This is a genomic window from Micromonospora sp. CNZ297 (assembly GCF_007827625.1).
Window position 1 is genome coordinate 110,761 of sequence record NZ_VISU01000013.1, and the last position, 57,107, is coordinate 167,867.

Here is a 57,107-nt window from a genome sequence, read left to right on the forward strand (position 1 = left end):
GACCACGATCGCCCGGCAGCCGAACGCCTCGACGCGCCGCCGGTAGGTGTCCAGGTCCCACTCCAGTTCGGTGGGGCCGCGCTGGCCGAACCGGTTGACGTCCACGATCGTGGTGAGGTTGCGCAGCCCGTAGTGGCCGGCCTTGTCCAGCGCCTCCCACACCGAACCCTCGGCGGTCTCGCTGTCGCCGCAGAGCACCCAGACGTGGGCGGGCGACCGGTCCAGGTACTGGGCGGCGAGCGCCACCCCGACGCCGACCGGCAGGCCCTGCCCGAGCGAGCCGGTGGCGACGTCCACCCAGGGCACCACCGGCGTGGGGTGGCCCTGCAGGCGCGACCCGGATCGCCGGTACGTCTCCAGCAGCTCCTGCTCGCTGATCGCGCCGGTGGCCCGGAACACCGCGTACAGCAGCGGGGAGGCGTGCCCCTTGGAGAAGATCAGGTGGTCGTTGCCGGGGTTGCCCGGGTAGGACCAGTCGTAGCGCAGGTGCCGGGCGACGAGCACGGCGAGCAGGTCGGCGGCGGAGAGGCTGGACGTGGGGTGCCCGGAGCCGGCCATCGTGCTGCACCTGATCGCGTCCACCCGCAGCTGGGCGGCCAGGTCCGCCAGCCCGGTCAGGTCCTCGTCGCGCAGTGTGCGCTCTGCTTCCAACGTCACCGCGATCGTCCCCCGGGGTCGCCGAATTTCCGGACCAACGCTAGGCCGCGAACGCGACCATTGGTCCCTTTTCTGGCGATTCATGCTCGACCGGTGAGCAGCCAGAGCGCCACCAGCAGGTACGGCAGCACCGCGACCGCGAAGGCAGCCGGGTTGCCCATCGCACCGGCGAGCAGCCCGTACCCGGCGTAGAAGGCGACGATGGTCAGGTCGGTGGCCATTCCGGCGAGCGAGGTGACGGTGGCCCGCGCCGACCCGGTGATCCGGGCCTGGAGCCGCACGTCGGCGAGCACCGTGGCCAGCTGGAACGCGGCGAACGCCGCAGCCAGCAGCACGAACCCCGCCGGGTGCCGCAGCAGCGCCCCGGCCGCCGTCGCCGCGGCCGCGAACACGAGCAGACCGGCGTACCCGCTGTGGGACAGCCGCTCGCCCAGCGGCGCGAGCAGCCCGCCCACAGTCATCCCGGCCCACACCAGCAGGAGCAGCAGCGGTACGCCGACCTCGGCCATGCCGGTGTCGGCGGCCAGCAGCCCGGTGTACTCGTCCAGCCCACCCCAGATCGCTGTGACCGCCGCGACCAGCAGCACGGCGGCGCGGACGCGGCGGTCGGCCCGCACCTCGCGCAGGCCCAGGCGCAGGCTGTCCAGCCAGCCGGGCTCGTCGTCACCCGCGCTCGGGACAGGCGCGGCCGGCGGCTGGCGGTGCTCCGGGAAGCGGGCCGCGACGGCAGCCGCCAGCAGGCACGTGACCACGCTCGCCGCGCCGACAGCGAGGTAGCCGCCGAGCGCGAACACCGGCCCGGCGAGCACCCCTGATCCGACCGCGCCGAGCACCTCGGCGGTGCGGGTCCGGCCGATCAGCCGGGCGTACCGGTCGGCCGCGCCGAGGCGTTCCAACTCGGTGAAGACGAGCGCCTCCAGCGCGCCGGAGCGCAGTGCGCCGCCGGCACCCCAGAGCAGGAAGCCCACGGCGAACGCCGGATACGACGGCAGCAGCACCCAGAGCGCGAACCCGGCGGCGGCCAGCAGCGGCGCGAGGCAGAGCAGCAGGCGGCGCGACACCGCGTCGGCCCACACGCCGGAGGGCACCTCCAGCACGATGCCGGCGGCCGCCCAGAGCACGAACAGCGAGGAGATCTGCCCGACCGACAACCCGGTGTCGGCGAACAGCAGCACGTAGAGCGGGTAGAGCAGGACGAGGTCGGTGAGGAACGCGTACCCGTAGAGCGTCGCCGCCAGGCGGCGGGTCGCTGGTACGCGGGCAGGAGCGACGAGCATGGAACCTTCCCACGGGACGTGACGGACACCGGTCGGAATGCACGGCGTCCGCGGCGGCCCGCGGCCTCGTCGCTCAGGAAGGCATCAACATCGCCAGGTCATGCCGGGATCCTATCCGCCGCGAGGCGCCCGGGTGGTCCCCCGGCGGGCACGAATTCGGGGCGGGACCGTGTGGTCCCGCCCCGGTTCGTCTCCGCTGTTCGGGTCAGCGGCGGAACTTCTCCACGTCGGCCTGCGGAATGACCATGGTGGCCTCGTTGTCCGCGGCCTGCTCGGCGGTCGGCTGGCGCGGCGTGGTCGGCTGGGTGCGCTCGGAGTCGGCGTACGCCGGAATGTGCTGCGTGGCCTCCGCGCCCGCCTGCGACGGCACCGGCTCGGTGGGGTCCTCACTTGCGGCGGCCGTGGTCGACGGGGTGGCCGGGTACGCCGGCACCGGCTGCGTGCGGTCCGCCTCGGCGTCGCGGCTCACCGGCTGGGTCAGCTCGGACTCCGCGTACGGGCCGGTCGCGGCGAGCCGGGCCTCGACGTCGCGCCGGCCGGCCTGGTACGCGCGGGCGTGCGTGGCGATGGTGCGCGACTCCTCCTCGGCCCGGGTCAGCCAGTTCTCCCAGCGGCTCTGCATCGGCCGGACCAGCCCGCCGCCGACGCCGACGACCAGGATGCCGCCCACGGTGGCGAGCACCGCGATCAGCACCGGGGTGGTGACGGTGGTGGCGACGCCGATCTGGTTGAGCGCGGCGATGACGCCGAGGCCCAGGATGAACACCGAGGCGAGGTTCGCCAGCACCCGGCCGTACGAGAGGCCACCGAGCGCGCTGGAGATGATGTCCTTCACCGCGCGGGCGATGGCCGCGGCGACCACCACGATGACGATGGCGACGAACGCCCGGGGCAGCCAGGCGATCACGCCGGCGATCAGGTCGGAGATGGGGTTCGGGCCCCAGATGCCGAACGCGAGCTGCAGCGTCACCAGCAGCACCCCGTAGTAGGCCAGCTTCGCGACGATGTCGCTGGCGTCGTACTTCGAGCGGGCCAGCGCGGTCTTGATCCCGCCGCGCTCGACGGCCCGGTCGAAGTGGACCCGCTCCAGCACCTTGTCCACGAGCTTCAGCACGGCCTTGGCGATCAGCCAGCCGACGACCAGGATCGCGACGAACGCGACCGCCTTGGGCAGGAACAGCATCACCGAACGGAACGCGTCGCCCACCGCGTCCCCGAAGTTGTCTCTCATCGAAGGGCCTCCACGTGCATGGTCCAGGTTTGTTCGGGTGGGGCTACCCGGACGGGCGCGCGCGGAAACGCGGTCAGCCTCCGGGGCAGCGGTAGACGACGCGGGTGCTGGCCTGCGCCGTCGTCGGTTCGACGATGTTGACGGTGGCGATGCCGGTGGTCGTACCGACCCCGGTGAACGTCCACTTGAGGGTGAGCGCGGCGGTCTGCTGCCCGCTGCCGACCCGTTCGGTGAGCACGGCGCCGGGCGGCGCGTCGGAGCGGAACCACTGGTACCGGATCGTTCCGCCGCGCCCGTTGGTGCGCACGGTGGCCACCACGTCGACAGTCACGTCGCAGGCGACACCGGCCGGCCGGGGCACCGCGACGGTGACCCCCTCGACCTCCAGCGGGCGCAGCCGCTGCCACAGGTAGAGGCCGACAGCCAGCAGCAGCACCACGGTGAGCAGCGTGGACAGCACCGAGACGACGCGACGCCAGGCCGGACGCGGCCGTATCGGCGGCGCGGTGGGCCAGGGCGGCGCGGGCGGCGGCGTCGCCGGCACGCCCGGCCCGAAGCGCAGCTCACCGCCCGGGGCCGGCACGCCACTCACCGCCCGCGCGTGGCCGGTCCGATCCGGGTACGCCCCGGCGCCGGTCGCCGCCGTCCCGGTGGTGTGACCTCGATGCGGTACGCCGGTGGGCTGCCAGGAGGCGGTGGGCTGCCACGATGCGGTCGGTTCCGCGCCGTGGCGCTGGGGCGGTTCCGCGCTCGGACGCGGGTGGACGGTGGCCTGTCCGGTCGCGTTTCCCGGTGCTGGGCGCATCTGGACCGTCGCCTCGCCCGCCGAGCCGTCGAGGGCCGGACTCAGACTCACTGTCCGCTCCCCCGCCCTGCTGTCCGGAGCCGCCACGAAGTGAACGGTCGCCTCACCTGTGTCGTCTGCCCGGCCCGGGCGGATGTGCACGGTCGGCTCGGCATCGGGCGGTGTCGCCGTGGCCGAGGCGGCGAGGTCTGCGGTGCGGTCGTCCCCGCCGGGGATCGCCGTCAGGTGGACTGTGGGTTCGGCGGTGGGTGGCTGGGCGGCCCTCGCCCCGGGGAGGTGGACGGTGGGCTCCGACCTGCCGGTCGCCGCCGGGGTGTCGACGGCGAGCCGGACGGTCGGCTCCGCGCTGTCGATGACCAGTGCCGTCGTCGGTTCCCCACCCTCGGCAGCCGGCTCCGCCTGCATGACGGCGAGCGGCACCGTCGAGCCGGCGTCGGCTCGGGGCCGGGTGAGATGGACGGTGGGCTCGGCGGCGTCCGCGTCGCCGGTGAGCGGCAGGGCGCGGGTGGGCAGCGCCTCGGTGGGCTCGTCGGGGCGGGTCACGCCGACCGTCCCCGGGACGGGCTGCGGTGCGGGGCAGCGGGCACTGTCGTACTCCTAGCCGGGGGTGCAGTCGTGGTAGAGCGTCACGTACACCGGTGACGTCGAGGTGGTCGTGTTGCCGGCGGCGTCGGCGGCGGTGACCCGGATGGGGATGCGGGCGCTGCGCTTGGGCGTGGACAGCGGGCCGAGCGTGCCGGTGAACAGCCCGCGCCCGGCGGCGGCCATCCGGATCGTGCCGGTGGCGCCGTCGACGGTGTAGACGAAGGTGACCGTGAGCGCGGCCGGGCCGCTGCGATCGTCGGTGACGGTGGCGGTGACGGTGCTGCTCTTGGCGCCGTAGGGGCAGCCCTTCGGGTCCAGCTCGCCCGGGTCGGCGCTCACGCCGTCCACGACCGGCGCTGTCACGTCCGGTGGCGGCGGGCTGGTGGTGCGCGACGCGCTGGGGGTGGGTGTGCCGGTTCGGGTCGGCGTCCCCGTCGGATCGGGGGTGGCCGACGGCGCGGGAGGTGGCGGCGCGGCGGACACGGTGGACGGGCCGGGTGTCGGTGACGGGCTGGGTGTCTCGGCGCCGGTCGGGTCCGGTACGGGTGCGCCGGTGGTGGCGGGGGCGGCGCTCGCCGGGCCGGTCGGGCCCGCGGCGGACGTGTCGTCGTGGGCGGCGTAGCTGTAGCCGGCGCCGCCGGCCAGGACGGCGGCGGCCAGGGCACCGGCGGCGAGGACGGTACGGGTGCGGCCCTTACGGAACCGTCCGCCCCGGCCGGTGGTGGTCGTGCCGAGTTCGGTGTGCGCGACGGCGGTGGCGCCCTCGGCCCGGTCCGGGAACGGCCACAGCGCGGCCAGCAGCAATGCCCGCCGAGCCAGCTCGCGCAGCCCGCGTTCCTCCCATTCCGGGCCGTAGCCGGTGCCGGCGACCCGTTCCAGCAGCTCCAGGAACGCCTCGGCGGACGGCGGGCGCTCGTCGGGGCGCTTGGCCATGCCGTGGCGCAGCAGTTCGTGCACCGGCGGGGGTGCCGCCTCGGCGGGGATCGGCGCGCTGGCGTGCTGGTCGCGCAGGGAGAGCAGGTCCGGTCCCTGGTACGGGGGGCGGCCGGTGAGGCACTCGAAGAACGTGGCGGTGGCGGCGTAGACGTCGCACGCGGGGCCGGCCGGGGCGCCGGTCCACTGCTCGGGGGCCATGTAGCGGGGCGTGCCGGACACTGTGGTGTCGGAGCCCTGGCCGATCGGCATGGCGATGCCGAAGTCGGCGAGCTTGCTCAGCCCGGCGCCGGTGACCAGCACGTTCTCCGGTTTGTAGTCGCGGTGCACGACGCCGTGGGTGTGTGCGGCGGCCAGGCCGGCGAGTGAGCCCTTGAGGACGCAGAGCGCGGCCTCGGGTGTGGTCGGGCCGTGTTCGCGCAGCATCTGGCGCAGTGAGACGCCGTCGACCAGTTCCATCACGATGGCGGCGCCGTGCGGGCTCTCCACGTACTCGTAGAGGCGGCTGACGTTCGGGTCGTCGATCTCGCCGAGGAGCCGGGCCTCGGTGCGGAACGCGGTCCGGAACGCCGAGTCCTCGCCCAGGTCGCGGATCAGGTACTTGATCGCGACGGGGGTGCCGGTCGCGTCGTGGGTGGCGAGCACGACGCTGCCCGACGCGCCGACACCGAGCCGGCGGACCGGGGTGTATCCGGACAGTTCCCAGCCGCTCATGCGACAGACTCCACGGCGTCCCACGGGCGGATGTCGGACGCCGCCTCGCTCGTCATTCTCACCGTGGCGCAGCCGACGGCCATCGCCGCAACGGCTGTTTCCGGACGCCGGTCGGCGCCCCGTTCCCCGCGCGGCGCCTCACCGCGCGGCAGGTGGTCGGTATCGGACACACCGTCACGATTACCAGACCCCGGCAACAGCCGTCACCTCGTCGATCATGAAGTTGACAGGGACAAAGAGGACGGATCCCGCCGCCAACTTCATGATCGACGGAGAGGGGGCACGGCGGGAGCGGGCGGGAGAGGGGGCGCGGGTCAGAAGCGGCGGGGTGCGGGGATGCCTGCGGGTGGAGGGGTGCGGAGCAGCCAGAGGGGGTTGCTCGCGCCGACGATCTCGCCGTCGCGGTCGCGGACCTGGGTGCGGACGTACGTGCCGGCGCCGACGCGCACCGGCAGGTCGTACCAGCCCTGCCGCAGCTGCCGCCAGGGGACCTGCCCGACCCGGACCGCCGGTGTCGGGTCCGCGACACCGGCCCGGTCGACGTCGCCGGTGACCGTCTCCAGCGTGGCCCCGGCCGGCAGGTCGGTGGCGCGCAGCCGCACCGTGACGGTGTCCTCGGCGAGCACGGCGAGCGCGCCCATCGCGCTGCGGCCGCCCAGTTCCAGGTCCAGCGCGCCCCGGTAGCCGGTCAGGTCGGCGAACCACGCCTGCCCGGCGCGCAGCGCCGCGACCAGGTCGTCCCGGCCGGTCGAGGCAGCCCACACGGAGGTGACGTTGCGGTCCCGGCCGGCCCGCCAGTCGGTGCCGTCGTGGTCGTCGGTGACCCCGACGGCGGTGAGCGGGATCGCGTTGCGGGCCGCCACGTCGTACGCCCAGAGGTGGTCCTCGACCGGCCGGCGTCCGATCTCGATCAGGTCGACGCCGAGCGCGCCGCGGCTGACCAGCAGGCGGGCCAGTGATTCGCGGCGTTCGGTGTCCAGCGGGTGGTTCCAGCACACCACCCCGCCGTGCGCGTGCAGGAACTCCACCATCCGTTCGGTGGCGTCGACGTCGTTGTCCCGGTACGGCGGGGACGGGAAGCGCGGCAGTGTGCCGTCGCCGCCGAACCAGTTGAGGTGCCGCACCATCGACACCTCGTACGCCCGGTGGTGGGTGACGCCGGGGTACGCGCCGTCGTAGCCGCGCAGCACCTCGGCGCGCATCTCCTCGCCCGCCTGGCCGGCGCGGCGGGCGCGGTCGAAGACGAGCCGGTCCACCAGGTACGCGCCGCGCCCACCGCCGGCCGCAGTCACGCCGAGGCGCAGCCCGCGCAGCGAGTTGTCCCCGGCGACCAGGTCGGGCCAGAGCCGCCGCACGTCGGCGAGCAGATCGAACGTGTGCCGCCGCCAGGCGCCGGGCGGGGCGGGCAGCTCGACGGTGCCGTGCCGGCCGTCCACCGTGTGCCGGACCGTGTCCACGCCGCCGAGGCGGTAGCGCAGCACGAGCTGCCCGGCGGGCCGGCCGGGTCCGGCCGGGTGATGCGACAGCGCGAGCTCCACGGTGAGCGTGGCGTCCCGCCCCGCCGCTTCGGGGCGTACGTCGAGGTGCAGTGTGGTGTCGGAGATGTTGGCGGTGTGCGTCCAGTTCCACGCCTTGCCCGCGTACCAGAGGGTGCCGGAACCGGCGGCGGTGAGGCGCAGCGCGCGGCCCGGGCCGTCGGGGGCGTCCGGCGCGTCCACGAAGTCGGCGGCCGAGGCGGTCAGCCGTCCCTCGGTGGCGGGCTGCCAGGTCCAGGCGAGGCCGCCCTCACGTTCCTCCGGGCCGTCGAAGTGGACGACCCGGCGGTGGTCGTGGGCGGCCACCCGGAAGTCGTGGTCGGTCCACCACAGCACGTCGACGCCGTTGCGGCGGGCCTGGTCGAGGTGGGCAGCGTAGCTGGCCACGCCCTCGCTGAACGAGGCGTGCAGGTGCATCGCCATGCTGACCGGCCGCCGGCCGCGCGGCGGGGGCGGCGGCCCGTCGTTCGTGGCGGCCAGCCCGATCGGCACGCCGAGCCCGGCGACCGCCAGCCCGCCCGCGGCGACGAGCACGCTGCGCCGGTCCAGCCGCCCCCGACCCGCCATGCCACTCCCCCGTCCGCCCGGGCCAGCGTACGGGCGGAACCTCAGCGCGGGGGCACCGCCACCCGGGCGGCGAGCGGGCGTCCGGCCAGCCGCCGGATCGTCAGGTACGCCTCGCAGCCGAGGCAGAGCCCGAACGCGGCGTTGAGGAAGGCGGCGGCCAGCGCCGCGCCGGTGGCGGCCAGGCCGAGCGCGGGCAGCCCGGCGAACCAGCCGGCCGCGCCGACGACGCTGAAGACCAGGCCGACGACCTGGGCGAAGCGCACCGGCGCGACCGGCTCCAGCTCCGCCGGCGGGTCCAGCCGGGGCGCCACCAGGGCGCGGAACAGCAGGCCGTACGGGCCGACGCGCGGGTTCAGGGCGGTGAGCGCGAACACGACGGCCTGGGCGAGCAGGAGCAGCCCGGAGCCGGTGACGAGGACGATCGCGAGGACGACTGTGGTGAGGACGGCGGCGAAGCGCGGTCCCCGGGGGTCGAGCAGCATGGGGTGGGTCCGTTCGTGCGGGGGGGGCGGTCGGTCAGGCGGGACGCGCCGCCGCACAGAGGCTCGTGGCGAGCCGGCCGTGGTCCACCACCCGGCGGCGGGTCAGCCGTACGCCGGTCATCGCGCCGCCCCGGCCGTGAGCGCGGCGATCAGGTCGTCGCGGTCGGGCACGCCGGCGGCCCGGCGCACCACGCGGCCTGCGGCGTCCACCACCAGCACCGTCGGGGTACGCCACACGTCCAGTTCCCGGGCCGCGTCGAGGTGTTCGTCCACGCCCACCTCCAGCACCGCGATCCCGTCGAGGCGGGCGGCGACGTCGGCGAGCACCCGGCGGGCGGCCCGGCAGGGCGCGCAGACCGGGGCGGAGAACTGCACCAGCGTGACCTCGCCGGGGCGTACCCCGAGGGCGGTGAGGGTGGCCCGGTGCGGCGCGTCGGCGGCCGATGGGCGCTTCCGGACGGCGCGCAGCCGCCCGTCGTGGCGGCGGCGCCACCAGCCGAACGCGGTGGCGGCCGCGAGCACCGCGACGAGCACGACGATCCCGGTCGGGCTGGGCGACTGCACGGGCCCAGGCTGCCACGGCGGGTCGCGGAAGGCCATGGTCCGTCCCGGTCAGCGGACGTGAGATCGCCTACTCCGGCGGTAGGAGCAACCGGCTCACCGGCCGGTGAACGTCGCTTTTGTCCTCTGGCGCACCGCGCGAGCTTGGCAATATTCTCCACCACGCGCGCAATCGTTGCAGTTCCTTTACATCGCCCGGCGCCGGCCGGGCCATCGAGGAGGCGAGATGCACTTCGACCACCCCGAGCTGGACCGCCGTACGCTGCTGAGGGCCGGTCTCGGCGCCGCCGCGGTCGCGGTCGTCTGCAGTGAGCTCGCCCTGCCGGGCACCGCGCAGGCCGCGCCGGGCGCGGACCTCGACTGGATCATCAGCTGCGATGAGTGGGCCGCCCGCCCGCCGGCCGACCCGCTGTCGGTGAGCGCGATCCCGACCAACAAGATCATCGTGCACCACATGGCGTTCCCGAACGTCACGGACTACTCCGAGGAGCACGCCAAGCAGCTCGCCCGCGACTGCCAGGACCTGCACATGGACGGCAACGGCTGGTCCGACACCGGGCAGCACTTCACTGTGAGCCGCGGCGGTCACGTCCTGGAGGGACGCCACGGCAGCCTGGACCGGCTGCGCGCCGGCGACCGGCAGATGATCGCCGCGCACTGCCCGGGCGAGAACGGGCGGGCCATCGGCATCGAGAACGAGGGCACCTACGTCACCGAGACGCCGCCGGAGGAGCTGCTCGACTCCCTCGCCCGGCTGTGCACAGCGATCTGCCGGCAGTACGGGCTGCACGCCCACGACATCTTCGGTCACTGGGACTTCCGCGCCACGCTCTGCCCGGGCGCGATGTTCTACCGGGAGTTCCCGGCGCTGCGCCGCGCGGTGTTCAAGAAGCTCGGCACGAAGCTGGGCGACGTACCGGCCCGCCGCTGGCCTGACATCTGGCGCTTCGTCGGCGGCCCGGTGGTCCGGGTCGCGCAGTACCTGCTCACGTTCCGCGGCTACACCGTGCCGGTGACGGGCGTGTTCGACGCGGCAACGGTCGCGGCCGTGCAGGACTGGCAGGCGCGCAACGGCATCCCGGTCGACGTCGACGCCACGCTCACGGCGCCGACGTGGGAGACCCTGGCCCCGGAGCTGGACCAGAAGTCGTCGGGCGTCCCGGTGGTGGCCGCGCAGTTCATGCTCGCCTCCAAGGGCTACGCCGAGGTCACCCCGACCGGCGAGTACGACCACGCCACCCGCACTGCGGTGAAGGACCTCCAGCGCCTGCACGGACTACCGCCCAACGGCAAGATCAGCACCACTACCTGGTGCGCGCTCGTGGGGGGTGTGGTGCGCCAGTCGTTCCGCAAGCACTGACGGCGCACCGGCGGGGAGAGCGGTGGGGGTGGCAACGGCGCCACCCCCACCGCGTCGTTGCGGGATGGAACGCGACGAAACGTCGGCATTGACGACTGGTGAACGACGGCTATCCCGGACGGCGGTGGTACGCCGATCATTGCCCGCAGATAGATATGAGTCATTCTCACCTCCGGGCAGAACGCCCGGGCGCGGAGGCCGAGACGCCGTCAGCCGGGCGTACCGAACGGCCCTACTCCGCGTCCCCCGGAGGATCGCCATGCCATTACCCGCCATCCGTGCCCGCCTCGCGGCGCTCACCGCCGCCGCCCTCACCGCGAGCGTCCTGACGGTCATCGCGCCGGCACCGGCGCTCGCCGCCACCACGTTCACCCCCGACGACTACTGCCTCGGCCAGTGCGCCGACATCCTGCCCCCCGGGCAGAACGGCAACGCCACACTCGCCGGCATCCTGGCTCACCAGGCGCTCGGCACCCGTCCCGCGCACTCCAGCGACCAGCTCGACGAGTACGCCAACCTGGTCTACAACTACGCCGGGCTGACCGACGAGCAGATCGCCCACTTCTACAACGACGCCTCGTTCGGCGTCCCCGACGCCCAGGTCGAGAGCAGGATCTCGCCACGCTCGGACGTCACCATCGTGCGGGACAAGGCCACCGGCGTCCCGCACGTCACCGGCACCACCCGCGCCGGCACCATGTTCGGCGCCGGGTACGCCGGCGCCCAGGACCGGCTCTGGGTGATGGACCTGCTGCGGCACGTCGGCCGCGGCAACGTCAGCTCGTTCGCCGGCGGCGCCCCCGGCAACCGGGAGCTGGAGCAGAGCGTCTGGGCCAACTCGCCCTACACCGAGGCGGACCTCCAGGCCCAGGTCGACGCGCTGCGCCTCAAGGGCACCCGGGGCCAGCAGCTCTACACCGACGTCGTCGACTACATCGCCGGCATCAACGCCTACATCGACAAGTCGATCGCCGACGACAACTACCCCGGCGAGTACGTGCTCACCGGCGCCGGGAAGCCGAAGCACTTCACCATGACCGACCTGATCGCCACCGCCGGTGTCATCGGCGGGCTGTTCGGCGGGGGCGGCGGCAGCGAGATGCAGTCCGCGCTGGTCCGGGTGGCCGCCCGGGCCAAGTACGGCCCGACCGAGGGCGACCGGGTCTGGACGGCGTTCCGCTCGCAGAACGACCCGGAGACCGTGCTGACGCTACACGACGGGCAGAGCTTCCCGTACGGCGCGACGCCGCCCGGCGCCACCAGCGCGGTGCTGCCGGACGCCGGGACGGTGGTCGCCGAGCCGCTCGCGTACGACGCCACCGGCGGAGCCGCCGCCCGCACCGGCAGCAGCGCCGCCACCAAGGACCTGGTCGGTGGCCTGTCCAACCTGCGGGCGCACGGCATGTCCAACGCGGTAGTGGTCTCCGGCCGGCACACCACCACCGGCAACCCGGTGGCCGTGTTCGGCCCGCAGACCGGCTACTTCGCGCCGCAACTGCTCATGCTCCAGGAACTCCAGGGGCCGGGCATCAGCGCACGTGGCGCGGCGTTCGCCGGGCTGAACCTCTACGTGCTGCTCGGCCGCGGCCAGGACTACGCGTGGAGCGCCACCTCCGCCTCCCAGGACCTGACCGACACGTACGCCGTGCCGCTGTGCACCACCGACGGCAGCGCGCCGACACTGCGCTCCAACCGCTACCTCTACCGCGGCCAGTGCCTCGCCATGGAGGTGCTGGAGAAGCGCAACTCCTGGTCGCCGACGCTCGCCGACTCCACCCCGGCCGGCGCGTACACGCTGCGCTCGCTGCGCACCAAGTACGGGCTGGTGGCCTACCGGGGGCTGGTGAACGGGCAGCCCACCGCGTTCACCAAGCTGCGCTCCACCTACCGGCACGAGGCCGACTCGGCGATCGGCTTCCAGGCGTACAACGACCCGGCGGCGATGGGCAGCGCGGCGGCGTTCCAGGCGTCCGCGGCCAGCGTCGGGTACGCGTTCAACTGGTTCTACGTCAACTCGACCGAGGCGGCGTACTACAACTCCGGCTCCAACCCGGTCCGCCCGTCCGGGCTCGACCCGAACCTGCCCGCGAAGGCGGAGCCGGCGTACGAGTGGGCCGGCTGGAACCCGGACACCAACGACGCCACGTACGCCCCGGCGTCGGCCCACCCGCAGTCGGTCAACCAGGACTACTACGTCAGCTGGAACAACAAGCAGGCGCGTGACTTCGGCGCGGCCGACGGCAACTTCAGCTACGGCGCGGTGCACCGGGGTCAGCTGCTCGACGGTCCGGTGCGCGCGGCGATCGCCCAGCGCAAGGTCGGCCGCGCCGACATCGTGCGGATCACCGCCGAGGCGGCGGTGACCGACCTGCGCGGCCAGCAGGTCCTCGGCGAACTGCTGCGGGTGCTCGACAGCACGCCGGTTACCGACCCGGCGCTGGCCGCCGCGGTGACCAAGCTGCGGGCCTGGCAGCAGGCCGGTTCGCGGCGGGTGGAGACGTCACCCGGCTCGAAGGTCTACCAGCACGCCGAGGCCATCCGGATCTTCGACGCCTGGTGGCCGCTGCTCGCCTCGGCGCAGTTCCGTCCCGGCCTCGGCCCCGACCTGTACGGCGCGCTCGTCGGCGCCCTCCAGGTCAACGAGGCGCCCTCGGGCGGCCAGAACGGCGCCCGCGACGGCACCGTGCACTGGGCGGCGCAGGGCCAGGCCCACAAGGGCTCGGCGTTCCAGTACGGCTGGTGGGGTTACGTCGACAAGGACCTGCGGGCCGTGCTCGGCGACCCGGTGGCCGGCGGGCTCGGGCGCACGTACTGCGGCAACGGCAACCTGGGCGCGTGCCGGCAGTCGCTGCTCGACACGCTCGGTCAGGCCGCGGCGGCGCCGGCGACCACCGTCTACCCGGGCGACTCGTCCTGCGGGGCGGGCGACCAGTGGTGCGCGGACTCGATCGCCCAGTCCGGGCTCGGCGGCATCACCCACCCGCTGATCGCCTGGCAGAACCGGCCCACGTACCAGCAGGTCGTCTCGTTCCCGGCGCGCCGGGGCGACGCGGTGACCAACCTGGCGCAGGGCCGTACCGCCACCGCGTCCAGCACGCAGTTCCTGACCAGCAACACCCCGGCGAAGGCGGTGGACGGCAGTCTCGGCACCCGGTGGGCCAGCAGCTACAACGACAACCAGTGGCTGCGGGTGGATCTCGGATCGGCCCGGACGATCAGCCGGGCGGTGCTGCGGTGGGAGGCCGCGTACGCCACCGGCTACCGGATCGAGGTCTCCGGTGACGGCAACTCCTGGCAGCCGGTGTTCAGCACCACCGCCGGCAACGGCGGCGTCGACAACGTGACGTTCGCCCCGGTCAGCGCACGCTACGTGCGGATGTACGGCGTCACGCGGGCCACCTCGTACGGCTTCTCGCTCTACGAGTTCGAGGTCTACGGACGGTGACCGCACGCGACCGGCCGGCGGGGACTCCCGCCGGCCGGTCGTCGTGTCCAGGCAGGTCAACGCCGTCGATTCGAACATGTGTGCGAAGATGGCGGGGTGTCGAGCGAGGCCACCATCCTGCACGCCGACCTGGACGCGTTCTACGCCTCGGTCGAGCAGCGCGACGACCCCCGGCTGCGCGGCCGGCCGGTGATCGTCGGCGGCGGCGTGGTGCTCGCGTGCAGCTACGAGGCCAAGGCCCGGGGCGTGCGCAGCGCGATGGGCGGCCGGCAGGCGCGGCGGCTCTGCCCGGACGCGATCGTGGTGCCGCCCCGGATGGCCGCGTACACGGCCGCCAGCCGGGCGGTATTCGAGATCTTCCGGCACACCACCCCGCTCGTCGAAGGGCTCAGCATCGACGAGGCGTTCCTCGACGTGGGTGGGCTGCGGCGGCTTGCCGGAGCGCCGGCCGCCGTCGCGGCCACGCTGCGGGAACGGGTACGCCGCGAGGTCGGCCTGCCGATCACCGTCGGCGTGGCCCGGACGAAGTTCCTGGCGAAGGTGGCCAGCGGCGTGGCGAAGCCGGACGGGCTGCTGGTGATCGAGCCGGACCGGGAACTGGCGTTCCTGCACCCGCTGCCTGTCGAACGGCTGTGGGGCGTCGGCCCGGTCACCGCCGCGCGGCTGCGCGACCGCGGCATCCGTACCGTCGGGCAGGTGGCCCGGCTGGACGAGCCGGCGCTGGTGTCGCTGCTCGGCGCGGGCGCCGGGCGGCACCTGCACGCCCTGGCGCACAACCGCGACCCCCGGGCGGTGCAGGTGGGCCGCCGCCGCTCCTCGATGGGCGCGCAGCACGCGCTGGGACGCGGCCCGCACTCCCCCGCCGACCTGGACGCGGTGCTGGCCGGGCTGGTCGACCGGGTCACCGGCCGGATGCGCGCGGCCCGGCGCACCGGCCGCACGGTGACGCTGCGGCTGCGCTTCGCCGACTACACACGGGCCACCCGGTCGCACACCATCGACGAGCCGACCGCGCAGACCGGGCCGCTGCGGGCCGCCGCCCGTGACCTGCTGCGCGCCGCGCTGCCGCAGATCGCGGAACGGGGCGTCACGCTTCTCGGCGTGTCGGTGGGCAACCTGGGCAGCGGGCACACCCAGCTCACCCTGCCGTTCACCGCCGAACCCGGTCCGGCGCTGGACGCCGCCGTCGACGCGGTGCGGGACCGCTTCGGCTCGCGGGCGCTGACCCGCGGCGTGCTGCTCGGCCGCGACCCGGGCGTCGAGATGCCCCGGCTGCCGGACTGACCGCCCGGCCTCCTCCCGGAGTAGGAGACGGGCTCCGACCCGTGGCCGCGGGTGCGGCCTCCGGGCGGGCGCGACCGGCCCGGCCCGTCACGAGCATCTACAGGCATGACTACCCTGCGGAACCGGGCGGCCGGATGGCACCGCCCCCTGATGCTCCTCGTGTCCGCGATGGCGGTGCTCACCGTCGTCGCCGCGGTCGGCGTCGTGGCCGACCCGCGCGTGCTCACCGGCGCGCCCATCTGGCTCAAGCCGCTGAAGTTCGCGATCTCGTTCGTGCTCTACGGCGTCACGCTCGCCTGGATGCTGTCCCTGCTGCCCCGCCGCAGCCGGGCGGCCGAGCGGGCCGCCACCGTGATCGTGGCCATGTCCGTGCTGGAGATGGTCGTCATCGTGGGTCAGGTGCTCCGGGGCACCACCAGTCACTTCAACGGGACCACGACGCTGAACGCGGTGCTGTTCGACGTCATGGGCGTGGCGATCACCGTGTTGTTCGCGGCCCAGTTCGTGCTGGCGGTCGTGCTGGCCCGCCGGTCCCTTCCGGACCGGGCCGGTGGGTACGCGGTCCGGCTCGGTCTCGCCGTGTCCCTGCTCGGCATGCTCGTCGCGTTCCCGATGGTGGTGCAGCGCCCGGCCGGCGCGGCCGCCGGGATCAGCGGCGCGCACAGCGTCGGTGTGCCCGACGGCGGCCCGGGGCTGCCGCTGCTCGGATGGAGCACCACCGGCGGTGACCTGCGCGTCGGGCACTTCGTCGGGATGCACGCGTTGCAGGCGCTGCCGCTGCTGGCGATCCTGCTCGACCGGTTCCTCGGCGCGCGGCTGGACGAGCTGACCCGGGCCCGGCTGGTGCTCGTCGGCGGCGCCGCGTACGCCGGGCTCACCCTGCTGGTGACCGGGCAGGCGTTGCGCGGGCAGCCGCTGGTGGCCCCGGACGCGCTCACGCTCGCCGCGGCGGGGGTGCTGGTGGCGGCCACGGCGACGGCCACCACGCTGGTGCTGGCCCGCCGCAGCCGGCGTACCGGTGTGGTGCTGGTCGGATGAGCACCACGGTCTCCGGCCCGCTCGGCCCGGCGGTCCACCTCGGACCGCCGGGCGGGTGGCGGCGGCCGGTGAACGCGGTGGCCTCCGGCCGCACCGGTTGCCTAGGCTGACGCCGTGGCCTGGGTCGGTCGGCTGTTCGACGCGCGCGACACGCTCGCGCGGATTCTGCTGCTGGACCTCAGCGGCATCGGCTACCTGGTCTTCGGCGCGCACGGCGGCCCGGCCGCCACCGGTACGCAGTGGGCGCTGGCGGTCCCGGCGTTCGTGCTGGCGCTGCTGTGCCACCGCCGTCCGCTGCTGAACCTGCTGATCCAGGCGGTCCTGCTGGTCGCCGCGCTCGTCCTGGTCGACGACGTGATGATCAACCAGGTCGGTGCGAGCTGGGCGCTGCTGGAGCTGACGATGCGGGCCACCCGGCCCCGCACCGTCTGGCTGGGCGCCGGGCTGCTCGCCGTCGTCGACCTGACCAGCCTGATCGGCGAACCGGTCCGCGCGGCGCTCACCGGCCTGTTCGGGCTGGCCGTCACCGTCGGCCTGCCGCTGCTGCTCGGGCTGGTCGTGCGGACCACCCGGGAACTCGGGCGGCAGGCCGAGGAGCGGGCCGAGGCGGAACGGCGACGGCGCGAGTCGGAGAGCCGGGCGGCCCGTGCCGACGAGCGCGGCGCCATCGCCCGGGAACTGCACGACGTGCTCGCGCACCACGTCGCGTCGATGGTGCTACGGGTCGGCGTGGCCCGGCACGTGCTGCCGGACCTGGACCCCCGGGTCGGCGAGGTGTTCGACGACGTGCACGCCACCGGCACGGCCGCCCTGACCGACCTGCGGCGGCTGGTGGCGGTGCTGCGCGACCCGGACGGCCTCCGCGGCGACGCCGCCCTGACCGCGATCGAGCCGACGGCGCTGCCGGCCGCGCTCGGCGCGGCGGTCGACCGGGCCCGGCAGGCAGGCGTCGTGGTGGAGGCCGACATCGACCCCGCGGTCGGCACGCTCGACGCGGTACGCGGCCAGGCGGTGCTGCGACTGACCCAGGAGGCGTTGACGAACGTGGCGAAACACGCCGGCGCGGCGGCCCGCGCACACCTGACCGTGTCGGTCGAGGACGGCGCGGTGCACTGGACGGTGACCGATGACGGGCGGGGCGCCGCGCCGGCCGGGGTGCCCACCGGCGGCGGCCACGGCATCGTCGGGATGCGGGAGCGGGTCGAGGTGCTCGGCGGGCGGCTGGAGGCCGGGCCCACCGGGTCCGGCTGGCGGGTCCGGACCGTGCTGCCCCCGGCCGAGTCCGCCCACCGGGCGCCCCGGCCCCGGGCGGGCACGCCGGAGCCGGCGTGATCCGGGTGCTGCTGGTCGACGACCAGCACCTCATCCGGGCCGGCCTGCGGATGCTCTGCGATGCCCAGCCCGACCTCGAGGTCGTCGGCGAGGCCGACAACGGCCGGGACGCGGTCGCCCTCGCCGCGCGGCTGCGACCCGACGTGGTGGTGATGGACCTGCGGATGCCCGGCGTCGACGGGATCACCGCGACCAGCCGGATCCTCGCCGACCGGCCCGCCACCCGGATCATGGTGCTCACCACGTTCGGCGACGACGACCACCTCTACCCCGCGCTCACCGCAGGTGCCTGCGGGTTCCTGCTCAAGGACGCGCCCCCGGCCGACCTGCTCGACGGCGTCCGCCGCGCCGCCGCCGGGGACAGCCCGTTCAGCCCGGACGTCCTGCGCCGGCTGGTCGAACGCGCGGTGCACGCCCGCGCCGGCGCGCCCCGGCGTACGGCCGACCTGACCGCGCGCGAGCAGGACGTGCTGGACCTGGTCGCCGACGGGCTGTCGAACACCGAGATCGCCGACCGGCTGCACATCGGGGTGACCACAGTGAAGACGCACATCACCAGCCTGATGACCAAGACCGGCAGCGCCAACCGGGTACGCCTGGCGCTGTGGGCGCGCGGCGGCTGACCCGGTCACTCCTCGATCGCGCCGCCCACCGCCCGCAGGTGCGCCCGGAACGTCAGCGCCGGGTCCGCCTCCCGGGCCGCCAGGTACGCGCCGAACCCGACCTGCGCGCGCAGCGACTCCCCGGCCCGGATCCGGTCGGCCTGCCGCCGTTCGGTGTCCCGGATGGACTCGGCCAGGTCGAACAGTTCCCCGGCCCGATCGGCGGGTACGAACAGCACACCGTCGTCGTCGGCCAGCGCCAGATCCTGCGGGCCGACGGTGAACGGCCCGACCATGGCGTGCGCCAGCGCCCCGTCCGGACGCGGGTCCAGCTCCAGGGGCCCGCTCGGGGTGGCGCCGAGGCTGAACACCGGCAGCCCGACCGCGACCAGGTCCGCGGTGTCCCGGTGCGCGCCCCACACCACCAGCCCGGCCAGGCCGGCCGCCCGCGCCTCCAGCACCACCAGGTCGCCGACGCAGGCCCGGTCGGTGCGCCCGCCGTCGTCGACGACGAGCACGTCCCCCTCGGCGGCCTGCTCGATCGCCTCCAGGAAGACGTCCACGCTGCCGGCGTGCCGGGCCGGGCGGACCCGGCCGGCCAGGCGCCGCCCGGGCAGCACCGGGACGACGGCGGCCGGGGCGCAGCGGACGGGGACACCGGCGCGCAGGCAGGCGTCGGCGACGTGCGCGGTGGTGAGCGCGGCGAAGCGGGCGGCCGGTGCGTCCTGACGGATGTCCATGCGCCGACGCTAACCAGCCGGACCGGCTCGGGCAGGTGCCAGTTCACGCCCGGTGGCCTTCGGCTGGTGCCGTCCGGCGGGCCGGCGCGGGACCGGCCGGCTCATCCGGGCCCGGACCGGCGGGCGCGCCTCCGCCTCCCCCGCCCCGGCGGCCCGGCGCACTGTGCCGTTGGCGTCCTCGGGCCGGCAGCCGGTGGCCCGCAGCAGCTCGCTCTGCCCGGTCCGCAGGTCGCTGATCATCGCCTCGCCGTAGGTGCGCACGCCCTGCGACCAGGCGCGCCCGGCCAGCTCGGCGCCCTGCCGGACCAGCTCCCGGGTGCGTTCCAGATCCTCTCCGGACTTGCAGGCCCGCTTCAGCTCCCGCACCGCCTCGCCGAGGCGGGCCACCGCGTCGGGCAGCGCGGGCGGGATCGGCTCGTCGTACTGCAACGCGGTGGCGGAGCGGCGGGCGATCGAGCGGGCGTACAGGAGCAGCCGTTCGAGGTGCTGGGTCGCGTCGGCGTACCTGTGGAACTGGGCGCGGCGGTGCCAGCGGGCCGGCGCGATGGTGACCACCTCCTCGGCCCCGCTGAGCGCGTCGTTGAGCCGCCCGATGTCCGGTTCGAGCCCGCGCAGGTCCTCCAGGGCGCGCTGGGCCGCGTCGGCGTCCCGCCGGGTCAGCGCGTGGGCGACGGCGTCGAGCTGCTCGGTGAGCCGGGCGACCACCGGTTCCACCGCCCGGTCCAGCACGCGGATCGGGTTGACCGGCAGCAGCAGCGCCACCACGAACAGACCGACCAGGCCGCCGACCAGCGCGTCGAAGATGCGGGGCAGTTCCAGGCCGGGCTGCACCGGCGCGAGCGTGGCGATCAGCACCGCCGTGCCGCCGGCCTGGCCGACGAGCGCGCCGCCGCGCCCGGCCACCAGCAGGGCGGTGGCGATGGCGAGCGTGACCACCAGGCCGGTCTGCCAGGAACCGCTGCCGAGCAGCGCGCGCAGCAGGTCACCGACCACGATGCCGAGGCCGACGCCGACGAGCAGCTCGAACGTGCGACGGGCGCGCTGGCCGATGGCGGTGGCGATGGTGCCGACCGCGGCGGCGGGAGCGAAGACGTGCGCGCCGGAGCCGAGCAGCTCCTGGGCGAGCAGCGCGGCGAGCGCCGCGGCCAGCCCGGCCTGCGCGGAGATCACCACGGTGATCTCCAGCTGGCGCAGCCGGTTCCGGCCGGCCGCGCCGCCCTGGGCGCGGGCCCGGGAGAGCGCGAGACCGCCCCGCTCGACCGCCCGGTCCAGGGGCGAGCGGACGGTGTCGGCGCGGCGGTCGGTCATGACGGCGGTTACCCGGCTCCGGGCCGGTGAATCGTCTGCCGCGCTCCCGCGCGCCGTGGGCGGGTCAGCGGCGGTACGTGCGGTCGAGCAGGTCGAACAGCGCCGTCCAGTGCCGCTGCGTGGCCTGCTCGTCGTACATCGGGGTGTCCGACTGGGTGTAGCCGTGGCGGGCGCCGGCGTACACCTCGGAGCGGTAGGTCACCCCGGACGCGTCCAGCGTCTTCTCCAGCGTGGCGATCTGCTCGGCGGTCATCGACGGGTCGGCGTCGGCGTGCCCGAAGTAGAGTTCGCCGGTCACCGCGCCGACGGCCAGGTGCGGGCTGTCCGGGGCGTCGGTGACCACCCGGCCGGCGTGGAACGCGGCCACCGCGGCGATCCGGTCCGGGAGTGCCTCGACGGCACGCAGCGCGTTCGTGCCGCCCATGCAGTAGCCGGTGATCGCCGCCGGACCCGGCGCGACGTCCGGACGGGCGGCGAGGAAGTCCAGGTAGGCGGCCGTGTCGCGGGCCACCGCGTCCGGCGTCAACGCGGCCATCATCGGCCCGATGCTCTCGAACAGGGCGCCCCGGCGGCTGTCGTCGGCGAGCGCGCCGAGGTCGATCAGCGGGGCGCGCCCGGCGCGGTGGAACAGATTGGGGGCGAGCACCACGTACCCGCGCTCGGCGATCGTGGCGGCCATCTCCGCGACCCGGGGCCGCAGCCCGAACGCGTCCATGAACAGCAGCACGGCCGGGAAGGGCCCGCCGGTCCCCGGCGTGGCCAGGTAGGCGTCGGCGGTTCCGTCGGGGGTGGGCACGTCCACGGTCGTCGGCTGCACTGCCGGGCCTCCTCGCTGCGGGTTCCGCGCTGCACGCTACCCCCCGGCCCGGCGGCCGTTTGCGGAGGTCCAGCGTGGGAATCCGGCGATCCCGGCGGAGGAAGGCGGCGAGATGGACCAGGACCAGTTCATCGGCGAGGTGGCCCAGCGGTGCGGCGCGTCCGCGGAGCAGGCCACCGCGATCACCCGGGCGACGTTGACCACGCTGGCCGAGCGCATCGACGGCGGGGAGGCCCGCGACCTCGCCGACCGGCTGCCGGAGGCGCTGCGGGCGTACGCGTTCGGCCCGGCCGAGGACGCCGAGCCGTTCGGGCTCGACGTGTTCGTGGAGCGGGTGAGCGGACGCGCCGACGTGGACGTGGACGCCGCCCGGGACGGGGTCACGGCGGTCTTCGACGTACTGCGCGACGCCGTCGACCCGGCCGTCTACGCCCAGGTCGTCGGGCAGCTCCCGGCCGAGTACGGCGACGTGGCCGACCAGAGCGCCCCGTACGTACGGCGCTCGGCGTGACGGGCACGCGATGAGCGAGGACGCGCTGCGCCGCCCGCCCGCGGCCGACGCGCAGGAGCAGCGGCAGGACGAGACGCTCGTCGGGCCGCCCGACACGGTCGACGCGGCGGTGCCCGAGGCGGGCGAGGCGGACCTGGCCGAGCAGGGCGTGCTGCGCCCGCCGAGCGACCGGGCCGGCCTGGGCGAGTCGGTGCGCGACGACCTCACCGCCGCCGACGCGGTGGAGCAGAACACGGAGATCCCGCTGCCCGACGAGGAGCACTGGGCCTGACGGTCAGTGATCCGGGCTGTCCGCCCGGGCCATCAGCCGCAACGCGTTCGGGTCCAGGCCGATGCGGACCGGCGTCTGCCCGTACGGCTCGCCGTCGACCTCGATGCGGGCCGGCCGGTCGGTGTCCAGCCACAGCTGGCGTACCGCCAGGAACGGCTCGTCGCCGAGGGTGCGGCGGTGGCCGGCCGCCGCGTTGCGCGCCGTCTCGCGCAGCAGCCCGCGCCGGGTCGGCCCACCCACCGGGTACGCGACCAGCAGCCGGTCGTCGGCGGTGGCGTCGGCGGTGATGGGCCGGCCGGCGTGGAAGCCGCCGTTGGCCACGTACACCTGGTGGGTGGTGAACGTGTGCTCGCGGCCCTCGGCGCGGACCGTCACGGCCAGCGGCCGGTGCCGGGCGAGCAGCCCCAGCCCGGTCAGCGGGTACGCGAGCCGCCCGACGACCCGCTTCAGCCCCGGCGGCGCGGCCTGCATGATGTCGGCGGACAGCCCGATCCCGACGTGGTTGGTGAACCGGGTGTCACCGATCAGGCCCAGGTCGACGTCGATCACCTTGCCGTCGGTGAGCACCGCGATCGCCGCGTCCAGGTCGAGCGGGACGCCGACGGTGCGGGCGAAGTTGTTAGTGGTGCCCAACGGCAGCAGGCCCATCGCGACGTCCCGGTGGGCGAGCAGCCGGGCCGCCGCGCCGACGGTGCCGTCGCCGCCGCCGGTGACCAGCAGGTCCGGCCCGAGGTCGGCGGCCTCGGCGAGTACCCGGTCCAGCTCGCCGGGCCGGTCCACCGGGTACGCGCCGAGCAGCGTGAAACCGGCCGCCCGCAGGCGTGCGTGGACGGTGTCGTACAGCCGGCGGCCGCGGCGGGAGTGGGCGTTGACCACGAGCGCCGCCCGCCGTCGTTCCCGGATCGCCGTCGACAGCTCCTGCTTGGTCCGCACGGTTGCGACCCTATCCGCCGCGGCGGCGACGGATCGGCGCACGGGTGGACGACATCGGTTATCGTCGCGACGGCCATGATCGTCGATCTTCGAGGGTGGATGTCCAGATGAGTCAGCCGGCAGCGCCGCAGGCGACAGCACCAGTGCCCCCGCCCACGCCGCCGTACCGGCCGTCGCGAGTCCTGATCGGGCTGGCGCTGACCGTTCCGGCGGTGATCGCCTGGGTCTGGTCGTACGTCCTGCCCACGCTGTCCACTGCGGCCCGCAGCTTCCAGGCGGACGGGCCGCGCCGCTCGGGCGAGTCGGTCGGCACGGCGAACTACGAGGCCGCCTTCACCGACGGGGTGGTCGGGCAGATCGGGTTCGCGGTGCTGCTCGGCCTGGCCCCGCTGGCGGTGGCGCTGCTCGCCGCGCCGCTGCTCGCGGTCCTCGCCGACCGGGCCGGCCGGGCCGCCCGCCTGGTGACACGGGGCGTGCTCGCGCTGCCGCTCGCCGCGTACGCGCCGGTCGCCGTGCTCCTCGGCCTGCGCGCCGAGGGCATCGAGGACGGCACCCTCGCCCGGGACCTGCAGTCCCCTCGGCTGTTCCTCACCTCGGCGCTGGCGCAGGTGACGTTCGGGCTGGTCGTCGCGGTGGCCGCGACGCTGTACCTGAGCGCGCTGCGCCGCCGCGAGCCCGGCGACCGGCCCGCGCCCGCCGTGCTCGCCGTCGGCGGGCTGCTCACCCTGGGCGTTCTCGCCACCGCCCTGCAGACCTACGCCGCCCCGGCGCTGCTGACCGCCGGCGGGCCGCGCGGGGACTCCGCCACCCCGGTGTTCGCCACCGTGCAGGGCGCCTTCCGGACGATGCGCTTCGGTCTCGGATCCGCCACGTCGACGCTGCTGCTGGTGCTGCTCGGGCTGCTCGGGCTGGCCGCGGCAGGGCTCGTCCTGGCCACCCGGCTGCGGATCGAGTTCGACGGCTGGCGGGACCGGCCGGCCGTCGGGGCGGCGGAGTCCTCCCCCGGCCGCCGGCCGCTGTTCGCCGCGCTGGTCGCGGTCGCGCTCCTGGTCGTCGTCGGCGTGACCGTCTGGGCATCGCTGCCGTGGCTGCGGAACTCCTCCTCCGGCACCGGGCGTCTACCGGCCGCGGTCGAGACCTCGACGGTGCTCGTCAACACCTGGCTGCCGCCGCTGCTGTCCACGCTCGTCGCGGTGGGCGTCGCGGCGCTCGCCGGGTTCGGCATCGGCGCGCTGCGCCCGCTGGGGCGCTTCAGCGAGCTGCTGCTGGTGCCGTTCGCGCCGTGGCTGTTCGTCGGCGTCGGCCCGCTGGCGATCGCCGGCTACGAGCGCACCCAGGAGTCCGGGCAGCTGGGCTCGTTCCTCGGCCTGGTCCCGCCGGTCTGGCTGTCGGTGCCCGCGCTGTTCGCGTTCACGCTGCTCTTCCGGGGCCAGCACGCCCGGTGGCGCTCCGGCGGCGGCGTCGGCCGTACGCTGCTCCTGCCGGCGCTGCCGATGCTGGCCGTGACCGCGCTGCCGACCTGGCTGGCGCACGCCCAGGCGCCACTGTGGGCGATGCTCGTGAGCCGGGGTCCGGACAGCATGACCGCGCCGGTGCTGGTGCAGATGCTCGCCGACCGCCGCTTCGGCGCCGACGGCGGGCCTCCGCTGGGCCTGGTCATGCCGCTTCCCCTGCTGGTGCTGTTCGTGCTGCTGTTCGCCGCGCTCATGGTCGGCTACCTGGAGCGGCTCGCGATCCGCGTCGGGCGGCCGACCGACGTGCAGCCGACGCCCGCCGGGGCGGATCCGTCCGTCCGCAAGGTCACCGCGTAGGGAAACCCCCGATTACGGCCGGTGACGGCGCGCCTAGCGTCGGAGCCATGGCATCTGACGCGCTCACACCGGCCCGGACCGCCCGTACCCACCGCGCCCGCCTGGCGCTGCCCCTGCTGCTGCTCGCCCTGCTCGCGCCGGCCGGGTGCGACTCCGGCGACGGGATCGTCGACGGCGGGTCGGCCGACACGGCGGCGGGCGAGGACGGCGGCGGCGTGGACGCGGGCGCGGTCGACGGCGTCCGTCCGCCGTGCCCGTTCACCGCCGCCCAGGTCTCCGAGCTGGTCGACCGGAAGCTGCGCGACGAGGGCAACTGCTCGTTCGGCGACGGCATCGCCCAGCTGGCGGTCACCACCGCCTCCGCCACCGCCGGCAAGGCCACCTACGACTACCAGCACGACCAGGCCGGCCAGCAGTACGAGAAGGTCGTCGACCTGGACCGGGGCGAGCGGGGCTACCTCGCGGTGAAGGACGTCCGCGGCGAGGCGGTGCTGATCGACGGCAAGGGCACCTACACGGTGACCATCAGCAGCTTCGGCGGCGGCACCGCCGGCAACGAACAGATCCTGCGCCGCACGCTCGACGCGATCCCGGCCTGAGCGGGGCAGGCATGCGAACCCGCCGACTGATCGCGCTCGCGCTGGCCGCGATCCTGTTCACCGCGTCCGCCGGCTGCGGCGGCGACGAGCCGCCGGCCCCCGGCGGCGCCGCACCCGGGGCGGGCGCTCCGGTCGCGGAGCCGACCGGAGAGGCGCCGACCGAGCCGAGCGCCGAACCGGTGGACGACGCCGCCCCGCAGGCGTGCGCGCTGGTGTCGAAGGCCGACGCGGAACGCCTCGCCGGCACGCCACTGGACGAACCGGTGGTGGCCGGGCAGTCGTGCACCTACACCGGACCGGTGAGCGGGCCGACCGCCCAGGTCGAGGTGTTCGTGGGCGAGGGCGCCAAGAAGTACCTCGACATCGAGCGGCAGCTCGGGCACGAGATCCGTGAGCTGGCCGGGACGGCTGACGAGGCGCTGCTCACCGCCGAGGCGTTCTTCCTGCGCAGGGGCGAGCTGTGGGTCGCGGTGCGGCTGGTGCGGCTCAACGACCCGCAGGAGAACCGGGCGCCGCTGGAACGGCTCGCCCGTACCGTCGCCGGCCGGATGTGAGGCGGCCCGTGCGCGGCCGGCGGCTGCTCGCGGCCGGCCTGGTGGTGCTGCTCGCGCTGACCGGCTGCGGCGCGTTCGGGCCGGAGCCGGGCCCGGCCGGCGCGGGCGACGGCGAGCAGCCCCGGTACGGGCAGGCCCCGGCGCCGGGGAAGGACGTCACGCTGCAACCGGACGTGGTGCTGGTCGGCGGCGGCAGCCGCACCGTGCGGTCGGTGAGCCCGGACGGCCTGACCTGGCGGCTCGACCCGGGCGCCCGCGACGCCGACCGGCTCGCGCCCGGCCGGGTCATGTTCCTCACCGGACGCGGCGTGGGTCGGGTGCTCGACCTGACCGAGGACGGCGGCGACCTGGTCGTCACGATCGGCCCGGTCACGCTCACCGAGGTGATCCGGGACGGCACGTTCGGCGGGGACGACGTCATCCTCGACCGCCCTACCGTCTACGTGGCGGGTGAACCGTCGTGGACCCGGGAGACCGCGGCGGCCGGCGGCACGCTGGGCCGGTCGCGTCCGCTCGCCGTCGCGCCCGCGCAGCCGCCACCCGCGCCGGGCGGGCAGGCGGGCGCCACCGCCCACGGCTACCGGGTGCAGACGTTCTGCTGCGCCGGTGGCGTCGGCACGCACTTCACGTACGACGACGGCGGGCTCCGGCTGGCCGGCACCGTGACGCTCACCGTCGGCCGCCCGGCCGCGTCGTTCCACCTGGCCGTCGGCGCCGGCCGGGTGAACCGGGCCGAGCTGGAGATCGGCGGCGGCTTCGGCATCAAGGTGGACTTCACCGCCGGCATCGACGGCGGCCAGAACCACCGCCGCACGTTCCCGGTCCCGGTCGACATCGCGTTCCCGATCGGGCTGGTCGCCGGCCTGCCGCTGTCGTTCACGGTGAGCCAGACGCTGGAGGTGGTCACCGCGTTCGGCGCGCGCCGGGGCACGTTCCGCGGCGCCGGCGAGTACGCGCTGGCCGGCAAGCTCGGGTTCGGCTACGCCGACGGCCGGGTTGGCTCGCGCGTGACCGAGGGCTTCGCGCGCCGGACCAGCCTGCTCGACTCGCTCACCGGCGTGCCGGTCGGCGTGATGGGCCTGGTCGTCCGGCACGGCGTGCGGTTCACCATGGGGATCAGCGCGTTCCTGTTCACCGCCGGGATCTGGTTCGAGCTGATCACCTCGTACGGCGCCACCATCGGTTCCGCGCTCGGCGCGCCGTACGCGCTGTGCCGGGGCGTCGGGCTCGGCGTGCGGGCGCGGTTCGGGATCGGCTACCGGATCCTGGAACCCGTCGTCCAGGTGATCAACAAGTTCCTCAGCCTGCTCAGCCCGTCCCGGGCGCCCCGGATACCGCCGATCGGGGCGTCGGGCGGGCCGAGCTGGAGCGCCGACGTCTACCGCAACCAGGAGGTGATCCCGCCCGTCTCGATATGCGGACAGCTTCCGGGCTAGGCCGCGCCGACGCTGGGTTAGCGGGCGCCGCTGTGCCACCATCCCGCCATGGACGCCGCACTGGTCGGCCGCGACGCGGTCGTCGAGCGGGTGTGGCGTGCCCTGACCTCCGGTACGCCGGTGCTGCTCGACGGCCCGAGCGGCATCGGCAAGACCGCCCTGTGGCGGGCAGTGGTCGCCCACGCCGGGCGGACCGGCTGGCGGGTGCTGTCCGCCGCGCCCACCGAGGCCGAGACCGCGCTGCCGTACGCGGCACTCGCCGACGTGCTCCGCCCGCTCGCGGACGCGCTGCCGGGGCTGCCCGCGCCGCAACGGGTCGCCGCCGACATGGTGCTGCTGACCGGCGAGTACGACGGCGCGGTGGACGAGCGGGCGGTGGGCGCGGCCACCCGTACGCTGCTCGACGCGGCGGTCACCGACGCGCCCCGGGTGCTGCTCGCCGTCGACGATCCGCAGTGGCTGGACCCGCCGAGCGCCCGGGCGCTGCGGTTCGCGCTGCGCCGGCTGACCCGGTGGCCCGCCGTCCTGGCCACCCACCGCACCGGGGACAGCCCGCCGGTGCCGGCGCCGCTCGGGCTGGACGACGACCCGACCGGCCGGCATCCGCTGCTGCGTGCCGACGTACCCCCGCTCTCCCCGCCCGACCTGCACCGCGTCCTCGCCGCCCGGCTCGGCGGCACGCTCAGCCGTCCGCTCACCGACCGGCTGGCCCGCGACGCCGACGGCAACCCGTTGCTCGCGATCGAACTCGCGCGGGCGGTGCTGCGGCTGCCCCGCCCGCCCGCGCACGACGAGGATCTACCCGTACCGTCGTCGCTGCGCCTGCTGCTCGCCGAGACGCTGCGGGCGCTGCCCGGCCCGAGCCGCGACGCGGTGCGGCTGGCCGCGCTGCTGACCGTGCCGACGCTGCGGGACCTGGCGGCGGCGGGAGTGCCGGCCGGGGCGCTGGACGCGGCCGAGGACGCCGGGCTGGTCGTGGTCACGGCGAGCCGGATCGACTTCGCGCACCCCCGGTACGCGGCGGCGGTGCGCGAGAGCATCCCGCCGGGCGCCCGGCGGCGGCTGCACGCGCTGCTCGCCGCCGCTGTCGCCGACCCGGACGAGCGGGCCCGGCACCTGTCCCGCTGCACTGTGGCGCCGGACGCCGCCGTCGCCGCCGACCTGGCCGCCGCGGCGGCCCGGCAGCGGATGCGCGGCGCGTCAGCGCTCGCCGCCGACTGGTACGCCCGGGCGGCCGAGCTGACCCCGCCGTCCGCGACCGCCGACCGGAACCGGCGTCGCCTCGACGCGGTGCAGTGCCGCATCGACAGCGGCGACTACGCGGCGGCCGGGCGGGCCGCCGAGGCGGCGGCCGGCGAGCTGACCGGCGCCGAGCGGGGCGAGGCGCTGCTGTTGCGCGCGCTCGTCGCGTGGTGCGCCGACGACCTGGTCACCGCCGTCCGGGTCGCCGAGCAGGCGCTCGCCGCCGCCGGGCCGGACGGCGACCTGGCCGGGCGGATCCACACCCACCTGACCATGTTCCACGACCAGCCGGAGCCGGCCCGCCGGCATGCGCGGGCCGCGATCGCCCGGCTGTCCGACCGCGACGAGCACCGCCCGCTGCTCACCGCCGCGCTGCTGCTGCTGTTCTTCCACGAGGTACGCGCCGGCGGCCCGGCGCCCACCGAGCTGCTGGACCGGGCACTGTCGCTGGAGGGCGGTGAGCCGTCCTTCCTGGCCGGTTCGGTGCCGGCGATCTGGTGGAAGTCGGTCGACGACCACGACCGGGCGCGGGCCCGGCTGCACGTGATGCTGGACCTGGCGGTGGCACGCGGCGACGACCCGCTGCGGCACGAGGTGCTGACCCACCTCGGCGAGACGGAACTGCTGGCGGGGCGCTTCGCCGAGGCCGGTACGCACATCGCCGCCGCCCGCGACCTGGGTGAGCAGCTGGGCACCGGGCTGGTGGGCGAGAGCTGGCTGGCCGGTGTGCTCGACGCGCACCGGGGACGGCTGGCGCAGGCGGGCACCGCCGCCGCCGGGCTGCGCCGCGACGACGACCTCGGCGACGCCTGGAGCCGGCGGCTGCACCACCAGCTCACCGGGCTGGTGGCGCTGGCCTCCGGGGAGTGGGCCACCGCGGCGACGGCGTACGGCGCGCTCGCCGCCGACCTGGACGGGTCGGGCATCGCCGAACCGCTGGGTCAGCGCTTCGAGCCGGACTGGATCGAGGCGTGCGTGGGCGCCGGTGACCTGGACACCGCGCACGCCGCGCTGGACCGGCTGGCGCGGCGCCACAGCCGGCTGCCGCGCCCGTGGACGACGCTCGGGCTGGCCCGCAGCCGGGTGCTGCTGGCCGGGGCGACCGGGGCGGATCCGGGCGCGGCGCTGGACGCGCTGACGCAGGCCAGGGCGGCGGTGCCGGAGGCGGTGCTGCCGCTGGACCGGGCCCGCTGCCTGCTCGCCGCCGGCCGCACGTACCGGCGGGTGCGGCGGCGGCGGGAGGCGCGGGCGGCGCTCGACGCGGCGGTGGCCGAGTTCGACGCGCTCGGCGCGTCCGGGTTCGCCGACCGGGCGCGGGCGGAGCTGGGCCGCATCGGCGCCCGCACCCCGGCCCCGACGACGCTCACCGCGACCGAGGAGCGGGTCGCCCGGCTCGCCGCCCGAGGCCAGACCAACCGGCTCATCGCCGACGCGCTCTACATCAGCCCGAAGACTGTGGAGGCCAACCTGGCCCGGGTCTACCGCAAGCTGGGCATCGCCAGCCGCGCCGAGCTGGGCGCGGCGATGGGACGTCCGCCGGGCGACTGACCGTCAGGGCGCGGCGAGCGCGTCCAGGTGTGCGCCGAGCAGTTCCCGGGCGCGCCGGGGCGGCATCCGCTCGGGGTGCAGCAGCGCGTGCAGCGCGAGCCCGTCGAGCAGGGCGTGCAGCCCGGCGACCGCCTCGGGGTCGGCGGCCGGTTCCCCGGTGAGCAGGACGACCGCGAACTCGACGGCGCGGCGGATGCCCTCGTCGGCCTCGGTCATCCGGGCGCGCGCGGCCGGGTCGGTCCGGGTACGCGCGGCGAGCAGCAGCCACACCTCGGCCTCGCGGACGCGCTGACGGTCCAGCGGCAGCAGTTGTTCCAGGATCCGCTGGGCGACCTCGCGCGGGCTGCCGGTGCGGTCCCCGGTGGTGATCCGCTCGGCCGCCTCGGCCTGCACGTGCTCCATGGCGAACACCAGCAGCTCGGTCTGGGTGGCGAAGTAGTGCCGCAGCGCGCTCGGTGACCAGCCCGCCTCGGCCGCGATGCTGCGGACGGTGGCGGCGCCGACGCCGTCGCGGTAGACGACCCGCCACATCGCCCGTGCCAGTTCGGCACGGCGCGCGTCGTGGTCGACGATCTTGGGCACGGGCCCCTCCGGAACCTGGTCGACGAGCGCTGTTACGGTTATCGCACAGCGTACTAAAAAAGGAGGGCACATGCTCGTGGCAGTGATCGTCGGATGCGAGGTGGCGTTCTGGGTGGTGCTGCTCGCCGGCCTGATCGCCCGGTACCCGCTGCGACGGCCCCGCCTCGGCGCCGCCCTGCTGATCGCCGTGCCGGTGGTCGACCTCGTGCTGCTGGCAGCCACGATGATCGACCTGCGCCGGGGCGCGACCGCCACGTTCGCCCACGGCCTCGCCGCCGCGTACCTCGGGTTCTCGGTGGCGTTCGGGCACAGCATGGTGCGCTGGGCCGACCAGCGGTTCGCACACCGGTTCGCCGGCGGCCCTCCCCCGAGCCGGCCACCCCGGTACGGGATGGCGCGGGCCCGGCACGAATGGCGGGAGTGGGGCAAGGGCATGATCGGCTGGGCGGTCGCCTGCGCCGTGCTGCTGGCCGGCATCGCCGTGGTGGGCGACAGCGAGCGCACCGCCGAGCTGTGGGCGTGGACCGGCCGGCTCAGCGTGGTGATGGCGGGCTGGCTGGTGTTCTGGCCGGTCGCGTACACCGTCTTCCCGAAGCGGGCGCCGCGCGACGCGTAAGGATCACCGACCGCGCCGGCGAGCCGGCCTCAGAGCGGTCGATGCGCGTCGGTGACCCCCGGCCGTCCGGCGGCGGCCGGCTCACCGAGCCGATCGACGGCGATCGCGGCCAGCAAGAGCCCGGCCAGCGCCGCCAGCGCCAGCGGTGGCGGCAGCACCGTCCCGAGCGCGGCCAGCGGCAGTGCCGCCCCGGCGACGGCGAGCCGGGCCGGTCCGACCGGCTGCCCGGTCAGCCGGCGGAACAGCAGCCGCCCGGCCAGGTAGACGGCCGCGCCGCCGAACAGCGCCACCGCGGCGGAGCGGTCCAGCCGGGGCCCGGCCTCCGGGTCCGCGACGTGCTCCAGCACCTGTTCGATACCCAGCGCCAGGTAGATGACGCCGGCGACCAGCAGCAGATGGGTCTGGCTGTAGGCGTCCGCGGCGATCCGGTCCCGCTGCGCCGGCGACGCGGCGGCGAGCGCCCGGGCCGCCACCGGGGACGTGCGGTGGAAGTACAGCCACCAGAGGCAGGCGGTCACCACGAAACCGACGAGCGCCACGGCGAGGACCGGCGGCTCGGTCACCGCCGAGGCCACGCCCACCCCCGCGGCCACCACCGACTCCCCCAGCGAGATGATCAGTACCAGGCCGTACCGCTCGGCGAAGTGCGTCGGGCTGCGCAGCGGCCAGGCTCCCCGGCGGGCGTACGACAGCCGTTGACCGGCCACCTCGACGGCGAAGCCCAGCACCCACAGCACCGCGTGTGCGGCCCCGTCCAGCAGCGCGCCGAGCAGCAACGGCACCCAGCCCACGGCGCTGACGAGCGCGAAGAACCGGATCCGGGCGCGCAGCTCCGGGTCGTCCGCGGCGGCCCAGTGGAACAGCGTCAGGTGCACCACGCGCAGCACCACGTACGCCAGCACGACGATCAGCGGCCCGTCCAGCCCCGGACCCGGCGTCCACGCTTCCGGCATGGCGAGCGCGGCCAGGAACAACGCGGCCATCGCGATCAGGAACCCGCCGCGCACCACCCCGACGTCGGCGGGCGTGTGGTTGCCCAACCAGGCGTACGACAGCCACGCCACCCAGAGCAGCACGAGCAGGAGCATGCCCTGGGCCATCGTGGTCAGGGTCGGGTGCGGCTCGATCAGCGCCATGATCCGGGTGAGCGCGAAGACGAAGACCAGGTCGAAGAAGATCTCGAAGGGGGTGACCCGGCGCTGGTCCGGCCCCGGCCGGGGCGGGCGCAGCCGCCCTCGCACCCGTTCGCGTGCCACGTCCGCCGCCCTCCGCCGGTCCACCTCCTGCGCCGACGGTAGGCGGCCCCGGACGGGCGGTCGGGTGTTTCCCGCGATCACGCCCGGCGCGGTCTGCCGGACCGGTGCCCGCTGAGCGGCACGACGAGGCGGCGCGGCCGGGCTGTCAGGCAGGGCGGCGGCGGGCGGCTCAGCCGGCGTCGGCGTCCGGCCAGGCGGCGCGGACAAGCGCGGGCAGCACCTCGCCGGCCGGGCCGCGCAGGTTCACCGCGCAGATCGCATCCAGCGGCGTCGGCACCGGGTTCACCTGCACCACGGGCGCGCCGAGACGGGCCGCCACGAGCGGGATCTCGGCGGCCGGGTGCACGAGCGCCGAGGTGCCCACGGTCAGCAGCAGGTCGCAGCCGGACGCCGCCTCGACCGCCGCGTCGAGCGCGGCCGACGGCAGCGCCTCGCCGAACCACACCACCCCGGGCCGCACGGGCGCGCCGCATCCGGCGCACGCGGGCGGGGTCAGCGGCCCGTCCGGCGGTTCCGGCATGCCGTCGGGCGCCGCCGCGTCGCCGGGTGCCGCGTCGTCCCCGGGTGCCGCCGCGTCCTCGGGGATCGGCGCGGGCCGGGCGCAGGCCGAACAGCGGGGCGCGAACAGGCTGCCGTGCAGGCGTACCGGGGCCGGCACACCGCCGCGCTCGTGCAGGTCGTCGACGTTCTGCGTGATCACCACGGTCTCCGGGCACCGGGCCCGGATCGCGGCCACCGCCCGGTGCCCCGGATTCGGGAGCGCCCGGCGCACCCCGTGCCGGCGTGCCTCGTACCAGCCCCAGACCAGCGCCGGGTCGGCCCGGAACGCGGCAGGGGTCGCCAGCTCCTGCGGGTCGTACCGCTGCCAGAGCCCGGTCTGGGCGTCCCGGAACGTCGGCACGCCGCTCTCGGCCGACATGCCGGCCCCGGTGAACACCACCGGCCGCCGGGCGGCGGCGAGCAGCCGGCCCGCCTCGGCCAGCTCCGGCCCGGTCACACGTCCACCGTCAGCCGCACGTCGACCCGGTCGCCCAGCTCGATGCCCTCGGCCCGGCGCGCCGCGACCCGCAGCGGCACCACGTACCGGCCGTCCTTGGGCCACAGCGACGTCCGCCAGCCGGTGCCGCCGATGCGGACCGTCACCGGGATCATGCCCCAGCCGTAGGTGACCGACGCCGAGGCGGCCTCGATGGCCGCGCTCTGCTCGTCGGGCACCGTGACGAAGTGGTACGGCGCCGGGCCACGCCAGAACCACACCTCGCCGCTGAACGCCAGCTCCATCCGGTCAGGATAGGGGCCGGGACCGACGCGACCGCAGCAGCCGCAGCCCGGTCACCGTCACCCAGGCGAACAGCGGGAACACGGCGACGCGTTCCATGCTGCCCACGCCGATGCCGGCGTCCACCCGGGACAGGAACAGCACGGTGCCGGCCAGGCCGAGCAGGCCCAGGAGCGCGCTGACGGTCCGCAGCTCGCGCAGCAGCGGCGACCGGCCGAGCGCGGCGGCGAGCAGCGCCGCGTTGCCGAGCGCGAAGACCAGCAGCGCGCCGAGCACGTGCAGGTTCTCGTCCACGTCGGCCGGGTGGAGGCCGGCCAGCACGTACCCGGATCCGGCGGCCACTGCCGACGCGACGGTGACGGTCGCGGCGCGGCCCGGGCGCAGCGCCCGGTGTGCGAGCAGCGCGCCGAGCGCGAGCAGCAGCCCGGCGCCGACGAACACGGCGTTCATGAGCGGGTGCCACGGCGAGCAGACCGGACGCGGGCGGCTGCTGTCCCACACGCCGCAGGTCACGTTGCCGAGGTCGCTGATGTTGTGCTCGGCCCAGCTGAACCGGGGCTGCCCCCAGGCCAGGCCGACGACCACGTTGGCGACGAGGAACGACACGGCGGCGAGCAGCCAGCAGGCGCCCGCGAGGCGGTTTCTCATCCGCTGAGTGCACCGTCTCCGGGCATCCGGCACACGGGGCGTGGCGGGCCGGTTCGGGGTATGGCCAGGCATACCCGGAGAGCGGGGTCCAGCCGGCTGGGAAGCACGGCGTGGCCTGGCTAGCGTCACCGCATGACCGTTGATCACGGGCTGGCCGGCGCGTTGCGCCGCCGCCGCTACCTGCTGTCCGCGTGGCCGTGGCGGGCACTGGCGTACGCCGTCACGACGCTGCCCCTGGCCGGCGCGGCGGCGCTCGGCGCGGCGGTGGTCGCCGCGCCACTGCTGCTGGTGGCCGGCGCGCTGCGGCGGGGCCGCCCGGTCGACGCCCCGGCGCTGGCGGTGCTGGCCGTGCTGGCGCTCGCGGTCGTGGCGCTCGCCCCGCTGGCCGGCGCGCCGGTGGCTGCCGTCGAGCGATGGCGCCTCGGCCTGGTCGACGACCGCCCGGTGACAGCACCGCGGTGGCGTGGGCTCGCCGCCCGCCTCACCACCGCCGCCGGGTGGCGGGAGGCCGCGTACCTGGCCGTGCTGGGTGTGGCGGTGCCGCCGGCGTACGGAACGGTCGGTCTGCTCGCGCTGCTGGACGCGGTGCTGATCGCCGGTCCGTGGCTGGCCGGCGGCGAGGACCGGATCGTGCTGGTCTGGGCCACAGTCGACTCCCCGGCCGAGGCGGTGCCGTACGCGCTCGCCGGTCTGCTGGCGGTCCCGGCGCTGGTCTACCTGGCCGGCCTGCTCGTAGCGGTCCAGGCGACGGTGGCCCGCCTGCTGCTCGACGACGCGCCCGCCGGTACGGCGCTGCGCGAGGTGACCCGGTCCCGGGCCCGCCTGGTGAGCGCCTACGAGGCGGAGCGCCGCCGCATCGAGCGGGACGTGCACGACGGCGTGCAGCCGCGCCTGACCAGCCTCACCCTCCAGCTCGGGCTGGCCCGCCTCGACGTGCCGGACGACTCCCCGGCGGCGGGGCCGCTCGCGGCGGCGCACGAGCAGGCCAAGGGGCTGATGGTGACGTTGCGCGGGATCGTCCACGGCATCCGTCCGGCGCAGCTCAGCGAACTCGGCCTGGCCGCCGCCGTCGGTGACCTGGCCGCCCGGTCGGTCGTCCCGGTCGCCGTGCACGCCGACCTGACCCGCCCGGTGCCGGAGCTGGTGGAGACCACCGCCTGGTACGTGGTCTCGGAGACGCTCGGCAACGTGGCCCGGCACGCCGGGGCAACCCGGGCGCAGGTGCGGCTGATCCGCGACGAACGGCTGCTGGTGGTGGAGGTGTGCGACGACGGCCGGGGCGGCGCCGACCCGGCGCGCGGCACCGGCCTGACCGGGCTCGCGGACCGGGTGGCCGCGGTGGACGGGCGGCTGCTGCTGTCCAGCCCGCCCGGTGGGCCTACCCTCGTGCGGGTGGAGCTGCCGTGCCGTCCGTGATCCGGGTCGTCCTGGCCGAGGACGAGGTCCTGCTGCGGGAGGGCCTGGTGGGCCTGCTGACCCGGTTCGGCTTCGCGGTGGACGCCGCCGTGGGCTCCGCCCCGGAGCTGCTCGACGCGGTCCGCACGCACCGGCCCGATCTGCTGGTGACCGACATCCGGATGCCGCCGCAGCACCGCGACGACGGCCTGCGCGCGGCGGTCACGCTACGCGCCGAGCGCCCGGACCTGGCCGTGGTGGTGCTCAGCCAGCACGTGCAGAGCGGGTACGCGGCCGCGCTGCTCGACAGCGGCGACGGCAACCGGGTCGGCTACCTGCTCAAGGACCGGGTGGCCGACGTCGCCGAGTTCGCCGCGATGCTGCGCCGGGTGGCGGCCGGCGGCACCGCCGTCGACCCGGACGTGGTGCGGCACCTGCTGCGCCGCCCCCGCGACCCGCTCGGCCCGCTGTCCCCCCGGGAGCGGGAGGTGCTGGGGCTGGTCGCCGAGGGCCACTCCAACGCCGCGATCGCGGCCCGCCTGCACGTCACCGAGGCGGCGGTGGGCAAGCACGTGGGCAACATCCTGGCCAAGCTCGGCCTGCCGCCGGACGAGGACACCAACCGGCGGGTGCTGGCAGTGCTCGCCTGGCTGCGCGCGGCGCGCTGACCGGGCGTTACAGGCTCATCGGCCCGGGGTCGGTGGCCAGCGCCCGGAACCGCTCGCGCGGGTCGGACACGAGCCGCCGTGCGGTGAGGTCGAGCAGCCCGCCGACGCCGGACACCGAGGCGACGGGGGTGCCGTCGGCCCGGGTGAACTCCTGGCCGATCCGGAACGTCTTGCCCTCGCTCCAGTGGAACTCGCAGGTCACGTCGACCTCGTCGCCGCCGCGCAGCTCCCGCAGATAGCGCACCGTCACCTCCAGCGCGACCGGCCCGACGCCGCCGGCGAGCAGCCGGTCCTGGCCGATGCCGGACGCGCGCAGGCACTCCCAGCGGGCGTGCTCGGCGTACTGGAGGTAGACCGCCTGGTTGAGGTGCCCCTGCGTGTCGAGTTCGTAGCCGCGCACGGTGACGCGTACCCGGAACGGATCTGCCATGCCGGCAGCCTAACCAGGGGCGCAGCGGTAATCCGCGTGCGGTCCGGGCCGCGCGGCCCTAGCCTGCCCGGCGTGACCCTGGAGATCGTGACACTGGCGCAGCGGCCCGACCTGGCGCCGCTGCTGGACAACGACTTCGACGGCGCCTGGCCGCCGTTCATGCTCTGGGATCCGATGGGGGCGCTCTACTACGGCGTCGCGCACGAGCTGCACCCCGAGTTCGTCTTCGCCGCCGTCGACCCGGCCGAGCCGGGCCGGGCCGTGGCCCGCGGGTACGCGGTGCCGCTGCGCTGGACCGAGGACGAGCTGCCCGACGGCGGCTGGGACCGGGTGATCCAGCGGGCCACGCTCGGCCGGCTCACCGGGTCGACGCCGAACCTGGTGTCCGCGCTGGAGATCTGCGTGCGACCGGACCGGCGCGGCGGCGGGGTGTCCGGGCTGATGCTCGCGGCCATGCGCGCGGCGGTGGCCCGCGCCGGCTTCGACACGCTGGTGGCGCCGGTGCGCCCGAGCGGCAAGGCCGCCGTCCCGGACGTGCCGATGACCGAGTACGTGGCCCGGCACCGCCCGGACGGGCTGCCGGCCGACCCGTGGCTGCGGGTGCACGTCCGCGCGGGCGGGGTGATCGAGCGGATCGCGCCCCGCTCGATGACGGTGACCGGCACGCTCGCCGACTGGCGGCGCTGGACCGGGCTGCCGTTCGACACCTCCGGCCCGGTACGCGTGCCCGGAGCGCTGACGCCGGTGCTCGTCGACGCCGACCACGACCACGCCGCGTACGTCGAGCCGAACGTGTGGGTGCGGCACCGGCTCTGAGCGGGCCCGCGGGTCAGGCCGGCCAGGCGTGCCCGATCCCGTCGAGCAGCAGCACGACGCCCTCGGTGGCCGCCTCCCGGTCCCGGGAGATCTCCCGGTACTCCGGCGAGGTGGACCAGCGCTCGAAGTCCTCGCGGCTGTCGAAGGACAGGAGCACCGCCTTCTGGTGCGGCCATTCCCCCTCCACCACGCGGGGGGCGGTGTCGGCGGCGAGCAGCTTCCCGCCGTATCGGGCCAGCACCGGCGGGAAGGCCGCGGCATACCTGTCGTAGCGCGCCCGGTCGTGGATGGTGAGCTGTGCGAGGGCGTAGACGGTCACCGGCTCAGGCTACCGACCGCCCGACGGCTGCGGCCTCGTCCGTCGGGCCGGATCCCGCACCTCGCGAGCCGGGTCGACTGTCCGGTGTGCTCTAGCCATTATGGCCCTGACCTGCGAATACTGATAGCAGGTCCGCGCGGCGTGGGGGGAAAGAGGTGGGGCACGATGATCGAGCAGGAGACCCAGCCGGAGGCCATACCCGAGCCCCGGAACGCGCCGGAGGGCGGGCCGTCCCGGCCCGCCGCGTCGGTTCCCGGTGCGGTGTGGCAGGTCCGCGTACGGACCAAGCTCGACGACCTGTACCAGCAGCTCGCGGTGCTGTCCCCGCGCGACCCCGAGCGGGCCGAGGCGCTGCGCGCGCAGCTGTCCCGGGTGGAGGTGGTGCTCGGACGCAGCGGCGTGGTCGAGTGGTTGCGCGGCGGCAACCTGGAGTACGCGTGGCAGACGATCCACTCGGTGGAGCGGGCCATGGTGGCGCTGCGCAGCACGGACGAGCTGACCGGGCTGCTGCCCGCGTACCGCAGCGCGGCGGCGCAGGTGCTGCCCGCCGACGACAAGGTGCTCACCGACCTCGACCCGTCGGCCGGCGCCCCGTCCGAGGCGCTGCTGCGCGCCCGGGTGCAGGCGCTGCTGCTGCGCTACCACTCGGCGTCCGACGAGTTCCACGAGTCGGCGCGCCGGCTGCGCAACCGGATGCTGGGCCTGTCGGTGTTCGCGCTGCTGGCGGAGGTCCTGGTGGTGCTGGTGCAGTGGCTCAGCCACGACGTCCGGCTGCTGGAGGCGCCGACCGACGCCGGTGGCGTACCGGCCTGGCGGCTGCTGTTCTTCGTGCTGATCGCCGGGGCCCTCGGGGCGTTCCTCAGCGCGCTGCCGTCGATGATCACCTCCCGGTCCGGCGGGCTGCCCTACAAGCTGCCGTTCCAGCAGGGGCTGCTCAAGCTCGCCGTCGGCCCGCTGGTCGCGGTGGTCGGCATCATGCTGGTCATCGGCGGCCTGGTGGAGACCAGCGTGAGCAGCACCGCCGCGCTGCTGGGCCTGGCGATCGTGTTCGGTGCCGGGCAGCAGGCGGTCACCGCGTTCGCCGACCGGCGGGCGGCCGAGCTGCTCGGCCCCGCGGCCAAGAGCTGATGCCGCGCGGGTGGCCGCCGGCCCTGGGTAGCCTGATCCCATGATCTTCATTACCGCCAAGTTCCGGGTCCGCCCGGAGGACGCCGACCGCTGGCCGCAGATCGCCGCCGACTTCACCGCCGCGACCCGGGCCGAGCCCGGCTGCCTGTGGTTCGACTGGTCCCGCAGCCTGGACGACCCGACCGAGTACGTGCTGGTCGAGGCGTTCCGGGACGACGAGGCGGGCGCCGCGCACGTGCAGTCGGAGCACTTCCGGACCGCCCAGCGCACGTTGCCGCCGCACCTGGCCGAGACGCCCCGGATCGTCAACGTGACGGTGCCACAGCAGGACTGGTCGCGCCTGGGCGAGATGGCGGTGCCGGGCGACGCCTGACCGGGTGACCGGTCCGGCGCGGGCGGCGGTCGTGCCGCCCGCGCGGCCGGTCAGGGGATGGTCAGGCCGTACGCGGCGAGGATCTCCAGGATCGGCTGGTAGTAGCTGGTGCCGCCGCTCGTGCAGTTGCCGCTGCCGCCGGACAGGACGCCGATGACGGTGCCGGTCGCCGCCACGTAGAGCGGGCCGCCGCTGTCGCCCGGTTCGGCGCAGATGTTCGTGCGGATGAGCCCGGTGACGCTGCCCTCGGCGTAGTTGACAGTCGCGTTCAGCCCGGTGACGGTGCCGCACCGCACGCCCGTGGTGGCGCCGCTGCGGCAGACCGCCTGCCCGACGTACGCGCTGCCCGCGGCGGTGACGGTGACCTGCCCCGGGTAGGTGTGGATCGCGCTCGGGTGGGCGACGGTGCCGGTGTAGCGGACCACGCCGTAGTCGTTGCCGGGGAAGCTGCTGCCGGTCCGGCTGCCCAGCACCGTGGTGCGGGCGCTGTCGGCGTACCAGGTGGCGGCGAGGCGGGTGCAGTGCCCGGCGGTCACGAAGTACCAGGTGGCGCCGCTGCGCACGTTCGCGCCCAGTGAGCAGCGCCCGCCGCCGCCGTGGATCGCCTGACCGCCGGCGATGAGCGTGCGCAGCCGCCCGGGTTCGTGGCGCAGCACCGCGCCGGCCCGGTCGGCGGTCCGGCGCAACGCGGCCAGCTCGCGCCCGCGTACCGTGTCGTCGGCGGTGACTGTCAGCCGGCCGGTGGCCGGGTCGTGCCCCCAGGCGGTACCGGGCGTGCGGATCGCGGCGAGCGCGGCGGGCTCGGGCGGCGGTGCGGCGGCGCCGGCCCGGCGACCGCCGGGGTGCCGGCGAGCAGGGCGGCGAGGACGAGTACGACGAGCGCGGGTCGGCGCATCCTCCAGGACCTCCTCCATCGTCTACGGTCGATTCGTCAAGCATCGGCCCGGCGACGCGATCGACTCAACCGGCAGAACCGGCGCTCCCCGAAACTTCCGGAGCCGCGCCGGGCGGTACGCGCGTGCCCGCTGCCGCCCCCGCCCGGGATTCCGCCCGTTCGCCCGGTGCCGCGTGCCCCGATGTCGACGCATCGAGGTGATTAAGTTTTCGGAACGCTTCCGGTAGGCTCCGGGCAGAGATTCGCTTCGATCCACTCACGATGTGCCGGGGATTCACTCCCCCACCTGGCGCGGCCACCGGGCGGCCGCGCGGAGCCGACATCGTGGCGGGCGGTGGCCGAGGCGAGCCGATCCCATTGACAGGCTAGAGAGGCGTTCAGATGGACAAGGTGCTCGCCCGCGGCAGCGGGAGCGCGGCAGCCCGGTCACGCCCGCGGACCGCTGTGGTCGCGATGGTGGCGGGGGCCGCGGTGGTCGCCGCCACGATAGCGGCGGCGACCAGCGCCAGCGCCGGTACGACGCTCGGCGCGTCGGCGGCGGAGCAGGGCCGGTACTTCGGCACGGCGGTGGCGGTGAACAAGTTGTCCGACAGCACGTATGTCGGCATCCTGAACCGCGAGTTCAACATGGTCACCGCCGAGAACGAGATGAAGTGGGACGCCACCGAGCCGTCCCAGAACCAGTTCAACTTCAGCAGCGGCGACCGGCTCGTCGCGCACGCCCAGGCCAACGGCATGCGGGTACGCGGACACGCGCTGGCCTGGCACTCGCAGCAGCCCGGCTGGGCGCAGAACATGTCCGGCAGCGCGCTGCGCCAGGCGATGCTCAACCACGTCACCCAGGTCGCCACCCACTACCGGGGCAAGATCCACTCCTGGGACGTGGTGAACGAGGCGTTCGACGACGGCAACAGCGGCGCCCGCCGCAACTCCAACCTGGAGCGCACCGGAAGCGACTGGATCGAGGCCGCGTTCCGTGCCGCCCGCGCCGCCGATCCGGGCGCCAAGCTCTGCTACAACGACTACAACACCGACAACTGGTCGTGGGCCAAGACCCAGGCGGTCTACAACATGGTGCGGGACTTCAAGTCCCGGGGCGTGCCGATCGACTGCGTCGGTCTCCAGTCGCACTTCAACAGCGGGTCGCCGTACCCGAGCAACTACCGCACCACGCTGCAGAACTTCGCCGCGCTCGGCGTCGACGTGCAGATCACCGAGCTGGACATCGAGGGTTCGGGCAGCAGCCAGGCCACCACGTACGGCAACGTGACCCGGGACTGCCTGGCCGTGCCGCGCTGCAACGGCATCACGGTCTGGGGCATCCGGGACACCGACTCCTGGCGGGCCAGCGGCACCCCGCTGCTGTTCGACGGCAGCGGCAACAAGAAGCAGGCGTACACCGCCGTGCTGAACGCGCTCAACGAGGGCGGCACCCCGCCGCCTACCACCGCGCCGCCGACCAGCACGCCGCCCACCTCGGCGCCGCCCACCAGCACGCCGCCGACCAGCGCGCCGCCCACGACTCCCCCGCCGACCGGCGCCTGCACCGCCACGTTCACCGTCAACCAGTGGCCGGGCGGCTTCGTCACCAACGTCCGCATCACCGCGGGCTCCTCCGGACTCAACGGCTGGGCCGTGTCGCTGACAGTGCCCTCGGGCTCGGCGATCACGAACACCTGGAGCGCCCAGGCCAGCGGCACCAGCGGTGCGGTGACCTTCCGCAACGTGGACTACAACCGCCAGGTCGGTGCCGGTGGCACCACCGAGTTCGGCTTCCAGGGCACGGGTACCGCGCCCTCCGGCACGCCGGCCTGCGCGGCCGGCTGACAGTCGACGCGACCCGGCACGGGGCCACCGTGCCGGGTCGCGTCGAGGGCGGGCAGCAGCCCGCGACCGTACAGTGGGGTAGGTCCTGTTCCACCGTTTCGCCGGAAGGACCACAGTGAACCGACGCATCAGGACCGCCCTCGGCGTCGCCCTGACCGCCGCCCTCGTCACCACCGCCGCCCCGGCCCCCGCCACCGCCCACGACCGCCGCCCGAGCGTCATCGCGCTGCCCGACGGCTTCCAGCCGGAGGGCGTCGCCGCCGCCGGCCGGTACGCCTGGTTCGGGTCGCGGGCCACCGGCGAGATCTACCGCGCCGACCTCATCACCGGAGCGGGCCGGCAGGTCAGCCCCGCCACCGGCACCCCCTCGCTCGGCCTGAAGGTCGACCCGCGGGGCCGGCTGTTCGTGGCCGGTGGCACCGCCGGTGACGCCCGGGTGATCGACACGCGCACCGGCGCCGTGCTCGCGAGCTACCGGTTCGCCGACGCGCCGACGTTCGTCAACGACGTGGCGCTCACCCGCGACGCCGCCTGGTTCACCGACTCGAACCGGCCGATGCTGTACCGCCTGCCGCTGGGGCGCGGTGGCACGCTGCCGCCCGCCGACGGCTTCACCACGCTGCCGCTGACCGGCGACTTCCAGCAGACCGGCACCGGCATCAACCTCAACGGCATCGCGCCCACGCCGGACGGGCGGGCGCTGATCGTCGTGCAGTCGAACACCGGCACGCTGTTCCGGGTGGACCCGGCCACCGGCGTCACCACCACCGTCGACGTGCCGGGGAGCACGTTCGTCAACGGCGACGGCCTGCTGCTGCTCGGCCGCACGCTGTACGTGGTGCAGAACCGGCTCAACCAGGTCGCCGTGGTCGAGCTGAACCGCGCCGGCACCACCGGTGTGCTGCGCCGGGTGCTCACCGATCCGGACTTCGACGTGCCGACCACCGTCGCCAGCGCCCTCGGGCGGCTCTACCTGCCCAACGCCCGGTTCTCCACCCCGCCGACGCCGGCCACCCCGTACACGGCTGTCGCCGTCGACGCACGCTGAGCGGGCCGCCGCCCGCGCCGGACGTCCGGCGCAGGCGGCGTCGCTCACTCCTCCATCTCCGGGCCGAGCAGCCGGATCTCCTCGATGTCGATGGCCGCCTGGAGCTGCCGCAGCACCGCGTCGTCGATCTGCCTGGTGTTGCGCAGCCGGGTGATCTCCTGCCGCTTGTGGTCGAGCACCCGAAGCCGCAGCCGGCGGGCCATCTCCCGCTCCGCCTCCGCGTCCTCGCCACCCGGGTCGCGGGCGTCGGCCAGGTGGTCCTCGTAGTCGGCGCGCAACCGGTCCACGGTGTCCTGGGTGGCGCCCACGTCGCTGGCGGCCCGGGGCAGCGCCTCCAGTGCCGCCTCGGTGGCCCGGATCCGGGCCCAGCGCACCTCCTCGTCGCGTTCCCGGTCGCCGGTCAGGCCGGCCCAGCTCACGACCGCGGGCAACGTGGTGCCCTGCACCAGCATGATCAGCACGATCACCACGACGGTGACGAAGATGATCAGGTCACGTTCGCGTACCGGGCTCCCGTCGTGCATGGCGACCGGCACGGCGAGCGCCGCGGCGAGCGAGACGGCGCCCCGGAACCCGGCCCAGCCCACGGCGGTACGCATCCGGCCGTCGAAGTGCCGCGCCCGGCTCGACTCCCGCCGGTCCACCCGTTGCAGCGCCGACACCGACAGGTGCACCCAGAGCAGGCGGATCGCCACCACGACCGCTGCGACGAGCACCGCGATGCCGAGCGACGCGGTCGGCGAGTGGCTGGTGATGCTGCGCAGCGAGCGCGGCACCTGCGTGCCGAGCAGTACGAACAGCCCACCGTTGATCATGAAGGTGGAGAGGTCCCAGAACGCGAACGCGGTGACCCGGGAACGGGCCCGGATCACCCGGGGCGCGGCGTACGACAGCAGCAGCCCGGACACGACCACCGCGAGCACCCCGCTGGCGTGCACCGCGTCGGCGAGCAGGAACGCGACGAACGGGGTGAGGATGCTCAGCCCGCCCTCGCGCATCGGGTCGTCCACGTGCTTGCGGATCAGCACCACGACCGCGCCGACGAGCAGGCCCGCGGCCACCCCGCCGGCCGACTTGCCGACGAACTCGCCGCTGAGCGTCAGCGCACCGGGCACCGTACCGCCCGCGACCACGCCCGCCGCCACCGCGAACAGCACGAGCGCCGTACCGTCGTTGACCAGGCTCTCCGCGCGCAGCGTGGTGAGGATGCCGCGCGGCATCCGTTTGGCCAGGCCGGCCACGGCGGCGGCGTCGGTCGGCGCCAGGACGGCCCCGAGCACCCACGCGGCGGCCGGCTGTACGCCGAGGGCCTGCGCGGTGTACGCGACGGCGACCATCGTGACGATCACCAGCACGACGGCGAGCCCGACGATCACCGTGAGGTTGGCCCGGATCTCGCGGAGGCTGATGACCAGACTCTCCCGGTAGAGGATCGCCGGAAGGAACAGCACCAGCACGACCTCGGGTTCGAGGATCAGGTTTTCGAACGGCGGCAGCAGGCCGATCAGCGCGCCCATCGCGATCAGCAGGACCGGCGGCGCGACGCTGTAGCGACCGCCGATGGTGGTGCCGACGAGCACGGTGGCACCCAGCACCGTGATCAGCACGAGTGCTTCCACGCCGTACCCCCGTCACCGTCCGCCGGGGATCACGGTGCCCTACGGCGGCGGCCCGGCGGGGCGGAACGGGTGATCGTTACTCGAAGCGGGCCGGGTCGCCGGCGCCGCGGCGCAGGATCTCCGGCTCGGGGCCGGACAGGTCGACCACTGTGGTCGGCTCCAGCCCGCAGTCCCCGGCGTCGACCACGGCGTCGACGAGGTGGTCGAGCCGTTCCTTGATCTCCCAGCCCTGGGTCATCGGCTCGTCCTCGCCGGGCAGCAGCAGCGTGCTGGTCAGCAGCGGCTCGCCGAGTTCGGCGAGCAGCGCCTGGGTCACGGTGTGCCGGGGTACGCGCGCCCCGACCACCCGGCGCCGCGGGTCCTGCAACCGGCGGGGCACCTCGGCGGTGGCCGGCAGCAGGAAGGTGTAGCTGCCCGGGATGACGGACTTGACCTGCCGGAAGACCGCGTTGCTGAGCTTGACGAACTGGCCGAGCTGGGCGAAGTCGGCGCACATCAGGGTGAACGGGTGCCGGTCGTCGAGCCGCCGGATCTCCCGGATCCGCTCCACGCCGTCGCGGTTGCCGATCCGGCAGCCGAGCGCGTAGCAGGAGTCGGTCGGGTAGGCGATCACCCCGTCGGCGCGCAGCAGGTCCACCACCTGCCGGATCACGCGGGGCTGGGGGTTGTCCGGATGCAGGTCGTAGTACCTCGCCACGCCGGCCAGCCTATGTCCACGCCCGGGCGGGCGCAGGTTTGGCCGGGGCGGTTTCCGGAAACAGGTGGGGGCCGTTCACGACAGGGGGACCGAATCATGTCCGAAGCCAGCACAGACCGCGTCGCCGACCGCCCCGCGGAGGTGACCGATCCGCTGCTGTGGGACCTGGCCGCCGCGGTGGCCGACGCGCACCAGCCGGACGCCGAGCGCGTCTGCACCAGCCCGAGCTGCGTCGGGGCGGCGTGGCCGTGCGCGGCCTGGAACAACGCGCAGGCGGGGCTGAGCGCCGCCCGGACGCCGCGGCAGCCCGCCGCGCCCCGGCAGTCCGCCGGCTCGCCGCAGTCCGCGTCGCGGCCGGTCGCCGGACAGCCGGTCGCCGGGCAGCCGGGCGCCGGTCGAGCCGGTGCCGCCGGTGAGCCGGGCACGGCTGCGGCACGCACCGACGTGCGGAGTCTCGCCGCCACCGCCGCCTGACTCAGCGTAGGCGTACGCGTCCTCGCGCCGCCCCCGGCCGCCTCGGTCGGGGGCGGCGCTTCGTGCGGGCCGTCGACGCTGGTCAGGGCGCTTCGCGAGGTGACCGGAGGGCCTTCCGTGAGCACGGGAGAGCGCTCTCTTTGGTAACAAGACATTGACGGAGCCGTAACCCGAACCTTACTGTCCCTTCTCAAGAGAGCGCTCTCACGACTGCCGGAACACCATTTCGTACCCCGCCTTCTCCTCGTGAAGGGGACCTCCATGAACCTCCTGCGGGACTTCTCCCCCGACCCCGTACCCCCGACCGCGCCCGTCCCGTCCCCGGCCCGCCGTCGCGGTCTGCGGGCGACCGCCCTCGTCGCCGCGTCCGTGCTCGCCGCCGGCCTGCTGGGCGCCGTGGCCGGCGGCGGCGGCACGGCCACCGCCGGCGCCGTCGGCGCGGGCAGCTACACCGAGACGCTGCCGCCCGGCGCCCAGCTGCCCAAGGGCTGCGGCGCGATCAGCACCAACCCGCGCATCTTCACCACCCCCGACGCGCCCGCCGGCGCCATCCCCACCAACGACTGGTGGTCGTCGCTGATCTGGAAGCGCAACAACTGCGCCGGCAGCGAGAACCTGCACGCCCACCCGCTGGCGTTCAAGGCCGAGAACAACGGGCTCGGCCTGTCGTACACCACCACCCCGGCCATCAGCGGCACCGCGACCGGCGTCGGCGAGTTCCACTACCCGTACGGCGAGGACGTCCGCGTCGGGATGCCCGGACTGTCCGCGCCGGTCGTCAAGGCCGCCGACTGGAGCGACTGGACGGTCACCGCCGACTGGAGCGACGGCAGCCGCACCATGCGCGCCACCATCGGCCACGGGCTGCCGTTCAGCTACTACACGGTCAGCGGCGGCACCGCGCAGCTCACCGCCACCGCGACGCCCACCGTGTGGCGCAACTCCGGCGCCACCATCGGCTTCACTGTCAACGGCCACGACTACGTCGCGTACGCACCGACCGGCGCGACCTGGACCGTCAACGGCGCCGGCATCAGCTCGACGCTGGCCGGCAAGGGGTACTTCTCGGTCGCGGTGCTGCCCGGCGGCGGCGACCGGGCCGCCCTGGCCGACACCTACGGCCGGTACGCCCACGCCCACGTCACCGGCACCCGGATGAGCTACACGTACGACCCGTCGGCGGGAACGGTGCGCACCACGTACGCGTTCACCACCACGCCCCGCGAGGGCAGCGAGACGAAGACAGTGGTGGCGCTCTACCCGCACCAGTGGCGCAGCCTCACCGGCGCCACCCCGATCACCCCGACGTACGTCTCGGCGCGCGGCGCCATGCGGGTGCTCACCGGCGTGCCGTCGTTCACCACCACGATGCGTTTCACCGGTGTGCTGCCCGAGGTGCCCGCCGTCGGCGACTCCAGCGGCGCGGACCTGGCCACCGTCACCGGCTACCTCAACGCCGAGCAGGGCAACCCGGAGGGCGTCAGCGGCCGGGACACCTACTGGGCGGGCAAGGGACTCGGCCGGGCCGCCCGGATCGCCGAGATCGCCGACCAGCTCGGGCAGACCCCGGTCCGCGACGCGGCGGTGACCGCGATGAAGAACCGGCTGACCAACTGGCTCACCGCCGGCTCGGGCGAGACCAGCCAGCTGTTCTACTACGACCGCAACTGGGGCACGCTGATCGGCTACCCGGCCTCGTACGGCTCCGACGAGGACCTCAACGACCACCATTTCCACTACGGCTACTTCATCGCCGCCGCCGCCACTGTCGCCAAGTTCGACCCGGGCTGGGCCGACGACAGCCGCTACGGCGGCATGATCGACCTGCTCATCCGCGACGCCAACAACTACGACCGCGCCGACAGCCGCTTCCCCTACCTGCGGGACTTCGACATCTACGCCGGGCACGACTGGGCCTCCGGGCTGGCGCCGTTCTTCGCCGGCAACAACCAGGAGTCCTCCTCGGAGGGGATGAACTTCGCCAACGCGCTGATCCAGTGGGGTCAGGCCACCGGCGACACCGCCGTCCGCGACGCCGGGGTCTACCTGTGGACCACGCAGTCGGCGGCCATCTCCGAGTACTGGTTCGACGTGTACGACCAGAACTTCCCGGCCGCGTTCGGGCACAAGACGGTCGGCATGGTGTGGGGCGACGGCGGGGCGTACGCGACCTGGTTCTCCTCCGCGCCGGAGATGATCCAGGGCATCAACATGCTGCCGATCACCGGCGGTCACCTCTACCTGGGCGACCACCCCGAGTACGTCAAGGCCAACTACGCCGAGCTGGTCACCAACAAGGGCGGCCCGCCGACCGTGTGGCAGGACATCATCTGGGAGTTCCTGGCCCTCGGCGACGGCGAGCAGGCGCTGCGCAACTTCCGGGCGAACAGCGGGTTCACCAGCGAGGAAGGTGAGAGCAAGGCGCACACGTTCCACTGGATCCGCAACCTCGCCGCGCTCGGCACCGTGGACACCACGGTCACCGCGAACCACCCGCTGGCGAAGGTGTTCGTCAAGAACGGCGCCCGCACCTACGTGGCGTCGAACATCACCGCCCAGCCGCTCACAGTCACGTTCTCCAACGGCACCACGCTCACCGTGCCGGCCGGGAGGACGGCCACCTCCGGGGCGTACGCGTGGAGCGGCGGCGACGCCACCGGCGGCGTGACCGTGCCGACCGGTCCGCCGCCGACCTCGACGCCGACGCCGACCCCGACGACCGCCAGTCCGACGCCGACCACGGCCAGCCCGACGCCGACGCCGACGCCGACCACCGCCAGCCCCACTCCGAGTACCGGCACCCCGCTGACACCGGTCCGCTACCTGCGTACGGGCGGCGGGCTGGACGGCAGCGCCGGCACCGCCGGCACGGTGAACGTGGCGGCGGCGAACGGCAACTCCGACGGCACACCGGCCAACCCGCAGGTGTTCACCGCCACCGGGCTGACCGGCACGTACACCGGCGGGGCGACCGTGTTCGACCTGGCCGTCGACGCGGGGACCGCGATCGGCAACGGCGTCCAGATCCGGGTCTCCTACGACCTGACCGGCAACGGCAGCGTCGAGCGGGTGGAGACCTACTGGTACTTCGCCACCGATCCGATCCCGGGTGCGGAGCGCTACCGGCAGACCCAGGGCCTGCTCTCGGCCACCGGCACGCTGGGCAACCTGTCCGGCGGCACGGTACGCGTCGAGGTGTGGAACGCCATCGGTGGCGCGCCCACGATCCTCGGCGTCGGGAACGCCTCGACGGTCACGCTGCCGTACGGCTCCTGACCCACGGTTTCGGCGCCCCGGCCCGCACGGCCGGGGCGCCGGCTCGTGCCTACCGGTTCACGGCCAGCGGGTCGCGGTGGCCTCGAACACCTCGCTGTCACTCGCCACCGGGATGACGCAGAGCAGGTGCCCGCCCGGCGCGCGCAGCACGTGGCAGTCGAGCCAGCGGGACACCGGCGTGGCGCCCAGCCCGCACAGCCGCTCCACCTCGGCCGCCACGTCGTCGGTCTCGATGTCGAGATGGTGACGGGGCGCGTCGTCGACCGACTGCACGGCGGTGACCAGCCCCGGCACCACGTCGGCCAGGCCGGTGAACTCCGGTTCGGCCGGATCGGTGCGCAGGCTCGCGCCGAGCGCGGCGGACCAGAACGCGGCGCACTCCCCCGCCTCGTCCTGCGGCGCGTCGATGATCAGGGCGTACAACCTCGATCGATGCATCGCCCGAGCCTAGCCACGACCGCCGGCAGCGGCAGCCCGGCGAGGTCAGGCGGTCACGTGGGCGCTGTCGCCGGCCGTCGCGGCGAACGACGTGCCGCTGACCATCCGCGCGGCGTCGGAGGCGAGGAACACCACCAGCGGCGACACGTCCTCCGGCTCCACCCACGGCACGCCGAGCGGCGTCTTCGACCGCAGCGCCTGAATCGCGGCGTCCTCCACCTGAGCCAGGTCACCGGAGGCCGGCTTGCCCGCCTCGACGAGCGCCTGGACGTACCGGTCCCGGTGCCGGGTCAGGGCGGTGTCGACCAGGCCCGGGATCACCGCGTTCACCGTCACGCCGTGCGGCCCGAGTTCCAGCGCGGCGGACTTGACCAGCCCGATCAGTCCCCACTTGGACGCCGAGTACGCGGACCCGTTCGTGGTGCCGTGCTGCCCCTGGGTGGACGACGTGACCACGATCCGGCCGCCGCCGCGACGTACCAGCAGCGGCGCGAAGGCCCGCAGCACGTTCGCGGCGCCGGTGAGGTTCACGTCGATCTGGTCGTGCCAGTGCCGGTCGGTCATCTCCAGCAGCGGCGCGAACGCCTGGATGCCGGCGTTGGCGAACAGCACGTCCACGCCGCCGTGCTCGCGTTCCACCGCCTCGGCGACAGCGCGTACCGCGCCGATGTCGCGCTGATCGGCCACGTGCGCCGACCAGCGGGCGCCCGCCGCCGTCACCCGCCGGCCGGTCTCGGCCAGGTCCTCCGGGGTAGCGGGCGGCAGGTCCAGGATCGGGCTGACCGGCCCGGCGACGTCCATCCCGGCCACGTCCGCGCCCGCCTCGGCCAGCGCCACCGCCGCGGCCCGGCCGATCCCCCGCGCGGCGCCGGTGACCACAGCGACCCGCCCCGACAACACCCCCGCCACCGCGTCACCCCTCCCGTGGACTCCCCCCTCTCGCACCGTAAGCCCTGCCGCCATCGCCCCGCCTGCAATCGAGATCCCCGTACGCCCGCCCAGCTCACCGCTGGACAGAACCAGCCACCTCCCGGAGTTGGCGTCAAGCACGCACCCCACGTGCACCCGCCGATCCAAGGTCAACGCCAGCACGGGGAGGTGGTCACATCCAACCCACCCGGACCCCACCACTCCCCTGAACTGGTGTCGATCACGCGAGCAACCGACACCCGACCGAGGTCAAGATCAACACCAGTACGGGGAAGTGGCCACATCCAACCCACCCGGACCCCACCACTCCCCCGAACTGGTGTCGATCACGTATGACCTGCCCACGCCCGGCACCCCACGCCACCAAAGGCCGACACCACCTCGCCGAAGCGGCGGTATCCCCTGCATGAGAAGCGAGCCACCCGGCCAAAGCCCAGGCCAAGGCACCCAAGATCAACACCACCATCGGGAAGTGGCGCCTTCAGACCCGGCCCGACCCCACCACTTCCCCGAACTCGTGTCGATCTTGGAGGACCGGACCGCTACGGCGCGGTCACCTCGGCCAGCAGCTCCAGCAGGTGCCGGTACGGCTGCCCGGTGGCCCGCGCCAGCCCGATCTCGCAGGTGCGGTTCACCGAGGCGTACCCGTCGAAGGGCCGTGCCGCGACGGCGGCGGCCTCGGCCCGGGTGGCCGACGCGGTCAGCTCCGGATGCAGCAGTCCCCGGTCACCGGCGAAGCCGCAGCACTGCCAGCCGTCCGGGACCACCACCTCGTCGGCGACCGCGCGGGCCACGGTGAGCAGCGCGTCGTCCAGGCCGAGCCGGACCGACGAGCAGGTCGGGTGCAGCGCGAGCGAGCCGATCCGGCGGCGCACGGTCAGCCGGGGCAGCAGCGTGCCGACGGTGTACGCGACCGCGTCGACGACCCGCACGTCCCCGGCGCCGTCGACCAGCCGCTCGAAGCCCTCGGTGCAGGACGCGGCGTCGCTGACCACCGGCAGCGCGCCGTCGCGGCTCGCGGCGCGCAGCACCGGGGGCACGCGGTCGCGGACCGACCGGTAGCCGTCGGTGAGGCCCTTCGACGACCAGGGGGTGCCGCAGCACAGGTCACCGATGCCGTCCGGCACGAGCAGGCGTACGCCGGCCCGCTCGGCGAGCGTGAGCAGCGCGGCGGCCACGCCGGTGCCACCCTGCGCCGGGGCGAACAGCGTGCCCAGGCAGGACGGGACGAACACCGCGTCGGGGTCGTCGGCCGGGTGGGGGCGGCGCGGGGTGCCGCCGCGCGGCAGGTCCCGCTGCCACCGCGGCACCCGGTCCGCGCCGAGCACCGCGCGGGCGGCCCGGGTGGCGGCCTCGGGCAGCGCGGGCGGCAGCGCCCCGGCCAGGTCGAGTCCCCGGGCCATGCCCCGGGTGGTGGCGCCCCAGCGGCGGGCCGCGCCGCGCCAGGCGGTCCCCGCCGTCCGGCCGTGCTCCTGCGCGCGCAGCCGCTTGACCAGGTCACCGGTGTTGATCAGCACCGGGCAGGCGGTGGCGCACATGCCGTCAACCGCGCAGGTCTGCACCGCGTCGTAGTCGTAGTCGTCGGTCAGCTCCCGGGCCAGCGCGGTGTCTCCGGCGGCCTGCGCGGCGGCGATCTCCCGGCGCAGCACGATGCGCTGCCGGGGTGTGGTGGTGAGATCACGGCTGGGGCAGACCGGCTCGCAGTAGCCGCACTCGACGCAGCGGTCCACCTCCTCCTCCACCGCCGGCACGGTCTTGAGGTGCCGCATGTGGATCTCCGGATCGTCGCTGAGCAGCACGCCCGGGTTCAGCACGCCGTCCGGGTCGCAGAGCGTCTTCAGCTCGCGCATCACCTCGTACAGCTCGTCGCCGAACTGGCGGCGCACGTAGGGGGCCATCACCCGGCCGGTGCCGTGCTCTGCCTTGAGCGTGCCGCCGTGGCCGAGCACCAGGTCGACCATCTCCTCGGTGAAGTCGGCGTAGCGCGCCGGGGCCTCGCCGCCGTCGAACCGCTCGTTGAGCATGAAGTGCAGGTTGCCGTCCTTGGCGTGGCCGAAGATCACGCTGTCGGCGTACCGGTGCCGCTCGAACAGGTCGGCGAGCGACGCGCAGGTGCCGGCGAGCGCCTCGACCGGGACGGCGATGTCCTCCAGCAGCGCCGTGGTGCCGGACGGGCGGGCGCCCGCCACCGCCGCGTACAGGCCCTTGCGGATGTGCCACAGCGCGGCGCGGGAGGCCGGCTCTCCGCTGAGCCGGGCCGGGGCGCTCAGCGGCAGGCCGGACAGCACCGGTCCGGCGTCTGCGACCCGGTCGGCAAGCGCCGCCGGATCGGACTCCTGCCACTCGGCGAGCAGCGCGGCGTGCCCGCGCACGGCCAGGCCGCGCAGCGTCGCGTCCGCCTTCGGGTCGCGCTGGGCGACCCGCAGGGCGGCGGCGTCGAGCAACTCGATCGCCGCCGGCCCGGCGGCCACCAGCGCCGGCATGGCGGCCATCGCCGCGCCCAGGGTGTCGAAGACCAGCAGGCCGGTCGCGGCGTGCCGGTGCACGGGTACGGTGCGGAACGTCGCCGAGGCGACGAACGCGAGCGTGCCCTCACTGCCCACCACGAGCCGGGTGAGCAGGTCGGCCGGGTCGTCGTGGTCGAGGAACGCGTTCACGCCGTACCCCATGGTGTTCTTCATGGCGTACTGGGCGCGGATGCGGCGCACCGAGTCGGGATTGCCGCGTACCCGGTCACGCAGCCGCAGCAGCCCGGCGTGCAGGTCCGGTTCGGCGGCGCGCAGCCGGGCGTCGGCGTCCGGGACGCCGGTGTCCAGCACGGTGCCGCCGGGCAGGGCGAGGACCAGCGACTCCAACGTCCGGTACGTGTTGAACTCGGTTCCGCAGGTCATGCCGCTGGAGTTGTTGGCGACCACGCCGCCGACCGTGCAGGCGGACTCGCTGGCCGGGTCGGGGCCGAGTTTGCGGCCGTACGACGCGAGGCGCGCGTTCACCTGCCGCAGCACCACCCCGGGCTGCACCCGTACCCGCCGCCCGTCGTCGAGCACCGTCAGGTCGCGGAAGTGCCGCCGCACGTCGACGAGCAGCCGGTCGGTGACCGCCTGGCCGCTGAGGCTGGTGCCGCCGGAGCGGAACGTCAGCGCGGTGCCGGTGCGGCGCCCGTACGCGAGCAGCGCGGCCACCTGACCGGCGTCGGCCGGCGTGATCACCGCGCCGGGGTGCAGCAGGTAGTGCGAGGCGTCGTGGGCCATCCGCAGCCGGTCCGCGGCCCGGGTCGTCACACCGCCGGGCACCACCGACTCCAGCCCGGCCCGCGTGGACGCGCTCAGCTCCGTCATGATCACCGCACCTCCCCCGGCTCACAGTAGTCACGCACGGCGGGGCTCACCGCGCGGTGATCCGGTCCAGCACCCGCCGCTGGAACGCGCGGGCAGCCGGGCCGGACGGCGGCGTGCCGCCCCGGCGGGCCGCGATCGAGGCGCGGATCAGCGCGGCGTCCGGGTCGTCGGCGGCCACCCGCAGCCCGGCGTCGACCTTGCCCAGCCAGACGCCGTCGCGGATGCGCACCAGCGCCCGGCAGGCGCCGAGCACCGCGTCCTCCGCGCCGGGGGCCGGTTCGTCGCCGGGTGGCGTGGGCAGCGCCAGCCACCAGCGCAGCGCGTCCGCGAGCAGCGCCCGCAGCGCCTCCGGGGACGGGTCGGCGAACACGTCGGCAGCGGGCGGGCCGAGTAGCGTCCGACCGGACTGGCGCAGGATGCTGCGGTCCAGCGCGTACCAGAACCGCCCGTCGGCGGCGGGCCGGTCGGCCGGGTCGTAGGTGGCGCGGAACGGCATGGTGGCACCGGTGTTCAGCTCGAGCTCGAAGCCCGGCTCCGGGATGCCGGAGGCGGAGACGTCGCGGCGGTAGACGACCAGTTCCAGGCCGCGCGCCGGGCAGGGCAGCGACTCGTGCCGCAGCCGGTCCACGAGCAGGCGCTTGTCCGGCTCCGGCATCGGCCCGGCGGCCACCAGCGCCACGTCCACGTCGCTGCGGCCCGGCTGGTACGCGCCCAGCCCGACCGACCCGGCGGCGTACGCGCCGACCAGGTCCTCACCGAGCACGTCCCAGGAGCGGCGCACCACTTCGGCCAGGTAGTCGCGGATGTCGTCGCGCATTCCGGCATCCTGCCCCGGCCCGGGCGCGGTCAGTCCGCCGGGTCGGGACAGCACACGGTCAGCGCGCCCGGCACCACCTTCACCTTGAGCCGTTTCGCCTTGCCCCGGGCGCCGCCGTCCAGCTCGTACGTCTTCGGCGCGTCGAACCGGACCTTGATCTTGCGACCCCGGGTGATCCGCACGAACGGCGACTCCTCGGAACGCCCGGCGGCCATCCGGCCCAGCGTGCGCGCCCAGTCCACCGCGCCGCTGGCGGTGGACACGCCGACCTCCAGCGCCCCGTCGTCCGGGCGGGCGTCGTCGAAGGCCGGGATGCCGCCGGTGATGGTGCCGACGTTGCCGAACAGCACGCAGCTCGCCTCGTCGTCGAACCAGTCGGCGCCGTCGACCCGGATCCGGGTCCGTACGCACTCGCCGCGCACGTGCCGCAGCCCGGTCCAGACGTACGCGATCCGGCCGAACCGGCCCTTGAGCTGCCGGTCGGCGTCACGGATCAGGTCGCCGTCGAACCCGGCGCCGGCCATCACCGCGAAGTGCTCGCCGTTGATCCGGCCCAGGTCCAGCTCGCGCCGGCGGCCGTGCAGCGCGATGCGCACCGCCTCCGGCAGGTCGACCGGGATGCCCAGGTTCACCGCGAACAGGTTGGCCGTGCCGGCGGGCAGGATGCCCATCGGCACGCCGCTGCCCGCGAGCGCGTCGGCGCACCGCTGCACCATGCCGTCGCCGCCCCACACCAGCACCAGCTCGGCACCCTCGTCCAGGGCCGCGCGCACCCGCTTGGGCGCCTTGCGGCTCTTCGGCACCTCGTACCAGAGCAGCCGCCCGACCCCGGCGGCGACGAGCCGGGAGCGCAGCTCGTCGAGCCCACCCCCGAACGTCTTCTTCCGGTGGGCGACGACAGCGATCACACCGGCCGGGGGCGCGGCGGGGGCGGGGGTGGTGTCCGGGCGTTCGGCCGTGCGCGTGTCCATGGCCGGCTGGTACCCGGACTCCGCGGATCCCACGCCTGCGCCCGGCGCGACGCGCCCGACACGGATCGACGGCGTACTGTGCCCGGGCCGCCACGTTGGGTACAGTGCGGGGCGTCGATCGGTGCCGCCGGGCGTGGATCCGAAGGGTGCGGGATGTCGGAACGGACCGGGTGGATGGCGCGCTGCACGCTGCGCCTCGGCCTGCTGCTCGGTGCCGTGGCGGTCGTCTGGGGTGCCCACGAGGTCGCATCCGGCTCGGCCGCCCACGCCGCCGACCGCGAGCCGTCCGGCCCGCTCACCGCCACCGTCGGGGTGCTCACCCACACGCTCGGAACGGTGCTCGGCCTGCCCACGTCCGGAACGGGCGCCGCGCCCTCCACCGGATCCGGTGACGCCGCGGCGCAGCCGGCGACGCCCGCCGCGCCCGCGCCTGCTCCCGACCCCGCCGCACCCGGCCCCGCCGCACCCGCGCCTGCGTCCGACTCCGCCGCGCCGGTGCCCGCACCTGACGCGACCGCGCCGAAGCCCGGCACGCCCGCGTCCGGAACGCCGTTGCCCGGCACGGGCCGGCCGAATGCCCAGCCGGCCCCCGCGGCGCCGGTCACCGGCCGGGTGGTCGACGCGGTGGTGACGCCGGTCCGCGACCACGTGCTCACGCCCGTCACCGACGGCCTGCGCCCGGTCACCGACCCGGTAAGCGACCACGTGCTCGCGCCGGTCGCGGAGGGCCTGCGCCCGGTCACCGACCCGGTGAGGGCAGGCGTGCTCGACCCGGTGGCGGACGTGCTGGCCCCGGTCGTGGAGCCGTTGCGCCCGATCCTCGGCCCGGTCTGGCGGGGCCTGGAACCGGTACTCGACCCGCTGGATCCGGTGCTCGATCCGCTCAGCCCGGTGACCGATCTGATCGACCCGCCGGCCGCGCCGGACCCCGGCTCGCCCCCGGCGCCCGGCGAGCCCGTGCCCGGCCCGGCCGCTCCCGGCGCCCCGATCGTCCCGGCCGACCCGGCCGCGACGCCGGCACCGGCTCCCGAGCGTGCGCACGACACGCCGCCCCGCCTCGGCGGGCCGGTCCTCGCCGCCCCGGCGGCG

General features: G+C 75.1%; 51 protein-coding genes (2 of these 51 only partly in view). 24 read left to right on the top strand and 27 right to left on the bottom strand.

What is annotated here, in order from left to right; all coding sequences use genetic code 11:
• The 8 genes from FB454_RS22220 to FB454_RS22255 form a co-directional block, all read right to left on the bottom strand.
• A protein-coding gene (locus FB454_RS22220) for a transketolase (protein WP_145823400.1) crosses the window boundary here: on the bottom strand, window positions 1-657 show its 5' portion. It extends 1,206 nt beyond the left edge of the window; only the first 657 of its 1,863 coding nucleotides appear in the window; it begins with the start codon at window positions 655-657; its stop codon lies off the left edge, out of view.
• Between the two features lie 80 nt (window positions 658-737).
• Window positions 738-1,934, bottom strand: coding sequence for an MFS transporter (locus tag FB454_RS22225; RefSeq protein WP_036311294.1), 1,197 nt, complete (start codon window positions 1,932-1,934; stop codon window positions 738-740).
• 205 nt (window positions 1,935-2,139) lie between these two features.
• Window positions 2,140-3,165, bottom strand: a complete 1,026-nt coding sequence (locus tag FB454_RS22230; RefSeq protein WP_030273185.1) for a mechanosensitive ion channel family protein — start codon at window positions 3,163-3,165, stop codon at window positions 2,140-2,142.
• 73 nt (window positions 3,166-3,238) lie between these two features.
• The gene (locus tag FB454_RS22235; protein ID WP_013286453.1) at window positions 3,239-4,513 is read right to left on the bottom strand and encodes a hypothetical protein; all 1,275 of its coding nucleotides are present in this window, start codon (window positions 4,511-4,513) and stop codon (window positions 3,239-3,241) included.
• 54 nt (window positions 4,514-4,567) lie between these two features.
• A complete protein-coding gene (locus FB454_RS22240) occupies window positions 4,568-6,202 on the bottom strand; it encodes a serine/threonine-protein kinase (protein WP_145823401.1) in 1,635 nt (544 codons plus the stop codon).
• Window positions 6,203-6,516: 314 nt separating this feature from the next.
• On the bottom strand, window positions 6,517-8,304 hold the full coding sequence (locus tag FB454_RS22245) for a CehA/McbA family metallohydrolase domain-containing protein (protein ID WP_145823402.1): 1,788 nt from the start codon (window positions 8,302-8,304) through the stop codon (window positions 6,517-6,519).
• A gap of 41 nt (window positions 8,305-8,345) precedes the next feature.
• Window positions 8,346-8,786 carry a DUF4395 domain-containing protein gene (locus FB454_RS22250; protein ID WP_013476696.1) on the bottom strand — a complete coding sequence of 147 codons (441 nt, stop codon included), beginning with the start codon at window positions 8,784-8,786 and terminating at the stop codon, window positions 8,346-8,348.
• A gap of 117 nt (window positions 8,787-8,903) precedes the next feature.
• Window positions 8,904-9,350, bottom strand: a complete 447-nt coding sequence (locus tag FB454_RS22255; RefSeq protein ID WP_240638337.1) for a TlpA family protein disulfide reductase — start codon at window positions 9,348-9,350, stop codon at window positions 8,904-8,906.
• A gap of 223 nt (window positions 9,351-9,573) precedes the next feature.
• Here FB454_RS22255 and FB454_RS22260 point away from each other — a divergent pair, with 223 nt between their 5' ends.
• The 6 genes from FB454_RS22260 (at window position 9,574) to FB454_RS22285 (ending at window position 18,429) form a co-directional block, all read left to right on the top strand.
• Window positions 9,574-10,707 (top strand): peptidoglycan recognition protein family protein, encoded by a 1,134-nt coding sequence (locus FB454_RS22260; RefSeq protein ID WP_145823403.1) that lies wholly within the window; start codon window positions 9,574-9,576, stop codon window positions 10,705-10,707.
• Window positions 10,708-10,966: 259 nt separating this feature from the next.
• On the top strand, window positions 10,967-14,152 hold the full coding sequence (locus FB454_RS22265; RefSeq protein WP_145755403.1) for a penicillin acylase family protein: 3,186 nt from the start codon (window positions 10,967-10,969) through the stop codon (window positions 14,150-14,152).
• Window positions 14,153-14,248: 96 nt separating this feature from the next.
• Window positions 14,249-15,436 (top strand): DNA polymerase IV, encoded by a 1,188-nt coding sequence (gene dinB, locus FB454_RS22270; protein ID WP_145755404.1) that lies wholly within the window; start codon window positions 14,249-14,251, stop codon window positions 15,434-15,436.
• A 105-nt stretch (window positions 15,437-15,541) separates the two neighbouring features.
• Entirely contained in the window at window positions 15,542-16,474 is a 933-nt protein-coding gene (locus FB454_RS22275) for a hypothetical protein (RefSeq protein WP_047892476.1), read from the top strand.
• Between the two features lie 114 nt (window positions 16,475-16,588).
• Complete coding sequence (locus FB454_RS22280; RefSeq protein WP_013286462.1) at window positions 16,589-17,806, top strand: sensor histidine kinase; 1,218 nt, start codon at window positions 16,589-16,591, stop codon at window positions 17,804-17,806.
• Window positions 17,803-18,429, top strand: a complete 627-nt coding sequence (locus tag FB454_RS22285) for a response regulator (RefSeq protein WP_013286463.1) — start codon at window positions 17,803-17,805, stop codon at window positions 18,427-18,429. Before FB454_RS22280 ends, FB454_RS22285 begins: the two co-directional genes overlap by 4 nt.
• Before the next feature lie 5 nt (window positions 18,430-18,434).
• Here the strand turns inward: FB454_RS22285 and FB454_RS22290 are convergent, their stop codons facing one another.
• From FB454_RS22290 to FB454_RS22300, 3 genes are all read right to left on the bottom strand, one after another.
• Complete coding sequence (locus FB454_RS22290; protein ID WP_030273205.1) at window positions 18,435-19,148, bottom strand: RraA family protein; 714 nt, start codon at window positions 19,146-19,148, stop codon at window positions 18,435-18,437.
• A gap of 9 nt (window positions 19,149-19,157) precedes the next feature.
• Window positions 19,158-20,456, bottom strand: a complete 1,299-nt coding sequence (locus FB454_RS22295) for an FUSC family protein (RefSeq protein WP_013286465.1) — start codon at window positions 20,454-20,456, stop codon at window positions 19,158-19,160.
• A gap of 64 nt (window positions 20,457-20,520) precedes the next feature.
• The gene (locus tag FB454_RS22300) at window positions 20,521-21,273 is read right to left on the bottom strand and encodes a dienelactone hydrolase family protein (protein WP_013476689.1); all 753 of its coding nucleotides are present in this window, start codon (window positions 21,271-21,273) and stop codon (window positions 20,521-20,523) included.
• A gap of 112 nt (window positions 21,274-21,385) precedes the next feature.
• On the opposite strand from FB454_RS22300, the gene FB454_RS22305 reads away from it, so the two are divergent.
• Together FB454_RS22305 and FB454_RS22310 are read left to right on the top strand one after the other, a co-directional pair.
• The gene (locus tag FB454_RS22305; protein ID WP_145823404.1) at window positions 21,386-21,784 is read left to right on the top strand and encodes a DUF2267 domain-containing protein; all 399 of its coding nucleotides are present in this window, start codon (window positions 21,386-21,388) and stop codon (window positions 21,782-21,784) included.
• Between the two features lie 10 nt (window positions 21,785-21,794).
• Window positions 21,795-22,055: a hypothetical protein gene (locus FB454_RS22310; RefSeq protein WP_013286468.1), complete on the top strand. Its 261-nt coding sequence runs from the start codon at window positions 21,795-21,797 to the stop codon at window positions 22,053-22,055.
• A 3-nt stretch (window positions 22,056-22,058) separates the two neighbouring features.
• On the opposite strand, the gene FB454_RS22315 is transcribed toward FB454_RS22310, so the two are convergent.
• Window positions 22,059-22,988 carry a diacylglycerol/lipid kinase family protein gene (locus FB454_RS22315; protein ID WP_013286469.1) on the bottom strand — a complete coding sequence of 310 codons (930 nt, stop codon included), beginning with the start codon at window positions 22,986-22,988 and terminating at the stop codon, window positions 22,059-22,061.
• Between the two features lie 107 nt (window positions 22,989-23,095).
• Between FB454_RS22315 and FB454_RS22320 the strand changes: the two genes are divergently transcribed.
• From FB454_RS22320 to FB454_RS22340, 5 genes are read left to right on the top strand one after another with little or no spacing between them, the layout of a single operon-like run.
• On the top strand, window positions 23,096-24,799 hold the full coding sequence (locus tag FB454_RS22320; RefSeq protein ID WP_145823405.1) for a sugar ABC transporter permease: 1,704 nt from the start codon (window positions 23,096-23,098) through the stop codon (window positions 24,797-24,799).
• A 47-nt stretch (window positions 24,800-24,846) separates the two neighbouring features.
• The gene (locus FB454_RS22325; RefSeq protein WP_013286471.1) at window positions 24,847-25,398 is read left to right on the top strand and encodes a hypothetical protein; all 552 of its coding nucleotides are present in this window, start codon (window positions 24,847-24,849) and stop codon (window positions 25,396-25,398) included.
• Window positions 25,399-25,409: 11 nt separating this feature from the next.
• On the top strand, window positions 25,410-25,952 hold the full coding sequence (locus FB454_RS22330) for a hypothetical protein (protein WP_145823406.1): 543 nt from the start codon (window positions 25,410-25,412) through the stop codon (window positions 25,950-25,952).
• Complete coding sequence (locus FB454_RS22335) at window positions 25,949-27,388, top strand: hypothetical protein (RefSeq protein WP_486485441.1); 1,440 nt, start codon at window positions 25,949-25,951, stop codon at window positions 27,386-27,388. The genes FB454_RS22330 and FB454_RS22335 overlap by 4 nt, the downstream gene beginning before the upstream one ends.
• Before the next feature lie 48 nt (window positions 27,389-27,436).
• Window positions 27,437-30,178 (top strand): helix-turn-helix transcriptional regulator, encoded by a 2,742-nt coding sequence (locus tag FB454_RS22340; protein WP_145823408.1) that lies wholly within the window; start codon window positions 27,437-27,439, stop codon window positions 30,176-30,178.
• Between the two features lie 3 nt (window positions 30,179-30,181).
• On the opposite strand, the gene FB454_RS22345 is transcribed toward FB454_RS22340, so the two are convergent.
• On the bottom strand, window positions 30,182-30,760 hold the full coding sequence (locus FB454_RS22345) for a TetR/AcrR family transcriptional regulator (RefSeq protein WP_013286475.1): 579 nt from the start codon (window positions 30,758-30,760) through the stop codon (window positions 30,182-30,184).
• A gap of 70 nt (window positions 30,761-30,830) precedes the next feature.
• Between FB454_RS22345 and FB454_RS22350 the strand changes: the two genes are divergently transcribed.
• Window positions 30,831-31,376: a hypothetical protein gene (locus FB454_RS22350; protein WP_013286476.1), complete on the top strand. Its 546-nt coding sequence runs from the start codon at window positions 30,831-30,833 to the stop codon at window positions 31,374-31,376.
• A gap of 29 nt (window positions 31,377-31,405) precedes the next feature.
• On the opposite strand, the gene FB454_RS22355 is transcribed toward FB454_RS22350, so the two are convergent.
• From FB454_RS22355 to FB454_RS22370, 4 genes are all read right to left on the bottom strand, one after another.
• A complete protein-coding gene (locus FB454_RS22355; protein WP_145823409.1) occupies window positions 31,406-32,632 on the bottom strand; it encodes a low temperature requirement protein A in 1,227 nt (408 codons plus the stop codon).
• Window positions 32,633-32,801: 169 nt separating this feature from the next.
• Window positions 32,802-33,629 carry an NAD-dependent protein deacylase gene (locus tag FB454_RS22360; protein WP_145823410.1) on the bottom strand — a complete coding sequence of 276 codons (828 nt, stop codon included), beginning with the start codon at window positions 33,627-33,629 and terminating at the stop codon, window positions 32,802-32,804.
• Complete coding sequence (locus tag FB454_RS22365; protein WP_013286479.1) at window positions 33,626-33,913, bottom strand: DUF1905 domain-containing protein; 288 nt, start codon at window positions 33,911-33,913, stop codon at window positions 33,626-33,628. The genes FB454_RS22360 and FB454_RS22365 overlap by 4 nt, the downstream gene beginning before the upstream one ends.
• 4 nt (window positions 33,914-33,917) lie before the next feature.
• The gene (locus FB454_RS22370) at window positions 33,918-34,559 is read right to left on the bottom strand and encodes a DUF998 domain-containing protein (protein ID WP_145823411.1); all 642 of its coding nucleotides are present in this window, start codon (window positions 34,557-34,559) and stop codon (window positions 33,918-33,920) included.
• Window positions 34,560-34,691: 132 nt separating this feature from the next.
• Here FB454_RS22370 and FB454_RS22375 point away from each other — a divergent pair, with 132 nt between their 5' ends.
• Window positions 34,692-35,975 carry a sensor histidine kinase gene (locus tag FB454_RS22375; RefSeq protein ID WP_145823412.1) on the top strand — a complete coding sequence of 428 codons (1,284 nt, stop codon included), beginning with the start codon at window positions 34,692-34,694 and terminating at the stop codon, window positions 35,973-35,975.
• A complete protein-coding gene (locus FB454_RS22380) occupies window positions 35,963-36,622 on the top strand; it encodes a response regulator transcription factor (RefSeq protein WP_145823413.1) in 660 nt (219 codons plus the stop codon). The genes FB454_RS22375 and FB454_RS22380 overlap by 13 nt, the downstream gene beginning before the upstream one ends.
• A gap of 7 nt (window positions 36,623-36,629) precedes the next feature.
• Here the strand turns inward: FB454_RS22380 and FB454_RS22385 are convergent, their stop codons facing one another.
• Window positions 36,630-37,052, bottom strand: coding sequence for an acyl-CoA thioesterase (locus tag FB454_RS22385; RefSeq protein WP_145823414.1), 423 nt, complete (start codon window positions 37,050-37,052; stop codon window positions 36,630-36,632).
• A gap of 72 nt (window positions 37,053-37,124) precedes the next feature.
• Between FB454_RS22385 and FB454_RS22390 the strand changes: the two genes are divergently transcribed.
• On the top strand, window positions 37,125-37,868 hold the full coding sequence (locus FB454_RS22390) for a hypothetical protein (protein ID WP_030273223.1): 744 nt from the start codon (window positions 37,125-37,127) through the stop codon (window positions 37,866-37,868).
• 13 nt (window positions 37,869-37,881) lie between these two features.
• Here FB454_RS22390 and FB454_RS22395 read toward each other — a convergent pair whose 3' ends face one another.
• A complete protein-coding gene (locus FB454_RS22395; RefSeq protein ID WP_013286485.1) occupies window positions 37,882-38,187 on the bottom strand; it encodes a DUF1330 domain-containing protein in 306 nt (101 codons plus the stop codon).
• Window positions 38,188-38,352: 165 nt separating this feature from the next.
• On the opposite strand from FB454_RS22395, the gene FB454_RS22400 reads away from it, so the two are divergent.
• Window positions 38,353-39,315 (top strand): hypothetical protein, encoded by a 963-nt coding sequence (locus FB454_RS22400; protein ID WP_071094893.1) that lies wholly within the window; start codon window positions 38,353-38,355, stop codon window positions 39,313-39,315.
• Between the two features lie 40 nt (window positions 39,316-39,355).
• Window positions 39,356-39,688 (top strand): putative quinol monooxygenase, encoded by a 333-nt coding sequence (locus FB454_RS22405; protein WP_013476672.1) that lies wholly within the window; start codon window positions 39,356-39,358, stop codon window positions 39,686-39,688.
• 50 nt (window positions 39,689-39,738) lie between these two features.
• Here the strand turns inward: FB454_RS22405 and FB454_RS22410 are convergent, their stop codons facing one another.
• The gene (locus FB454_RS22410) at window positions 39,739-40,602 is read right to left on the bottom strand and encodes a S1 family peptidase (RefSeq protein WP_486485442.1); all 864 of its coding nucleotides are present in this window, start codon (window positions 40,600-40,602) and stop codon (window positions 39,739-39,741) included.
• 362 nt (window positions 40,603-40,964) lie between these two features.
• On the opposite strand from FB454_RS22410, the gene FB454_RS22415 reads away from it, so the two are divergent.
• Both FB454_RS22415 and FB454_RS22420 read left to right on the top strand, forming a co-directional pair.
• On the top strand, window positions 40,965-42,410 hold the full coding sequence (locus FB454_RS22415) for a glycoside hydrolase family 10 protein (RefSeq protein ID WP_013286489.1): 1,446 nt from the start codon (window positions 40,965-40,967) through the stop codon (window positions 42,408-42,410).
• A 115-nt stretch (window positions 42,411-42,525) separates the two neighbouring features.
• Window positions 42,526-43,458, top strand: coding sequence for an NHL repeat-containing protein (locus FB454_RS22420; protein WP_013286490.1), 933 nt, complete (start codon window positions 42,526-42,528; stop codon window positions 43,456-43,458).
• Window positions 43,459-43,502: 44 nt separating this feature from the next.
• Here FB454_RS22420 and FB454_RS22425 read toward each other — a convergent pair whose 3' ends face one another.
• Window positions 43,503-45,077 carry a Na+/H+ antiporter gene (locus FB454_RS22425; protein WP_174361717.1) on the bottom strand — a complete coding sequence of 525 codons (1,575 nt, stop codon included), beginning with the start codon at window positions 45,075-45,077 and terminating at the stop codon, window positions 43,503-43,505.
• Between the two features lie 76 nt (window positions 45,078-45,153).
• Window positions 45,154-45,774 carry an L-threonylcarbamoyladenylate synthase gene (locus FB454_RS22430; RefSeq protein ID WP_013286492.1) on the bottom strand — a complete coding sequence of 207 codons (621 nt, stop codon included), beginning with the start codon at window positions 45,772-45,774 and terminating at the stop codon, window positions 45,154-45,156.
• 96 nt (window positions 45,775-45,870) lie between these two features.
• Here FB454_RS22430 and FB454_RS22435 point away from each other — a divergent pair, with 96 nt between their 5' ends.
• Together FB454_RS22435 and FB454_RS22440 are read left to right on the top strand one after the other, a co-directional pair.
• Window positions 45,871-46,248 (top strand): hypothetical protein, encoded by a 378-nt coding sequence (locus tag FB454_RS22435; protein WP_013286493.1) that lies wholly within the window; start codon window positions 45,871-45,873, stop codon window positions 46,246-46,248.
• A gap of 261 nt (window positions 46,249-46,509) precedes the next feature.
• Window positions 46,510-49,524 (top strand): glycosyl hydrolase, encoded by a 3,015-nt coding sequence (locus tag FB454_RS22440; RefSeq protein ID WP_145823415.1) that lies wholly within the window; start codon window positions 46,510-46,512, stop codon window positions 49,522-49,524.
• A 57-nt stretch (window positions 49,525-49,581) separates the two neighbouring features.
• On the opposite strand, the gene FB454_RS22445 is transcribed toward FB454_RS22440, so the two are convergent.
• The 5 genes from FB454_RS22445 to FB454_RS22465 all read right to left on the bottom strand — a co-directional run bounded on the left by FB454_RS22445 (window position 49,582) and on the right by FB454_RS22465 (window position 56,018).
• A complete protein-coding gene (locus tag FB454_RS22445) occupies window positions 49,582-49,962 on the bottom strand; it encodes a VOC family protein (protein WP_145755419.1) in 381 nt (126 codons plus the stop codon).
• 45 nt (window positions 49,963-50,007) lie between these two features.
• The gene (locus tag FB454_RS22450; protein ID WP_145823416.1) at window positions 50,008-50,871 is read right to left on the bottom strand and encodes an SDR family oxidoreductase; all 864 of its coding nucleotides are present in this window, start codon (window positions 50,869-50,871) and stop codon (window positions 50,008-50,010) included.
• Between the two features lie 563 nt (window positions 50,872-51,434).
• Entirely contained in the window at window positions 51,435-54,230 is a 2,796-nt protein-coding gene (locus tag FB454_RS22455; protein WP_145823417.1) for an FAD-binding and (Fe-S)-binding domain-containing protein, read from the bottom strand.
• A 46-nt stretch (window positions 54,231-54,276) separates the two neighbouring features.
• A complete protein-coding gene (locus FB454_RS22460; protein WP_145823418.1) occupies window positions 54,277-55,047 on the bottom strand; it encodes a nucleotidyltransferase domain-containing protein in 771 nt (256 codons plus the stop codon).
• Window positions 55,048-55,076: 29 nt separating this feature from the next.
• A complete protein-coding gene (locus FB454_RS22465; RefSeq protein WP_013286499.1) occupies window positions 55,077-56,018 on the bottom strand; it encodes a diacylglycerol/lipid kinase family protein in 942 nt (313 codons plus the stop codon).
• 153 nt (window positions 56,019-56,171) lie between these two features.
• On the opposite strand from FB454_RS22465, the gene FB454_RS22470 reads away from it, so the two are divergent.
• Window positions 56,172-57,107, top strand: the 5' portion of a protein-coding gene (locus FB454_RS22470; protein WP_486481609.1) for a hypothetical protein. 273 nt of this gene lie beyond the right edge of the window; the window shows 936 of its 1,209 coding nt (coding positions 1-936); its start codon is at window positions 56,172-56,174; its stop codon lies off the right edge, out of view.

Excerpts from the sequence above, each read along its gene's own strand:
- FB454_RS22445 (WP_145755419.1), bottom strand. The coding sequence starts at position 49,962 with ATGCATCGATCGAGGTTGTACGCCCTGATCATCGACGCGCCGCAGGAC.
- FB454_RS22465 (WP_013286499.1), bottom strand. The coding sequence starts at position 56,018 with ATGGACACGCGCACGGCCGAACGCCCGGACACCACCCCCGCCCCCGCC.
- FB454_RS22225 (WP_036311294.1), bottom strand. The coding sequence starts at position 1,934 with ATGCTCGTCGCTCCTGCCCGCGTACCAGCGACCCGCCGCCTGGCGGCG.
- FB454_RS22245 (WP_145823402.1), bottom strand. The coding sequence starts at position 8,304 with ATGGCGGGTCGGGGGCGGCTGGACCGGCGCAGCGTGCTCGTCGCCGCG.
- FB454_RS22260 (WP_145823403.1), top strand. The coding sequence starts at position 9,574 with ATGCACTTCGACCACCCCGAGCTGGACCGCCGTACGCTGCTGAGGGCC.
- FB454_RS22455 (WP_145823417.1), bottom strand. The coding sequence starts at position 54,230 with ATGACGGAGCTGAGCGCGTCCACGCGGGCCGGGCTGGAGTCGGTGGTG.
- FB454_RS22340 (WP_145823408.1), top strand. The coding sequence starts at position 27,437 with ATGGACGCCGCACTGGTCGGCCGCGACGCGGTCGTCGAGCGGGTGTGG.
- FB454_RS22320 (WP_145823405.1), top strand. The coding sequence starts at position 23,096 with ATGAGTCAGCCGGCAGCGCCGCAGGCGACAGCACCAGTGCCCCCGCCC.
- FB454_RS22375 (WP_145823412.1), top strand. The coding sequence starts at position 34,692 with ATGACCGTTGATCACGGGCTGGCCGGCGCGTTGCGCCGCCGCCGCTAC.
- FB454_RS22230 (WP_030273185.1), bottom strand. The coding sequence starts at position 3,165 with ATGAGAGACAACTTCGGGGACGCGGTGGGCGACGCGTTCCGTTCGGTG.
- FB454_RS22290 (WP_030273205.1), bottom strand. The coding sequence starts at position 19,148 with ATGGACATCCGTCAGGACGCACCGGCCGCCCGCTTCGCCGCGCTCACC.
- FB454_RS22250 (WP_013476696.1), bottom strand. The coding sequence starts at position 8,786 with ATGCTGCTCGACCCCCGGGGACCGCGCTTCGCCGCCGTCCTCACCACA.
- FB454_RS22240 (WP_145823401.1), bottom strand. The coding sequence starts at position 6,202 with ATGAGCGGCTGGGAACTGTCCGGATACACCCCGGTCCGCCGGCTCGGT.
- FB454_RS22405 (WP_013476672.1), top strand. The coding sequence starts at position 39,356 with ATGATCTTCATTACCGCCAAGTTCCGGGTCCGCCCGGAGGACGCCGAC.
- FB454_RS22310 (WP_013286468.1), top strand. The coding sequence starts at position 21,795 with ATGAGCGAGGACGCGCTGCGCCGCCCGCCCGCGGCCGACGCGCAGGAG.
- FB454_RS22460 (WP_145823418.1), bottom strand. The coding sequence starts at position 55,047 with ATGCGCGACGACATCCGCGACTACCTGGCCGAAGTGGTGCGCCGCTCC.
- FB454_RS22410 (WP_486485442.1), bottom strand. The coding sequence starts at position 40,602 with ATGGAGGAGGTCCTGGAGGATGCGCCGACCCGCGCTCGTCGTACTCGT.
- FB454_RS22440 (WP_145823415.1), top strand. The coding sequence starts at position 46,510 with ATGAACCTCCTGCGGGACTTCTCCCCCGACCCCGTACCCCCGACCGCG.
- FB454_RS22275 (WP_047892476.1), top strand. The coding sequence starts at position 15,542 with ATGACTACCCTGCGGAACCGGGCGGCCGGATGGCACCGCCCCCTGATG.
- FB454_RS22295 (WP_013286465.1), bottom strand. The coding sequence starts at position 20,456 with ATGACCGACCGCCGCGCCGACACCGTCCGCTCGCCCCTGGACCGGGCG.
- FB454_RS22330 (WP_145823406.1), top strand. The coding sequence starts at position 25,410 with ATGCGAACCCGCCGACTGATCGCGCTCGCGCTGGCCGCGATCCTGTTC.
- FB454_RS22265 (WP_145755403.1), top strand. The coding sequence starts at position 10,967 with ATGCCATTACCCGCCATCCGTGCCCGCCTCGCGGCGCTCACCGCCGCC.
- FB454_RS22370 (WP_145823411.1), bottom strand. The coding sequence starts at position 34,559 with ATGAGAAACCGCCTCGCGGGCGCCTGCTGGCTGCTCGCCGCCGTGTCG.
- FB454_RS22350 (WP_013286476.1), top strand. The coding sequence starts at position 30,831 with ATGCTCGTGGCAGTGATCGTCGGATGCGAGGTGGCGTTCTGGGTGGTG.
- FB454_RS22400 (WP_071094893.1), top strand. The coding sequence starts at position 38,353 with ATGATCGAGCAGGAGACCCAGCCGGAGGCCATACCCGAGCCCCGGAAC.
- FB454_RS22415 (WP_013286489.1), top strand. The coding sequence starts at position 40,965 with ATGGACAAGGTGCTCGCCCGCGGCAGCGGGAGCGCGGCAGCCCGGTCA.
- FB454_RS22385 (WP_145823414.1), bottom strand. The coding sequence starts at position 37,052 with ATGGCAGATCCGTTCCGGGTACGCGTCACCGTGCGCGGCTACGAACTC.
- FB454_RS22325 (WP_013286471.1), top strand. The coding sequence starts at position 24,847 with ATGGCATCTGACGCGCTCACACCGGCCCGGACCGCCCGTACCCACCGC.
- FB454_RS22365 (WP_013286479.1), bottom strand. The coding sequence starts at position 33,913 with ATGGAGCTGGCGTTCAGCGGCGAGGTGTGGTTCTGGCGTGGCCCGGCG.
- FB454_RS22435 (WP_013286493.1), top strand. The coding sequence starts at position 45,871 with ATGTCCGAAGCCAGCACAGACCGCGTCGCCGACCGCCCCGCGGAGGTG.
- FB454_RS22305 (WP_145823404.1), top strand. The coding sequence starts at position 21,386 with ATGGACCAGGACCAGTTCATCGGCGAGGTGGCCCAGCGGTGCGGCGCG.